The organism is Naumannella cuiyingiana (assembly GCF_013408305.1).
GTDB lineage: Bacteria > Actinomycetota > Actinomycetes > Propionibacteriales > Propionibacteriaceae > Naumannella > Naumannella cuiyingiana.
The window spans coordinates 3,286,041-3,342,487 of sequence record NZ_JACBZS010000001.1 but is presented as its reverse complement, the minus strand read 5'-3'; the positions used below and the strand labels follow the sequence as shown (position 1 = coordinate 3,342,487).

General features: G+C 72.2%; 54 protein-coding genes and 1 pseudogene (2 of these 55 cut by a window edge). 19 read left to right on the top strand and 36 right to left on the bottom strand.

From position 1 onward, the window contains the following. The 3 genes in view from GGQ54_RS15715 to GGQ54_RS15705 are tightly spaced (at most 9 nt apart) and all read right to left on the bottom strand, a layout consistent with a single transcriptional unit that may run on beyond the window. A protein-coding gene (locus GGQ54_RS15715; protein ID WP_179446211.1) for a DUF3710 domain-containing protein crosses the window boundary here: on the bottom strand, positions 1-660 show its 5' portion. 222 nt of this gene lie to the left of the window's left edge; the window shows 660 of its 882 coding nt (coding positions 1-660); its start codon is at positions 658-660; the stop codon falls past the left edge of the window. Then, the gene (dut, locus tag GGQ54_RS15710; RefSeq protein ID WP_343045993.1) at positions 657-1,145 is read right to left on the bottom strand and encodes a dUTP diphosphatase; all 489 of its coding nucleotides are present in this window, start codon (positions 1,143-1,145) and stop codon (positions 657-659) included. The genes GGQ54_RS15715 and dut overlap by 4 nt, the downstream gene beginning before the upstream one ends. A gap of 9 nt (positions 1,146-1,154) precedes the next feature. After that, the gene (locus GGQ54_RS15705) at positions 1,155-1,682 is read right to left on the bottom strand and encodes a DUF3093 family protein (RefSeq protein ID WP_179446210.1); all 528 of its coding nucleotides are present in this window, start codon (positions 1,680-1,682) and stop codon (positions 1,155-1,157) included. Between the two features lie 111 nt (positions 1,683-1,793). Between GGQ54_RS15705 and GGQ54_RS15700 the strand changes: the two genes are divergently transcribed. Beyond that, positions 1,794-2,090: a DUF4235 domain-containing protein gene (locus GGQ54_RS15700; RefSeq protein WP_179446209.1), complete on the top strand. Its 297-nt coding sequence runs from the start codon at positions 1,794-1,796 to the stop codon at positions 2,088-2,090. Positions 2,091-2,124: 34 nt separating this feature from the next. Here GGQ54_RS15700 and GGQ54_RS15695 read toward each other — a convergent pair whose 3' ends face one another. Then, positions 2,125-2,694, bottom strand: coding sequence for a dihydrofolate reductase family protein (locus GGQ54_RS15695; RefSeq protein ID WP_179446208.1), 570 nt, complete (start codon positions 2,692-2,694; stop codon positions 2,125-2,127). Positions 2,695-2,767: 73 nt separating this feature from the next. On the opposite strand from GGQ54_RS15695, the gene GGQ54_RS15690 reads away from it, so the two are divergent. Together GGQ54_RS15690 and GGQ54_RS15685 are read left to right on the top strand one after the other, a co-directional pair. Beyond that, complete coding sequence (locus tag GGQ54_RS15690) at positions 2,768-3,331, top strand: TetR/AcrR family transcriptional regulator (protein ID WP_179446207.1); 564 nt, start codon at positions 2,768-2,770, stop codon at positions 3,329-3,331. A gap of 24 nt (positions 3,332-3,355) precedes the next feature. Beyond that, a pseudogene (locus GGQ54_RS15685) lies at positions 3,356-3,664 on the top strand (TetR/AcrR family transcriptional regulator); the annotation flags it as partial. A gap of 133 nt (positions 3,665-3,797) precedes the next feature. Here GGQ54_RS15685 and GGQ54_RS15680 read toward each other — a convergent pair. The 3 genes from GGQ54_RS15680 to GGQ54_RS15670 form a co-directional block, all read right to left on the bottom strand. After that, positions 3,798-5,201: an HNH endonuclease signature motif containing protein gene (locus GGQ54_RS15680; RefSeq protein ID WP_179446206.1), complete on the bottom strand. Its 1,404-nt coding sequence runs from the start codon at positions 5,199-5,201 to the stop codon at positions 3,798-3,800. Between the two features lie 212 nt (positions 5,202-5,413). Further along, a complete protein-coding gene (locus GGQ54_RS15675; RefSeq protein ID WP_179446205.1) occupies positions 5,414-5,713 on the bottom strand; it encodes a DUF4193 domain-containing protein in 300 nt (99 codons plus the stop codon). Positions 5,714-5,880: 167 nt separating this feature from the next. Continuing rightward, entirely contained in the window at positions 5,881-6,981 is a 1,101-nt protein-coding gene (locus GGQ54_RS15670) for a ferrochelatase (RefSeq protein WP_343045992.1), read from the bottom strand. On the opposite strand from GGQ54_RS15670, the gene sepH reads away from it, so the two are divergent. Further along, positions 6,933-8,360, top strand: coding sequence for a septation protein SepH (sepH, locus tag GGQ54_RS15665; RefSeq protein ID WP_218843899.1), 1,428 nt, complete (start codon positions 6,933-6,935; stop codon positions 8,358-8,360). The genes GGQ54_RS15670 and sepH overlap by 49 nt on opposite strands. 59 nt (positions 8,361-8,419) lie before the next feature. Continuing rightward, a complete protein-coding gene (locus GGQ54_RS15660) occupies positions 8,420-8,710 on the top strand; it encodes an antitoxin (RefSeq protein ID WP_179446660.1) in 291 nt (96 codons plus the stop codon). Positions 8,711-8,734: 24 nt separating this feature from the next. Here GGQ54_RS15660 and GGQ54_RS15655 read toward each other — a convergent pair whose 3' ends face one another. From GGQ54_RS15655 to GGQ54_RS15625, 7 genes are all read right to left on the bottom strand, one after another. Then, positions 8,735-9,559, bottom strand: a complete 825-nt coding sequence (locus tag GGQ54_RS15655) for a sulfurtransferase (protein ID WP_343045991.1) — start codon at positions 9,557-9,559, stop codon at positions 8,735-8,737. Further along, a complete protein-coding gene (locus tag GGQ54_RS15650; RefSeq protein ID WP_246292663.1) occupies positions 9,543-10,433 on the bottom strand; it encodes a Gfo/Idh/MocA family protein in 891 nt (296 codons plus the stop codon). Before GGQ54_RS15650 ends, GGQ54_RS15655 begins: the two co-directional genes overlap by 17 nt. A gap of 37 nt (positions 10,434-10,470) precedes the next feature. Next, positions 10,471-11,130 carry a thymidine kinase gene (locus GGQ54_RS15645; protein ID WP_179446203.1) on the bottom strand — a complete coding sequence of 220 codons (660 nt, stop codon included), beginning with the start codon at positions 11,128-11,130 and terminating at the stop codon, positions 10,471-10,473. A gap of 37 nt (positions 11,131-11,167) precedes the next feature. Further along, the gene (locus GGQ54_RS15640; protein ID WP_179446202.1) at positions 11,168-13,918 is read right to left on the bottom strand and encodes a glycosyl hydrolase family 95 catalytic domain-containing protein; all 2,751 of its coding nucleotides are present in this window, start codon (positions 13,916-13,918) and stop codon (positions 11,168-11,170) included. Between the two features lie 124 nt (positions 13,919-14,042). Beyond that, positions 14,043-15,197: an alkaline phosphatase family protein gene (locus tag GGQ54_RS15635; protein ID WP_179446201.1), complete on the bottom strand. Its 1,155-nt coding sequence runs from the start codon at positions 15,195-15,197 to the stop codon at positions 14,043-14,045. Beyond that, on the bottom strand, positions 15,194-15,838 hold the full coding sequence (locus tag GGQ54_RS15630; protein ID WP_179446200.1) for a DUF5998 family protein: 645 nt from the start codon (positions 15,836-15,838) through the stop codon (positions 15,194-15,196). Before GGQ54_RS15630 ends, GGQ54_RS15635 begins: the two co-directional genes overlap by 4 nt. A 55-nt stretch (positions 15,839-15,893) precedes the next feature. Next, complete coding sequence (locus GGQ54_RS15625) at positions 15,894-18,590, bottom strand: GNAT family N-acetyltransferase (RefSeq protein ID WP_179446199.1); 2,697 nt, start codon at positions 18,588-18,590, stop codon at positions 15,894-15,896. Between the two features lie 107 nt (positions 18,591-18,697). Here GGQ54_RS15625 and GGQ54_RS15620 point away from each other — a divergent pair, with 107 nt between their 5' ends. The 4 genes from GGQ54_RS15620 (at position 18,698) to GGQ54_RS15605 (ending at position 25,668) form a co-directional block, all read left to right on the top strand. Next, positions 18,698-20,212 carry a hypothetical protein gene (locus GGQ54_RS15620; RefSeq protein WP_179446198.1) on the top strand — a complete coding sequence of 505 codons (1,515 nt, stop codon included), beginning with the start codon at positions 18,698-18,700 and terminating at the stop codon, positions 20,210-20,212. An 85-nt stretch (positions 20,213-20,297) separates the two neighbouring features. Beyond that, a complete protein-coding gene (locus GGQ54_RS15615) occupies positions 20,298-21,329 on the top strand; it encodes an App1 family protein phosphatidate phosphatase (RefSeq protein ID WP_179446197.1) in 1,032 nt (343 codons plus the stop codon). A 109-nt stretch (positions 21,330-21,438) separates the two neighbouring features. Further along, complete coding sequence (locus tag GGQ54_RS15610) at positions 21,439-23,883, top strand: DNA gyrase/topoisomerase IV subunit A (protein ID WP_179446196.1); 2,445 nt, start codon at positions 21,439-21,441, stop codon at positions 23,881-23,883. Positions 23,884-23,946: 63 nt separating this feature from the next. After that, the gene (locus GGQ54_RS15605; protein WP_179446195.1) at positions 23,947-25,668 is read left to right on the top strand and encodes an AMP-binding protein; all 1,722 of its coding nucleotides are present in this window, start codon (positions 23,947-23,949) and stop codon (positions 25,666-25,668) included. 10 nt (positions 25,669-25,678) lie between these two features. Here GGQ54_RS15605 and GGQ54_RS15600 read toward each other — a convergent pair whose 3' ends face one another. Both GGQ54_RS15600 and GGQ54_RS15595 read right to left on the bottom strand, forming a co-directional pair. Further along, entirely contained in the window at positions 25,679-26,137 is a 459-nt protein-coding gene (locus GGQ54_RS15600) for an Rrf2 family transcriptional regulator (RefSeq protein WP_179446194.1), read from the bottom strand. Positions 26,138-26,180: 43 nt separating this feature from the next. Continuing rightward, positions 26,181-27,074, bottom strand: a complete 894-nt coding sequence (locus tag GGQ54_RS15595; protein WP_179446193.1) for a sulfite exporter TauE/SafE family protein — start codon at positions 27,072-27,074, stop codon at positions 26,181-26,183. A 138-nt stretch (positions 27,075-27,212) separates the two neighbouring features. Between GGQ54_RS15595 and GGQ54_RS15590 the strand changes: the two genes are divergently transcribed. Together GGQ54_RS15590 and GGQ54_RS15585 are read left to right on the top strand one after the other, a co-directional pair. Further along, complete coding sequence (locus GGQ54_RS15590; protein ID WP_179446192.1) at positions 27,213-28,010, top strand: acyl-CoA thioesterase domain-containing protein; 798 nt, start codon at positions 27,213-27,215, stop codon at positions 28,008-28,010. Between the two features lie 143 nt (positions 28,011-28,153). Next, positions 28,154-29,110, top strand: a complete 957-nt coding sequence (locus GGQ54_RS15585; protein WP_425487424.1) for a sigma-70 family RNA polymerase sigma factor — start codon at positions 28,154-28,156, stop codon at positions 29,108-29,110. Between the two features lie 40 nt (positions 29,111-29,150). On the opposite strand, the gene GGQ54_RS17500 is transcribed toward GGQ54_RS15585, so the two are convergent. Next, positions 29,151-29,489, bottom strand: a complete 339-nt coding sequence (locus tag GGQ54_RS17500) for a winged helix-turn-helix transcriptional regulator (protein ID WP_343045990.1) — start codon at positions 29,487-29,489, stop codon at positions 29,151-29,153. Positions 29,490-29,579: 90 nt separating this feature from the next. On the opposite strand from GGQ54_RS17500, the gene GGQ54_RS15575 reads away from it, so the two are divergent. Next, positions 29,580-30,344 carry an NAD(P)H-dependent oxidoreductase gene (locus GGQ54_RS15575; protein WP_179446190.1) on the top strand — a complete coding sequence of 255 codons (765 nt, stop codon included), beginning with the start codon at positions 29,580-29,582 and terminating at the stop codon, positions 30,342-30,344. A gap of 20 nt (positions 30,345-30,364) precedes the next feature. Here GGQ54_RS15575 and GGQ54_RS15570 read toward each other — a convergent pair whose 3' ends face one another. The 7 genes from GGQ54_RS15570 to GGQ54_RS15540 all read right to left on the bottom strand — a co-directional run bounded on the left by GGQ54_RS15570 (position 30,365) and on the right by GGQ54_RS15540 (position 38,627). Beyond that, positions 30,365-31,261, bottom strand: a complete 897-nt coding sequence (locus GGQ54_RS15570) for an acyl-CoA thioesterase (RefSeq protein WP_179446189.1) — start codon at positions 31,259-31,261, stop codon at positions 30,365-30,367. Continuing rightward, positions 31,262-32,161, bottom strand: a complete 900-nt coding sequence (locus tag GGQ54_RS15565) for a PAC2 family protein (protein WP_179446188.1) — start codon at positions 32,159-32,161, stop codon at positions 31,262-31,264. Positions 32,162-32,171: 10 nt separating this feature from the next. Continuing rightward, positions 32,172-35,960 carry an ATP-dependent RNA helicase HrpA gene (gene hrpA / locus GGQ54_RS15560; RefSeq protein ID WP_179446187.1) on the bottom strand — a complete coding sequence of 1,263 codons (3,789 nt, stop codon included), beginning with the start codon at positions 35,958-35,960 and terminating at the stop codon, positions 32,172-32,174. 131 nt (positions 35,961-36,091) lie between these two features. Next, complete coding sequence (locus tag GGQ54_RS15555; RefSeq protein WP_179446186.1) at positions 36,092-36,952, bottom strand: endonuclease/exonuclease/phosphatase family protein; 861 nt, start codon at positions 36,950-36,952, stop codon at positions 36,092-36,094. After that, positions 36,952-37,131: a hypothetical protein gene (locus GGQ54_RS15550; protein WP_179446185.1), complete on the bottom strand. Its 180-nt coding sequence runs from the start codon at positions 37,129-37,131 to the stop codon at positions 36,952-36,954. Before GGQ54_RS15550 ends, GGQ54_RS15555 begins: the two co-directional genes overlap by 1 nt. A gap of 171 nt (positions 37,132-37,302) precedes the next feature. Next, positions 37,303-37,884: a class F sortase gene (locus tag GGQ54_RS17710; protein ID WP_343045989.1), complete on the bottom strand. Its 582-nt coding sequence runs from the start codon at positions 37,882-37,884 to the stop codon at positions 37,303-37,305. After that, positions 37,869-38,627, bottom strand: a complete 759-nt coding sequence (locus tag GGQ54_RS15540; RefSeq protein ID WP_179446184.1) for a DUF4397 domain-containing protein — start codon at positions 38,625-38,627, stop codon at positions 37,869-37,871. The genes GGQ54_RS17710 and GGQ54_RS15540 overlap by 16 nt, the downstream gene beginning before the upstream one ends. A gap of 134 nt (positions 38,628-38,761) precedes the next feature. On the opposite strand from GGQ54_RS15540, the gene GGQ54_RS15535 reads away from it, so the two are divergent. Then, the gene (locus tag GGQ54_RS15535) at positions 38,762-39,568 is read left to right on the top strand and encodes a hypothetical protein (RefSeq protein WP_179446183.1); all 807 of its coding nucleotides are present in this window, start codon (positions 38,762-38,764) and stop codon (positions 39,566-39,568) included. 13 nt (positions 39,569-39,581) lie between these two features. Further along, positions 39,582-40,469 carry a CopD family protein gene (locus GGQ54_RS15530; RefSeq protein ID WP_179446182.1) on the top strand — a complete coding sequence of 296 codons (888 nt, stop codon included), beginning with the start codon at positions 39,582-39,584 and terminating at the stop codon, positions 40,467-40,469. A 27-nt stretch (positions 40,470-40,496) separates the two neighbouring features. On the opposite strand, the gene GGQ54_RS15525 is transcribed toward GGQ54_RS15530, so the two are convergent. From GGQ54_RS15525 to GGQ54_RS15515, 3 genes are read right to left on the bottom strand one after another with little or no spacing between them, the layout of a single operon-like run. Continuing rightward, the gene (locus tag GGQ54_RS15525; protein WP_179446181.1) at positions 40,497-41,423 is read right to left on the bottom strand and encodes a universal stress protein; all 927 of its coding nucleotides are present in this window, start codon (positions 41,421-41,423) and stop codon (positions 40,497-40,499) included. 49 nt (positions 41,424-41,472) lie between these two features. Continuing rightward, positions 41,473-42,387, bottom strand: a complete 915-nt coding sequence (locus tag GGQ54_RS15520) for a T3SS (YopN, CesT) and YbjN peptide-binding chaperone 1 (RefSeq protein ID WP_246292661.1) — start codon at positions 42,385-42,387, stop codon at positions 41,473-41,475. A gap of 9 nt (positions 42,388-42,396) precedes the next feature. After that, a complete protein-coding gene (locus GGQ54_RS15515) occupies positions 42,397-43,380 on the bottom strand; it encodes a hydroxymethylglutaryl-CoA lyase (protein WP_179446180.1) in 984 nt (327 codons plus the stop codon). Between the two features lie 83 nt (positions 43,381-43,463). On the opposite strand from GGQ54_RS15515, the gene GGQ54_RS15510 reads away from it, so the two are divergent. Next, positions 43,464-43,979, top strand: a complete 516-nt coding sequence (locus GGQ54_RS15510; RefSeq protein WP_179446179.1) for a ferritin — start codon at positions 43,464-43,466, stop codon at positions 43,977-43,979. 3 nt (positions 43,980-43,982) lie between these two features. On the opposite strand, the gene nrdR is transcribed toward GGQ54_RS15510, so the two are convergent. Together nrdR and GGQ54_RS17230 are read right to left on the bottom strand one after the other, a co-directional pair. Beyond that, positions 43,983-44,435 carry a transcriptional regulator NrdR gene (gene nrdR / locus GGQ54_RS15505; protein ID WP_179446178.1) on the bottom strand — a complete coding sequence of 151 codons (453 nt, stop codon included), beginning with the start codon at positions 44,433-44,435 and terminating at the stop codon, positions 43,983-43,985. A gap of 51 nt (positions 44,436-44,486) precedes the next feature. Next, a complete protein-coding gene (locus tag GGQ54_RS17230; protein WP_218843896.1) occupies positions 44,487-44,945 on the bottom strand; it encodes a DUF2752 domain-containing protein in 459 nt (152 codons plus the stop codon). A gap of 101 nt (positions 44,946-45,046) precedes the next feature. Here GGQ54_RS17230 and GGQ54_RS17495 point away from each other — a divergent pair, with 101 nt between their 5' ends. Together GGQ54_RS17495 and arfB are read left to right on the top strand one after the other, a co-directional pair. Beyond that, positions 45,047-46,780 carry an RDD family protein gene (locus GGQ54_RS17495; protein WP_218843895.1) on the top strand — a complete coding sequence of 578 codons (1,734 nt, stop codon included), beginning with the start codon at positions 45,047-45,049 and terminating at the stop codon, positions 46,778-46,780. 114 nt (positions 46,781-46,894) lie between these two features. Next, positions 46,895-47,320: an alternative ribosome rescue aminoacyl-tRNA hydrolase ArfB gene (arfB, locus tag GGQ54_RS15490; RefSeq protein ID WP_179446177.1), complete on the top strand. Its 426-nt coding sequence runs from the start codon at positions 46,895-46,897 to the stop codon at positions 47,318-47,320. 12 nt (positions 47,321-47,332) lie between these two features. Here the strand turns inward: arfB and GGQ54_RS15485 are convergent, their stop codons facing one another. Beyond that, entirely contained in the window at positions 47,333-47,656 is a 324-nt protein-coding gene (locus GGQ54_RS15485) for a hypothetical protein (protein ID WP_179446176.1), read from the bottom strand. Positions 47,657-47,933: 277 nt separating this feature from the next. On the opposite strand from GGQ54_RS15485, the gene lexA reads away from it, so the two are divergent. Then, on the top strand, positions 47,934-48,683 hold the full coding sequence (lexA, locus tag GGQ54_RS15480) for a transcriptional repressor LexA (RefSeq protein WP_179446175.1): 750 nt from the start codon (positions 47,934-47,936) through the stop codon (positions 48,681-48,683). Between the two features lie 3 nt (positions 48,684-48,686). Here the strand turns inward: lexA and GGQ54_RS15475 are convergent, their stop codons facing one another. The 4 genes from GGQ54_RS15475 to miaA all read right to left on the bottom strand — a co-directional run bounded on the left by GGQ54_RS15475 (position 48,687) and on the right by miaA (position 54,114). Continuing rightward, the gene (locus tag GGQ54_RS15475) at positions 48,687-50,612 is read right to left on the bottom strand and encodes an ATP-dependent DNA helicase (protein ID WP_179446653.1); all 1,926 of its coding nucleotides are present in this window, start codon (positions 50,610-50,612) and stop codon (positions 48,687-48,689) included. 167 nt (positions 50,613-50,779) lie between these two features. Beyond that, positions 50,780-52,270, bottom strand: coding sequence for a GTPase HflX (hflX, locus tag GGQ54_RS15470; RefSeq protein WP_179446174.1), 1,491 nt, complete (start codon positions 52,268-52,270; stop codon positions 50,780-50,782). 88 nt (positions 52,271-52,358) lie between these two features. Further along, entirely contained in the window at positions 52,359-53,189 is an 831-nt protein-coding gene (dapF, locus tag GGQ54_RS15465; RefSeq protein ID WP_179446173.1) for a diaminopimelate epimerase, read from the bottom strand. Then, complete coding sequence (gene miaA, locus GGQ54_RS15460; RefSeq protein WP_179446172.1) at positions 53,182-54,114, bottom strand: tRNA (adenosine(37)-N6)-dimethylallyltransferase MiaA; 933 nt, start codon at positions 54,112-54,114, stop codon at positions 53,182-53,184. Before miaA ends, dapF begins: the two co-directional genes overlap by 8 nt. 158 nt (positions 54,115-54,272) lie before the next feature. On the opposite strand from miaA, the gene GGQ54_RS17780 reads away from it, so the two are divergent. Next, positions 54,273-54,512 carry an antitoxin gene (locus GGQ54_RS17780; protein WP_179446171.1) on the top strand — a complete coding sequence of 80 codons (240 nt, stop codon included), beginning with the start codon at positions 54,273-54,275 and terminating at the stop codon, positions 54,510-54,512. Positions 54,513-54,619: 107 nt separating this feature from the next. On the opposite strand, the gene GGQ54_RS15450 is transcribed toward GGQ54_RS17780, so the two are convergent. Both GGQ54_RS15450 and miaB read right to left on the bottom strand, forming a co-directional pair. Then, positions 54,620-56,191, bottom strand: coding sequence for a hypothetical protein (locus GGQ54_RS15450; protein WP_179446170.1), 1,572 nt, complete (start codon positions 56,189-56,191; stop codon positions 54,620-54,622). Positions 56,192-56,245: 54 nt separating this feature from the next. Continuing rightward, positions 56,246-56,447, bottom strand: the 3' portion of a protein-coding gene (miaB, locus tag GGQ54_RS15445; RefSeq protein WP_179446169.1) for a tRNA (N6-isopentenyl adenosine(37)-C2)-methylthiotransferase MiaB. It continues 1,292 nt past the right edge of the window; the window shows 202 of its 1,494 coding nt (coding positions 1,293-1,494); the start codon falls outside the window, past its right edge — the gene reads right to left on this strand; it ends in the stop codon at positions 56,246-56,248.

Here is a 56,447-nt window from a genome sequence, read left to right as displayed (position 1 = left end):
GGTGGGCTGGACGGCGTCCTGACCGTCCGGGCCCTTGGCCGGCATCAGCCGGCGTACCTCGGTGCCGAACGGACCTTCCACCAGCGTCACCTGACCGCCGGCCTGCTCCGTCTCGGCGATCAACTGGGTGCGGGTGTCGGCCCACAGGCCGCCGCTGCGGGGGGCTGCGAAGACGGTCAGGTCCAGGGCGGAATTGCCCGAGACCAGCATCGCCGAGACGATGCGCCGGGTGCCTTCGACGACGTTGAGGCGCAGTTCGGCGCCTTCGAACGGGGTGATGATCAAGGAGCCGAGGTCGAGCCGGCTGACCTCGTCGTCCTCCAGATCGACCTCGGTGATGTCGAAGGGTCCCTCATCGCGGAACTCGCCGCGATCCAGCGTGGCCCACTCGTCCTCGTCGTGCTCGCGGTCGACCGGCTCCTCGTCCGGGTCGGCCTCGCTCTCGTCGGCCTCGGTGTCGTCGGCCTCGGTGTCGTCGGCCTCGGTGTCGTCGGCATCGGTGTCGTCGGCATCGGTGTCGTCGGCCTCGGTGTCCGCATCGGTATCGGTGTCGGTGTCGTCACGCTGATCGACGTCGTCACCTTCCGCCTCGGTGGTCACCGACTCGTCGTCGGCGACCTCCTCGGCTTCTTCCCTGCGCTTCTTGCGGCCAAAGATCATGAACCCTCCCGGTTCTTCTCTACCCATGTGGCGACCCCGCCGGTGGAGCCGTAGCCGCCGGCCCCGCGCTCGGAGTCGGCCAACTCCTCGGTGATCACGAACTCCGCCCGGCCGACCCGTTGCACGACCAGTTGGGCGATCCGGTCCCCGCGGGCAATCGTGATCGGTTCGGTCCGATCGGTGTTCAGCAGACAGACCTTGATCTCGCCCCGGTAGCCGGCGTCGATCGTGCCCGGGGTGTTCACCACCGACAGCCCGTGGCGGGCCGCGAGACCTGAGCGGGGATGGACGAACCCGGCCCATCCCGGCGGGATCGCGAGAGCAATCCCGGTGCCCACCAGCCGACGCTCCCCCGGCGCCAGTTCGACATCTTCGACCGTGACGAGATCGGCGCCGGCATCCAGCGGGCGCGCATAGTCCGGGACCATGGCGATCGGGTCGAGCAGCCGGATCCCGACCCTGACGACTTCCTCCGCGGGTGACACGTGGCCACCCTAGCCACTGGCGGGCGTACCGATCGAACCGTCCGGTCGGGCCGGATCGGATGCCGGTCGCGGCGTACCGGCTGCGGGCCGGGCGGCGCGGATGGCGCTCGCCAACCGGCCGGCGTCGCGGGTGCCGATCAGCCAGTACGGGTGCGGATCGGCGGGGTCCCGTACGGGCAGCTCGACCGCCTCGGGCAGCCAGGGCCGCGTCACCAGCCAGGCCCGCACGGCCGCCCGGGGCCCGAGCCGCTCGCGGGCCGCGGCCCGGTCGAGCGCGATCGGCTCGTCGGCGTAGGACCATTCGAGCAACGAGCGCCCGGCGCGCACCCCGGCGTCGTCGACCGTCACCCGGCGCGCACCCCAGCCGCCGAGAGCGAGGGCGATCGGTACGCCGGTGAGCACGGCGCCGGCAAGGCCGGCCCACCAGGGCAGGTACGCCCCGATCGCGATCACCAGCGTCGCCCAGAGCGCCGCGGCGACCAGCCACCACCAGATGGGCGCCCACTGACGCTCGGTGTACGGCCCGGTGGGTTCCACACTCGTCCTCTCCGGCGCTACCCCTAGGATGAAACTGCGCGACACGATACGCCGGTCCGCGCGACCGCAGCCAATGCGCGATTGCGCCCGGCACACGAGCGAAGGAGACCCATGGAACCGTCCAAGGCGATCTTGTGGAAGATCTACGCCGGCCTGCTGGGCGCCGCCACTACCTTCGTGGCGCAGAAGGCGGTCAGTGGCGCGTGGAAGGCGGTCACCGGCGACGAACCGCCGTCGCCCAGCGATCCCGATGCCCCGCTCGGCCAAGCCGTCATCTGGGCGCTGTCGAGCGCGATCGGCATCGGTGTCACCCAGTTGTTGATCAATCGGTTCACGGCCCGGCGCTGGCGCGCCGCGATGGGCGACGACAACCCGCCCCAGGTCGGCCGGATCCGGCTGAACATCTGACAGCGGGCCCCTTCACCTGCCACCGGCACCGGCCTCACTGATCCGCCGGGGTGTATGTCACGAGCACGATGCCGCCCGCGAGCGGTTCGGCGCTGGACACGTGCCAGGTACGCCGAACCGTGGAGCGGAACAGGGGCATGCCGCTGCCCAGGGTGATCGGGTTGACCTTGAGCTGAATCTCATCGATCTCGTCGAGAAGTTGGCCGGCGACGTCGCTGCCACCGCAGAGCCAGATGTCGTCGCCCGCATCGCGCTTGAGCCGGGAAACCTGGGTGCCGAGGTCGCCGGACAGCGCCTCGACGGTGGGGTCCTCGGGGAGGGCGTGATGGGTCACCACCAACTGACGCAGGTGCGGGTAGGCGCTGGTGAGCCCGGCCTGCAGTGCTGGCTCATGGGTGCTGCGCCCCAGGATCACGGTGTCGAAGCGGCGAGCCGATCCCGTCACCCCCAGTGGGCCGCGAAGATGCTGGGGACATGTCTCGGGATACCGGGAGAACAGGTCATCCAGGGTTTCCTGGCAGACCGGGAAGGCCGAGGTGTCCCCGGTCGAGTCGGCGATGTAGCCGTCGATGCTGGTGGCGATGTAGTAGACGAGTTTTCTCATGGGACTCCAATCACAACGGATGTTGTGGTTGAGTTAATCACAACACCCGTACTGGTTGCCCTAGGTTTGTGCCATGGTCGCCAATCCCGCCCGACGCTCGCAGCTTGCCCAGGCCGCGGTAGCAATCCTGGGCAGCGAGGGCCCACGCGCACTGACCCACCGTGCCGTGGACAGGAAGGCCGAACTCCCTCCGGGCACCTGCGCAAACTACTTCCCCAGCAAGGCCGAGTTGCTGCTGGCCATGACGCAACGGGTCTTCGAGTTGCTCGCACCCGATCCGGACAGGCTTGATCAACTCGCAGACCTCCCGGCCGCAGAAGCACCAGCCCGGTACGCCGAATACGTCACCGAGCGTCTCCTCGAGCACCCCTACGTGGCGGCGGCCCTGATCGAACTACGACTGGAAGCCACCCGCTCCGACGACGTTCGAGCGGTACTGGAGCCCGTCCTGCATCAAGGCTTCGCGACGGATGTGGCGTTCCACCGGGCTCGCGGGCTGCCCGGCGGCCGCGAGCAAGTGCTGTGGCTTCACCACCTGGTCAACGGTGCAGTGCTGGACGCCATCACCATTCCCGTGCACCCCGGGTCGAAGGTCGGCGAGGTCGTGGCCCGAGCCGCCAGCAAGCTCACGGCCTGAACCGGACCCCCCGCGACACCAGCCCGGTACGCCGAATACGTCACCGAGCGTCTCCTCGAGCACCCCTACGTGGCCGCGGCCCTGATCGAACTACGACTGGAAGCCACCCGCTCCGACGACGTTCGAGCGGTACTGGAGCCCGTCCTGCATCAAGGCTTCGCGACGGATGTGGCATTCCACCGGGCTCGCGGGCTGCCCGGCGGCCGCGAGCAAGTGCTGTGGCTTCACCACCTGGTCAACGGTGCCGTGCTGGACGCCATCACCATTCCCGTGCACCCCGGGTCGAAGGTCGGCGAGGTCGTGGCCCGAGCCGCCAGCAAGCTCACGGCCTGAACCGGACCCCCCGCGACACGACCGACATCTCCGACCAGCGCAGCGATCCACCGAGATGTGTTCGGGCACGACGACGGGCCGCGGGGGCGGCTGGGGTTGTTGATCACTGAAGAACGCGCCGAGATGCTGCCGATCAGCCGTCGGGCCCGGGTGGTGGCAGGTCCGGCCGCGACTGTGGTGGTTGTCCGGGGTGGGTGCCGCTGGGGTCGCGGGTGAGGGTCCAGCCGTGGGGGCTGGTCCAGGTGTAGCTGCCGTCGGGGTTGCGATGGTAGGTCCAGCCGGTGTGGGTTTTCAGTCGGTGGTGTCGGCGGCACAGGGGTGCGAGGTTGTCGGTGTGGGTGGGGCCGTTCGGCCAGGGGGTGATGTGGTCGATGTCGGCGCGGTGGCTGTTCTTGGCACACCACGGGAATACGCAGGTCGGGTCGCGCAGGAGGACGTGTTCGCGGATCCGGTCGGGGACCTGGTAGCGCTCGGAGCTGACGGGCTGGTTGAGGTCGATCACGGGTTTCACGATCACCCGGGTGCCGGGCGCGCGGCACCAGTGGCGGACCTGCTCGGCCGTGACCGGGGAGTTGGTGGTGCCGAGCCGCCCGAGTGGCCCGAACGGCCCGGCGCTGTCGTGGTGGGCGACGGTGTCGCAGTCGACGGTGGTGTCGTGGTGGGCGGTCAGGTGGGCGTAGATGGTGAGGGTTCGTGGTGCCGGGCCCGCAGCTTCCGGATCCGGGCCGGTCGAGTTCTGGCTGGTGCTGTCGGGCGCGGGTTCGGGCTGTGCGGGGTCGAGGGGCGGTTGTCGGCGGGCCAGGTCGCCCAGGGCCCGGGCTCGGCGGGCCTGTAGCGGCGCATCCGAGCCCCACGCGGTCAGCGCCTGCGCGCCGGCGGCGAGGGCGGATTCGAGGGCGAGCCCGTCGGGCAGCTCGAGGGTGCCGGTCAGGTGGGCGCGGCCATCCACGCTGGTGGTGTCGCACTCGACCTGCACGAACAGATCCGCCTCCCCGACGCCGTCATCCGGATCAGCGACACCGTCACCCGAAGGCTCGCCATGGATGGCGACGGCGGTCGCGATCAGCCGGGCGAGCTGGGTGGGCCCGATCCGTCCGGCGACGGCGGCGACCTGCCGGTCCACACACCCCGCGCCCGCGCGCGAGAGTCCGCGAGTGGCCTCCGCCACGGTCCGGGCCCGCCACGCCGGCACCCGCAACGCCTGCACGCCCGCCCACAACATCGGCAGCCGGAACCGCAACTCCAGGGCGTCGCCGATCAGCCGCTGCCCAGCCTCGGTCGTGATCCCGAGCACGGCGGCGAACTCGGCGATGCAGGCCGGATCCACCCCCGGCGCGCCGTCTCCGGCCAACGTGATCAGCGTGTCCTCACCCCGCGACCACAAGGTCGCGGGCTGATCATCCAGATCCGGGTGCAGGATCGCCCACTCCACCGCCGCGACCAGGATCTCCGCCTCCGCCCGCAACTGATCTTGCCGCAGACCTGCAGCAACGCCGAGCAACTCACCCGCCGTCACCACGCCTGTGCCCCGATCCATGACACCCACCCTAGAGACCGGGTCTGACAATCCCGGACCACCGAGAACCCGTTGTCCACAACGCATTCCGCGTGCCCCGCGCAGCGTCCCCGGATCCGGAACCAGCACTCCGGAAGCCGGGTCAGGCCCCACCCCGGCCAGCCGGGTACGCAAGAGCCGGGCGCCCGCGATGCGGTGCCCGGCTCCTCCTGCGTGATCAGATCCGCGCGTGCTCAGCCTGCGCAGTCGACGCAGTAGGCCATCCCGTTCTTCTCCTCGGCGAGCTGGCTGCGGTGGCGGACCAGGAAGCAGCTCGCACAGGTGAACTCGTCGGACTGGCGCGGCAGCACCCGGACCGTCAGCTCCTCGTGCGACAGGTCGGCGCCCGGCAGCTCGAACGACTCGGCCGCCTCGACCTCGTCCTCGTCGACCTTGCCGGAGTTCTTGTCGTTGCGGCGGTTCTTGAGCTCCTCGATCGAGTCCTCGCTCATCTCCTCGTCGCTCTTGCGCGGTGCGTCGTAGTCGGTCGCCATGACCTCTCCTCTCGCGAGTTCTCGTCCCGGACAGTGGCCCCTTCGGCCGCTGCGGGCGATGGTCCCAACGCACCGGACCCGCGGGCTATTCCGCCGAAAGCGGGACATGTGTACCACAACCGGACCCGGCAGGACAGCCGGGCCGGTCCGGGCGTTGCGCGGCCCGATCAGATCGCCGGGGTGCCCGGGTGCCGCAGGTTGACGCAACAGCTCTCCGGGCAGACCACCCGGCCGGCCTCGGCCCCCTCGATGACCGCCGGTTCGACGGCCTCGCCGCGCGCCAGGGCGGCCCGCTCGAGCGCGATGTCGGCGAGCGCCGCGACGAATGCCGGGTCGGTGCCGGCGGTGGCGGCCCGGGCGAACTCCAGGCCCAGGTCGTCGGCCGTGGCCGCCGCCTCGTGGTCCAGGTCGTAGACGACCTCCATGTGGTCGGAGACGAAGCCGATCGGGGCGACGACGACGGCGCGCACCCCGTCGGCCGCGAGCTTGGCCAACTGATCGTTGATGTCGGGCTCCAGCCAGGGCTGCTGCGGGGGGCCGGAGCGGGAGCAGTACGCGAGGTCCCAGCCCACGCCGGGCGCCGCTTCGGCGGCGACGGCTCCGGCCACCGCGCGGTGCCAAGCCACATACCCGCCCTCCGCTGGCCGCGGCTGCGGCCCGGCCGCGCGGGCCATCGCATCCGGGATGGAGTGCGTGACGAAGAGCAGCCGGGTCGCCTCGGGCGGTGTCGCGATGCCCGCCAGCGCCCGGCGTACCGCCGCGACGTTCGCGGCCACGAAACCGGGATGGGTCGCATAGTTGCGCACCCGCTCGACGATCAGCGCGTCGCCGGCGGCCGCTGCGAGATTCTCCCGGTACTGCCGGCACGACGACCACGACGGGTACGCCGAGGTGGTGACGGCCAACACCCGCCGGTGCCCGTCGCGGGCCAGCGCCGGCAACACGTCGTCCAACAGCGGATGCCAGTTGCGGTTCCCGAGCACGACGGGCAGGGCGCTCCCCCGGCCGGCCAGCTCGCTGCGCAGCGCCGTCAGCAGTTCGTCGGTGCGGGCATTGATCGGGCTGCGGCCGCCGAACAGGGCGTAGTGTTCGCCGACCTCGGCCAGCCGCTCGTCCGGGATCCCGCGGCCGGCCGTGACCCGCCGCAGGAAGGGCAGCACATCGTCGGGACCGTCCGGGCCGCCGAAGGAGACCAGGACGACGGCGTCGTAGGGGGCGAGTGGATCGGCGGTGGGCGAATCGGGAGCGGGCGACAAAGCTTCGGACACCCGGCCATCCTGACACGGCACACCGCCCGCCTCCCCCGCGCAGCCAGCCGAGCCCGGTACGTTGGGACTCTGACCGGTCCGGCTCACCGGCCCGGCCCCGCAGACCCGGTCCGGCCCGCAGGCGTCGGCCGCACGACCCACGGAGGGACACGAGGGTGGAGATCGGACTTACCCCCCGCGAGATCCAGTCGCGGATCCGCGCGGGTGCGTCCCTCGAGGAAGTGGCCGAGGCCGCCGGGGCACCCTCCGACAAGATTCGCGGGTTCGCCGCTCCGGTGCTGGCCGAGCGTGAGCACGTCGCCGCGCTGGCACTTGCCGCCCCCGTCCGGCGGCGCGGCGAAGGCTCGGCCCACCGCACCCTGAACGTGGCGGTGACGGACAAGCTCGGCAGCCGCGGGGTGCGGGCCGAGCAGATCGACTGGGACGCCTGGCGGCGCGAGGACCGCCGCTGGACGCTGGTCGCGCGCTACGAGTTGGGCGCTGCGCCGCGGGAGGCGGTCTTCTACTTCAATCAGCAGAATCGGTTCTCGGTCCCGGCCAACGACGATGCCCGCTGGCTGACCGGCGAGCTGTCCGCGCTGCCCGGCGCCCCCGACGATCCGACCGAGCCCACGGTCGACCTGAACGACGAGCTGGCCCTCGTCCGCGCCCTGCGCGAACCCGAGTCCGACGATCCGGTACGCCTGCCCGGCGACGACGCCGATCCGCCGCCGGTGCGGCTGCTGCACCCGCCCGCCGGCGACGAGGCCGACGAGCCCACCCGGCGGATCGAGTTGGGCCCGGAGGCGGGCCCACCGGCGCCGCCCGACCTGCCGCTCCCGCGCAGCCAGCCGACGCCCCAGGACATCGGCCAGGAGATCGAGGCCGAGCTCGCCAATTACGACAACGGGCCGGCCACCGGCGGCCTCGACCTGCTCTACGACTTTCTCGACCGGCCGGGCGACCGGCAGGACTATGCCGGGCTGGCGCCCGAGGAACCCGAGCAGCCGTCCCTGGACTTCGACGCCGGGCCGGACGAGCCGGTTCGAGATGAGCCTGCCCAGGACGAGCCCGCCCAGGACGAGCCCGCCCAGGATGAGCCGGTTCAGGACGAGCCGGTTCAGGACAAGCGGGTGCAGGACAAGCCCGTTCAGGACAAGCCGGAACCGGACGGACCCGAGCACCGCGACCCGACCGGTGGCGACGACGCCGCCCCGTCGGACACGGCCCGGGACACGTCGGGCAAGCCCACGCCCGAGAAGACCCCGACGGAGGCGTCCGACGAGGCGGCCGAGGAGACCGTGCGCGTCCCGCGTACCCGCAAGAAGCGCAGCAAGCGCGCCGCCGTGCCGAGCTGGGACGAGATCATGTTCGGCGGCCCGGGCAACGACGAAGAATGAACCTGCGGTCGCCGATCGGGCGACCGCGACAAGGGACACGACAGGAGCGCGACGTGAGCATGTTCGACAACCTCAAGGGCAAGGCCGATCAACTGCGCGAGAAGGCCGAGGGCTTCATCGACGAGAACGCCGACAAGATCAAGGACGGCATCGAGAAGGCCGGCGACTTCGTCGACGAGAAGACCGGTGGCCGGTTCTCCGAGCAGGTCGACAACGTGCAGACCGGCGCGGCGAACCTGGTGGACAAGGCGTCGACGGACGACACCCCGGCGGCGACCGACCCGATCGCCACCGACCCCGTGCAACCCGGCACCGGCCCCGCGCCGCGGGACACCCCGCCCGCCGGCTGACCCGGACGAGCCGTCGGCGCCGCCTCACTCCCCGCCGGTGGCCACCGGACGGGCGGGATCGGCGATCCAGTCGCTCCACGACCCGGCGTAGAGGCGTACCCCCGCGATGCCGGCGAGCCGCAGCGCAGCCAGGGTGCGGGCCGCAGTGACGCCGGAACCGCAGTAGACGACGTCCCCGGGTGCCACCCTCGCCAACCGTTCGGACAGCGCCGGCTCCGGCAGGAAGCGTCCGTCCGCCGCATGCAGTCCCGCATCGGGCAGATTCCGCGCTCCCGGCACGTGCCCGGCGACCGGATCCATCGGCTCGACCTCGCCGCGGTAACGCTCCGCCGCCCGCACGTCCCACACGTTGTGCCCCGCGGCGAGCACGCCGGCGATGTCGTCGGCCCCGACCACCTCCGGCCAGTCGTCGCCGGCCGCCGTGAAATCGCCCGGTTCGACGGGCGGCGTCTCCCCCGTCTCGATCTCGCCACCGCTCCCGACCCAGGCGGCGTACCCGCCGTCGAGCAGTGAGACGTCGAGATGACCGGCACCGGTCAACATCCACCACAGCCGCGCCGCGGCCAGCCCGTCACCGCCGTCGATCACCACGACCGGACGGTCCGCCGAGACACCGTGCGCGCGCATCGCCGCCGCGAAGTCCGCGATCCGCGGCAGCGGGTGGCGCCCGGCCCCGAGGTCATGGTCGGTCAGTTCTGTCTCGAGATCGACGTAGCGCGATCCGGGCAGGTGGCCGGCCGCGAACTCGGCGCGACCGGGTCCGCCGGCCAGCGACCAGCGCGCATCGAGCACCTGCGGCGCCGCTGCGCCGCCGAGACGGCGCCGGAGTTCGTCAGCGGTGATCAGCACGCTCGGCCTCCTCCAACAGCTCGGTGATCCGGACCCCCAGCACGAGATCGGCCGGGTGCGGTTCGCCCGTGGCGAGGGCGCGGGCGGCGAGTGCGAATGCCTCGCTCGGTTCGGTACGCCACGGCGGCATCTCCGCGATGCCGGCGCGACCCCAGAAGCCGTTCGCATTGCCGGCGGCCGCCGGCGGCGAGAACAGCGACAGCGTGGCAACCGAGGTCGCTCCGCCACGATGCACCGCGAGCAGGTTCACCACGTCGGCGACGCCGCGATTCATGATCAACTCCTCGACATCGCCGAGCACGGTGATCATGGTGGACAGCGCGTGCGGTCCGAGATCCCACAGGGCGCCACGCTCGCGGCGCCAGGTCGATTCCGCATACGGGCTCCCCGGCTGATCGATCGCGGAGATCATCCGCAGCCAGCCGCCGGACCAGCCACCGGTGGCGGCGAGTTCGTCGAGCCAGGCCCGCTGTTCGGGCAGGAACAGCCGGGTGAAGAAGACGAGGGCGCGCACGCCGGATCGCTCGACGGCGTCGGCCACCGCGCGGGCGTCGGCGGCGCTCAGCGCGACCGGTTTGTCGAGCAGCAGATGCCTGCCCGCCTCGGCCGCCCGCACCGCAAGGCCCGCCTGGACGTCGGGCGGTACGGCGATGGCCACCGCGTCCACGTCGGCGAGCAACCCGTCCAGGTCGGGGTAGCTGCGAACCCCCAGATCCGCCGCCAGCGCCGTGGCACGTTCCGGGTTGCGGCCCCAGACGCCGGCGAAGTCCACCTCGGGGGCCGCGGCCAGGCCCGCCGCGTGTGTTTCCCGCGCCCAGTGCCCGGTGCCGATCAGGCCGACCCGCAGGCGCTTCGGCGTACCCAACTCAGTCATGGCGACACCCTGTCATGCCGGCTCCGCCCCGACACCCTCAGTCCTCGCCGAACGGCAGCGGTTCGGGGCTCAGCGTGGCCTGCGCGACCGCGCGGGTCATCCGGCGCCGATGGTGCTGGCGGCACAGCACCTCGTAACTAACCACCTGATCGCCGACCGCGGTCGGCTCCTCGGTGTCGCCGACCACCACCTGACTGCCCTCGGTGACCATCCGCCCGTCGACCACCCGCGCGTTGTGGGTGGCGCGGCGCCCGCACCAGCACAACGGCTGGACCTGCAGGGTCTCCACCCGGTCGGCGAGCTCGACCAGCCGCCGCGATCCCGGGAACATCCGGGTCTGGAAGTCGGTCAGGATGCCGAAGGCGAACACGTCGAGCTGCAGATCGTCCACCACCCGGGCCAGTTGGTCGATCTGCTCGGCCGAGTAGAACTGGCACTCGTCGCAGACCAGGAAGTCCAGGCGCTGACCGGATGTCAGCGCCGACACGACGCGGCGGAAGAAGTCGAACCCCGGGCCGACCTCGCGGGCCGGGCTGGCCAGCCCGAGACGCGACGACACGAGCGACTCCCCCGCCCGGTCGTGGCTGGTGAACAGCTCGCCCGCCCGCCCGGCGACCCGCTGCGTGTGATGTACCTGCAGCGCCAGGGTCGACTTGCCGCAGTCCATCGGGCCGGTGAAGAAGACGAGTTCTGCCACGTGGGCCCATTCTGCCGTCTCCCGCACCGCTGGGCTCTCAACGCCGCGGGGTCACCTGCCGCTCGGCGCCGTTCACCCGAACCGTGACCGGCGAGGCGTCCGCGGCCCGGTCGGCGGTCACCGTGAAGTCGGTCACCCGACCGCCTCGCCACGTGCAGTCCACGCGATGGCCGCCGCGCGCCCGCAGTCCGCGGAACGAGCCGTCGGCCCAGGCCTTCGGCAGTGCCGGGAGCAGCTCGATCACTCCCGTGTGGCTCTGCAGCAACATCTCCGGGATCGCGCCGGTGATGCCGAGATTGCCGTCGATCTGGAACGGCGGGTGGGTGCAGAAGAAATTCGACAAGGTGTTGAACCGCAACAGGCCCCGGATCATGGTGCGGGCCTTCTCCGCCTGGCGCAGCCGGGCGAACAGCGCGACCCGCCATGGCCAGGTCCACGATCGCCGGCTGTCTCCGGTGACCGAGTCCTCGGTGAACGGCTGTCCCTCGCGTACGCCACAGCGCGCATCGAGCGAGACCAGGGCCGCGGCGGCCAGCTCCGGAGTCGTGTCCGGGGTGATCTGGCGACCGGGGTAGACCGCGAAGAGGTGCGAGGTGTGCCGATGCACGTCGGCCGGATCGTCGCGGTCGGTCTGCCACTCCTGCAACTGTCCCCAACGGCCGATCTTGTTAGGCGCCAGCTTCTCCTGCAGCTTCGCCACCCGCGCCCGGTAGTCGGGATCCAGACCGAGGACTTCCGACGCCTCGCGGTAGTTCTGGAACAGGTCCCAGATGATCTGCTGGTCATACATCACCCCGTCCTCGCGCGGGCCGTGCTCGGGCGACCAGCCGTCCGGGGCGTACAGCAGACCGTCGTCCTTGGTGATCAGGCGGTCCTCCCAGAATTCGCAGACCTCCTTGAGCAGCGGGTACGCCAGGTCGCGCAGGTAGGCCTCGTCGCGGCCGAAGGCATAGTGCTCCCACAGGTGCTGGGCGTACCAGGCGCTGGCCACGGTGTTCCACTCCCAGGAGTTGCCGCCGAAGATGCTCTGCGAGGTCCGGGCCGTCCAGCCGCGAACCTCCCCGAAGGCATTGCGGGTCGCGACCCGGCTCGGCACGGCCACCTGGCGGATGTACTCGACAAGCGCGACGTGGCTGTCCGCCAGCGCCGTGGTCTCCGCGCCCCAGTAGTTCATCTGCAGATTGATGTTGGTGTGGTAGTCCGATGCCCACGGCGGCTCGTTGCTGTTGTTCCACAGGCCCTGCAGATTGGCGGGCAGGCCGCCGGGCTGCGAGCTCGAACCGAGCAGGTAACGGCCGTAGCCGAACAACTGCTGCTCCAGGGCCGGGTCGTCCTCACCGTCGTCGTAGCGAGCGAGTCGCACATCGGTCGGCTGGGCGAGAACCTCGTCGGCCGTGCTGCCCCAGTCCACGGCGACCCGCTCGGCGCGTTCGGTCGCCTCCTCGGCGTGCTCTGCCCACAGTTCGTCGAACGTGCGGTCGGCCAGGTCGGTGAGCGCGGCGTCGATCCGTGGGAGCGGGTCCTCCCCGCGCCAGTCGTCGGCCGCGCTCATCCGGTAGTTGGTGCGGGCATCCAGCAGCAGCGTGACCGTGGTTGCGCCGGCCAGTCGCAGCCGGTCGCGATCGGCGCTCACAGTCCCGTCGGTGTCGGTGATCTGGATCCGGCAGGCGAACTTCAGTTCGTTGGCCATCTCCCCCGCGAAGCCGAGCGCGCGGGCGTCGGCATCGGCGGCGGTCTCGGCGCCCTGGGCGGAGGTGAGCGCGAACACGGCGTCGAGCGCGCCTGCGGTGTCGGTGCGATAGCGCAGTACCAGGACATCGGCCGGCCGGCTCGCGAAACACTCCCGGATCACGGTTGCCTTCGACGTCCGGAACGCCGTGGTCTGTACGGCGGCCCGCGGGTCGAGGCTGCGGCGGTAGTCGCCGAAGGCCACCGCCGTGGCGGAGTCGATCCCGTCACCGGTCAGCCCGATGCCGGCGAGCTCGAGGCGCTGGCTGCGGCGCTCGGTGGTGAACACGAAGCGGTAGCTGCGGTACGCCCTCGGCTGCGCGACGGTGAACTCGGTCGGCTCGCCGCGGCCGGCAAGGGCGCCGGCGCGTTCGTCGAGCACCGTCCAGGCGTACCCGTCGGCCGAGCCCTCCAGACGCCAGCCGACCGGATCGAACCGGGCGCGACCGCGCACCGTGCCCGGCGTGAGGGAGTAGCGGCGCACTGTCGCCGTGGCCTGCAGATCGACCTGCCAGATCACCTCGGGCGCCCGGGCCGGGCGCCACAGCGTCTTGGTGCCACCGGTCAGGGCGCGCAACGGGTCGGCGTGACCGGAGCTGACCACGCCCGGCGTGCGCACGAACAGCCGCGCGGCGCCCGACTCGGCTCCGAACCGGGCGGTGAACTCGCCGAAGTCTCGATAGCAACCGAACCCACGCACGCTGAGGTCGAAGGCGGAGTCGGGCTGGCCGGCGAGCGCATTGTCGTAATTGTTCAGCCCGCCCCACAGGCTCTGCTCGTTGAACTGCATCCGCTCGTTCGCGGGGTCACCGAACAGCATGGCGCCGAGTCGCGCATTGCCGATGGGCAGCGCCTCGGACTGCCAGTCGAGCCCCGGCCGCGCGTACCACAGCGCACCATCGGGCACGGCCGGTAGCTTGCCCGCGGCCAGCGGGCCGGTGGGCGAGGGTGCGGCGTGGGCCGGTAGGACGCGCAGTGCCGGCGCGGCCGCCGAGACGAGGACGAATGCCCCGCCGGCCTGTAGCAGTCGACGGCGGGTGGGGTCATGGGGACGAGACATCAGACACTCCCGGGGGGATCATGCGGGGACTGGGGGCCATCTGCGGACTCGTCGGCGGACGACGCTGACCGCTGGGCCAATCCTTACACAAAAAGATCTGATGTCTAGGGCAGGCCGGTCGCTGTCAGGGCTGCAGCAGCGGCACCAGCATCTCGGCCGCGGTCAGCGAGCCGTGCATCCCGACCAGACCGAACTCGCCCGGCATCTCGCGGGTCATCACCGCCCAGTTGCCCGCCATCGCCACCAGCACGTCGCCGAATCGCGCCGCCACTCGCGGGTCGAGCTCGCCCAGCCAGCCGTCCTCGACGGCCTCGTCGCGGGTGCGTACCCAGGCGCGTTCGCCCAATCGGCGGGCCCAGCGCTCCCCCACCTCGACCGCGGAGACACCCTGGTCGAGATAGATCTGGCGAAACCGGCCCTCGCCGGCCAGCCGGTGTACTCCGTCGAGCAGGCCGGTCTCATCCTGGACCAGCAGCCGGTTCTCCGCCGGCACGTCGACCATCCCGTGGTCGCCGGTGATGATCAGACGCACGTCCTCGGGAAGCTCGGCCCGCAGCCACGAGGCCCAGCGATCGATCCGGATCAGACACTCCAGCCACTCCTCGGACTGCCACCCGTAGGCATGCCCGCAATGATCGAGCTCGCGTTCGTAGGCATAGACCAGGGTCTGCGGGGCCCGGGTCGCGGCGGCGGCCACGGCCTCGATCCGCTGCGCGGAGTCCGCGTCCTCGGCGACGCCGACGAAATCGCCGCCGCGCAGGCCCGCAACGGTGAGCACGCTGTTCTCGAACCTGCTCGGCAGCACCGAGGAGACGGCAACCCCGGAGGCCGCGAGGCGCTGCAACTCCGTCTCGCGCGGCTGCAGTTCCAACGGGCCGAGCGCCGACTCCCAGAACAGCGGCGCGACGACCTCGCGCTCCTCGGGCAGCCAGAAGGTGAATCCGGCAACGCCGTGCTCGCCCGGCGGCAGGCCCGTGCCGAGGCTGGTCAGGCTGGTCACCGTCGTGCTGGGCACCGCCGCGGTGATCACCTGGCCCCCGCGACGCAGCGCGCCGGCGAGGAATGGTGCACGCGAGGCGACCTGTTCGAGCTGTTCGGTGCCGAGCCCGTCGATCAGCAGCACCACGAAGCGCTCGCCCGGACCGATCCCGACCCGATCCTCGCCGCCGTGGCCGAGTTGGTGGGCGATGCTGGGCAGCAGATCCGCGAGGGTACGCGTGCCGTAGTGCGGGACCACGGGCAGCTCGGTCGGGACGGAGGTTGTCTCGTCGCGGCTCACCGGGTGGCCGACCCCCCGAGGCCCCCGGATTGTTCGACCGGGCCGGAGACGGAGCGCACGCCGCCGACCCCGGTCCGCTGCTGCAGCAGGGTGCCCAGGTGGATCAGATCGTTGACCGGGCCCTGACCATCGGCGGCGACACTCATCCGCACCATCAGGTCCTCCGTCGTCGAGGTGCCGGTGTAGCCGTGGTCGGCCTCGCAGTTCGGGTCCGAGCAGCCGGCCGGTTCGAGGTCGATCCGGTTCATCACGCCCCAGCCCACGGTCAGCCAGGCCTCGGCCGTGGAGGCGCCGGGACGATAGCTCTCCGGAGCGGTGACCACGCGCGTCACGGTGACGCTGCCGATCCGGTCCAGCCGCACCGACTCCGTCGAGGAGGCGGCCTGCGCATTCGGGCCCTCACCGGGCTGCTCGTCGGTGTGACCCACCAACAACCGCGTGGGCGTCAGCACCAGGATGGTCAGGTGGCGCCGGATCTCGTCGCGGTTGAAGGTCGGCTCGTGGTGCACCACGAACGCATCGATCGGTTCGTCACCGAGGGCCAGCAGCACCGTGTCCTCGACGAGATCGGGGAAGTACCCGCAGGCGTCGATCTCGGCGCGCAGGGCGGCCCGGGATCCGGCTCGTTGCAACGAAGTCACCGATCCATTCTCACACGCTCGGCGCCCGGTCACTGGCCGCGCCCCGGTCCGGGCCTCAGCCGAGGCGCCGGGACCGGGCGTCGCGTTCGTCGGCCGTCGGCGCGAGGGTGATCCGCGCGCCGGCGACGGCGACCTGGTGGGTCGAGGCGATCACCGGGCTGAGGGTGCACTGCGCGACCTGCGGCAGATCCGCGGCCAACTGGGCCAACCGGTGCAGCACGTCCTCCACCCCCGCGACGTCGACGCCGGCCGCCCCGTGCCGGCCGAACAGCACCGGCGCCGCCCGCAGGTCGCGGACCATCGCCCGCGCATCCTGGGTGGTCAGCGGCGGTACGCGATAGCTGGTGTCGCCGAGCAGCTCCTCGGCGATGCCCGCAACGCCGACCGAGATGATCGGCCCGAACGAGGGATCCTCGCGGCTCCGCAGCACCAGCGAGGTGCCCGGGGGCATCATCGCCTGGACGACCGGCCGGGCGATCTCGGTCCAGTCCGGCGCGCCCTCGGCGGCGTCGGTGGTGACCAACTGGGCGGTGACGTTCGCCAGGTCGCGCCAGGCCTCGGCCATCTCGTCGGGGTCATCGATGTTGCGATGGACGGCGGCGAGATCGCGCTGCCCGCGGACGGCGGGCGAGGACGCCTTCAACACCACGCTCCAGCCGAGGTCGCGGGCGCGCTCGTCGGCGTCGGCGAGCGAGGAGACCGGGTAGCTCGGCACCGGGTTGATCCCATAGGCCCGCAGGATCGCGGTCGTCTCCTCCGGGGTGCACTCGCGCCCGTCGGGCGCCTCGCGCAGCACCGCCGAGATGACCCGGCGAGCGGCGGGCACGTCGTGATCGAGCAGCGGCACCGCGCCCGCGTCGCGGTCGCGCCAGCGGGCGTACGCCGTGGCCGCCGCGAGCCCGGCGAGCGCGTCGACATAGCTGCTGAACACCGGCAGTTGTCCGCGGCCGTCCGGCCGGTCATCGGCGGGGACGCTCTCGTCGAAGTCGACGAAGACGCCGAGCAGCGGCTTGTCGGTCCGCCCGGCCAGGCCGCCCAGGGCCTCTCGCACCCCGCCGCCGAGCACCCCGAACGGATCGACCGTGGCGACCAGCACGGCATCGCTGTCCTCGGCGCCCAGCGCCCGTTCCGCCGCGTCGACATAACCCTGCGGCGTGGTGTCGCGCGGCACCAGCACCGGATCGTCGGCGATCAGGCCCGACCGCTCGGCGAACCGTCCCATGTGCCGCAGCAGCGAGGGCGAGTTGCTGATCAGGCGTACCCGCTCGCCGCGCGGGAGCGGCTGCCGGGCGAGGATCAGGGCGACGGCGAGCATCTGGTCGCGCCGCTCGGAGACGATCACTCCGGACTGTCGGAACAGCGCATCGATCGCCTCCGAGGGAGCGGCGGCGAGGCCACCGCGGGCGCCCTCGTGACTGGCCCGCTGGGACCGTCCCGGCGCGAACAGCACCACCGGCTTGCGCCGGGCGAGCCGGCGCACGATCCGGGAGAACTTGCGCGGGTTGCCGATCCGGTCCACCGACAACACGCAGACCGCCGTGTCGTCGTCGTCCTGCCAGTACTGCATCACGTCGTTGACCGAGACATCGGCATAGATGCCGGAGCTGAAGAAGGTCGAGATGCCGACGCCGTCACGGTGGGCGGCGGTGAGCAGGGTGACCGCGATCGGCGAGGACTGGGTGAGCAGCCCGATGGCGCCGGGCCGCGGGGCGGGTGCGGGGCTCGCGTTCATCCGGACGGCGGGGTCGGTGTTGATCAGGCCGAGCGCGTCCGGACCGAGCATCCGCAGTCCGTAGGAGCGGGCCATGCCGACCAGGTCCTCGGCGAAGTCGCGCGGCCGGGTCCGCGGGTCGGGATCGCCGCCGGTCAGCACCACCACCCCGTGGGCCTTGTGGTACGCCGCATCGAGCAGCAGCGCCCGGACCTTCGCCGCGGGCGCACAGACCACGACGAGATCGATCTCCCCTTCGATATCGGCCATCGATGCCGCGCGGGTGACCGTGCCCGCCGCCGGCAGGTCCGAGCCGACCATGATCACCTCGCCGGTGTATCCGGATCCGGCGAGCTGGCGCTCCAGCAGCGCGATCCGGTCGGGTACGCCGACCAGCGCGAGGCGGGCCGGGCTGACCAACCGGCGTACCGATGCCGCCTCAGCCCGGTGTTCGCGCCGCTCCATCACCCCGACCGCGGTGTCCGTGGCGAGGATGGGGAACTCGACCATGATCACGCCGTCGTCGAACTCCTTGTGCACGTGATAGCCCGCATCGGCGAAAACCTGCGCCATCCGCCGGTTCTGCGGCAGGACCTCGGCGACGAACCGGCCGATCCCGCGCTGCCGCGCGGCGACGGCCAGGTGTTCCAGCAACAGTTGCCCGATGCCGCGGCCCTGCTGGGAGTCCTCGACCAGAAAGGCCACCTCGGCCTCGTCCGGCCCGATCCGGTCGAACCGGCCGACGGCAAGCATCCGCTGCGTACCGTCCGGATTCGCCACCGTGATGATCAACGCGACGCGATCGACGTGGTCGACCGTGGTGAACCGCTGCACATCTGATTCCGACAGCACCGGATACGGCGCGAAGAACCGCAGGTACTTCGACTCGGGCGAGACCCGCGCATAGAACTCCACCAACAACCCGGCATCGGCCGGGGTGATCGGGCGCAGATGGGCGACGGCCCCGTCCGACAGCAGGACATCGGCCTCCCACTCGCGCGGATACGCTCCCTCGGCTGGCTCCGGCCGTGGTGTCGTCACGGCGCAAGCGTACGGGCTGGCCACCCCGGGGCAGCAGATCCCCGCGCGGCGTCGCCGGCCACTTCACCTTGTCGCACGCCCGAGTGCGGCCGCGTAGGCTGCCCGCCGTGTTCACCCGGCTCCACCCGTCGCGCTGGTGGCTGCCCGTGCTCGGCGCGGTGCTCGGCGGCGCCGCGTTCTGGCTCGTCCGCGACAGCCTCGGCGACGACATCTACATCACGCTGTCCTACGCGCGGAACCTCGCGGTGCGCGGCGAGTGGGGCCTGGTGCCCGGCATCACGGCCAACTCGGCCACCTCGCCGCTGAACGTGTTGACCCTCGCCGCGCTGACCCGGGCGTCGCTGCTCAGCGGCGCGCCGCACGCGGTCGCGGCGCTGGGCGCCCAGTCGGTGCTGGCCGGCGCGCTGCTGGGCTGGGCCTGGTCGCGGCTGGTGCGCGCGGCGAGGATGCCCGGCTGGGTCGGCGCGGTCGGCCTGGTCGGCGCGGCCACCAATCCCTATGTGGTGTCCTCGCTCGGCCTGGAGGTGCTGCTGATCCCGACGGCGCTCGCCTGGCTGGTGGTCGCGGCGGTCGAGCGGCGCCCCGTGCTCTACGGCATCGTCGCGGGCCTCGCGGTGCTGGTCCGGCTCGATCTGATCGTCTTCGTGCTGGTGATCGCCGTGGCGGCGGGCGCGATCCGGCGCCGGCTGTGGCTCTCGGCGGCGGTGGGGGTCGCGGTCACCGTGCCGTGGTTTGCCTACAGTTGGGTCGCGCTCGGTTCGTTCATCCCCGACACGCTGGTGATCAAGCAGGCCCAGCGCGGGCTGTTCGGCGAGTGGACCTTCACGACCGGGCTGGTCCGCCACTTCCATTCCGATCCGGTGCGGGTCCTGGTCGCGGTGGCGATCGCCGCGCTGGGCATCACGTTGACGCTCGCGTGGTTCGGGGTGCGGTTCGCCCGACGCTGGGACTCCTTCGGCGTACCGTCGGCCTTCGCGGCGCTGGGCTGCGGCGCGATCGGCTACTACGTGGCGTATTCGCTGCTCGGCGTCGGCCCGTACTCGTGGTACTACGTCGCGCCGATCACCGGGCTGACCATGGCGGCGGTGCTGCTGCTCGGCCGGTGGTACGCCCTGGCGCGCGGCAGCGCCGATCTCTCGGTCCGGGTGCCGCTGGCCGCCCTGTGCGCGTGCGCGGCGCTCGCCGCGGCGGGCATCGCGATCGACGTTCGGCCGGGCGTACCGTGGCCGTCCTCGCGGGTCACCGGCAACTGGGCATCGGCCGCCGAGTACGCGCGGATCGGCCGCGCCGTCGGCGAGCGGGTCGGCGACGCCGGGGTGAGCGGGCCCGGCGAGATCGGCACCCTCAGCTACTTCTGCGAGTGCCGGATCTATGACCGCTTCTCCGACCGCGGCCGCACGGCGCAGACCATCCGCGAGCGGCTGGCGGGCGCCGGCACGGTCGAGCGGGCGCTGCTGGAGTTCAACTACCGCTGGCTCGACCTCGACCAGCAGCCGCGGCCGACCGAGTTCATGCTGCGCTATGCCAGCGACCACGCCAAGGGCCCCGACGTGTGGAACGTGTCGGAGTCCACCCGCGGCGATGGGCACTTCGCGCTGGTCCGCGCCGACGAGGCCCGATGATCACCGCGGGGATCACCGCGGCAGGAGCCGGTCGGGCTCCGGGTCCGGGCAAGTGCACGGGGCGCAATTGAGTAGGGTCGGGGCCATGTCGACGAACAGGCCGTTCTTCGCGGCCCGGATCGAGGACGCTCTGACGCGCCTGGTTGGCCGGCTCGTCCGCAACCTCGGCTGGCGGGAGCGGGTGATCGGCTACATCAGCTACGGCAGCCCCGCCTTCGTCCGGATCCTGTGCCGGGTGGTGCTCAGCCCCGATCCGCGCAAGCACGGTCAGCTTGCCGAGGCGCTGCTGAACCGCCGCGGGTGGCGCAACTTCATCACCGCCCCGGCCGAGTTCGCCCCGATCGAGGTACGCATCGGCGACACCACCTGGCAGGGGCGTTCCGGCCGCGGCGGGTTCGTCGACGTGCGCCTGGCCCACCGCGGCCTGACCCCCGGCTGGCACCGGGCGATGATCCGCCCGACCGGCGGCGACGAGGTCGAGGTCCCGCTGTTGATCATCGACCCGACCGACGACTTCGGGATCGTCAGCGACATCGACGACACGGTGATCTCGACCTCGCTCCCGCGCCCCCTGCTCGCGGCGTGGAACACCTTCGTGCTGCACGAGACCGCCCGGCAGTCGGTGCCGGGGATGGCCGAGCTCTACCGTCGCCTGCTGGCCGACCATCCGGGCTCGCCGATCTTCTATCTGTCCACCGGCGCATGGAATGTGGCGCCGACCCTGGTCCGTTTCCTCAAGCACCATCGGTTCCCGCTCGGGCCGTTGCTGCTCACCGACTGGGGGCCGACCAACACCGGCTGGTTCCGCAGCGGTCGCGAGCACAAGGAACGAATGCTCGCCCGGCTCGCCGAGGAGTTCCCCAATGTCGCCTGGCTGCTGGTCGGCGACGACGGGCAGCACGACCCGAGCATCTACGGCGGCTTCGCCCAGGCCAATCCCGACCGGGTGCGCGCGATCGCGATCCGCCAGTTGACGCCGGGCGAGCAGGTGCTCGCCCACGGCACCCCGGTCGGCCTGGAGGATCCGCCGGTCGCGGGTGACACGCCGGAGGTGCGCGGGCCGGACGGGGCCGCGCTCGGCCGTGCCCTCGGGGCGCGGGTCGCCGAGCACGCCTGATCGGCCGCGACACGCGCGGCACGGTCCGGGGTCGGCCCGCCCGCGCGCGAGAGAATCGCTTGGTTCGCCCGCGGGGCGTACCGAAGCTGAGGAAGGAGCACCCGCGCCGATGGCCCGGAAGAAGACGCCGACCGTGGAGGACGACTTCACCGAACGGATCCTCGATGTCGACGTCTCCTCGGAGATGCAGACGAGCTTCCTCGAGTACGCCTACTCGGTGATCTATGCGCGGGCCCTGCCGGATGCGCGCGACGGGTTGAAGCCGGTGCAGCGACGGATCCTGTACTCGATGGACGAGATGGGCCTGCGCCCGGACCGCGGGCACGTCAAGTGCGCCCGCGTCGTGGGCGAGGTGATGGGCAAGCTCCACCCGCACAGCGATGTCGCGATCTATGACGCGCTGGTCCGGATCGCCCAGCCCTGGGTGATGCGGCTGCCGCTGGTGGACCCGCACGGCAACTTCGGCTCCCCCGACGCCGGCCCCGCCGCGATGCGCTACACCGAGTGCCGGATGGCCACCTCCGCGCAGGCGATGACGGCCGAGCTCGATCAGGACACCGTCGACTTCCGGCCGAACTACGACGGCAAGGACTCCGAGCCGGTCGTGCTGCCCGCCGCGATCCCGAATCTACTGGTGAACGGCGCCGCCGGGATCGCCGTCGGGATGGCGACCAACATGCCGCCGCACAATCTGGTCGAGGTGGTGCAGGCGTTGCGGCACCTGCTGAAGCACCCGAATGCCCAGCTCGACACGCTGATGCGGTTCGTGCCCGGCCCCGATCTGCCGTCCGGCGGCAAGATCATCGGGCTGGACGGGATCGCCGACGCCTATGCCACGGGCCGCGGCAGCTTCCGGATCCGGGCCAGCGCCCGGATCGAGCAGACCTCCCCGCGCCGCAAGGGGATCGTGATCAACGAGCTGCCCTACGGGGTGGGCGCGGAGAAGATCATCGAACAGATCAAGGCGCTGGTGCAGTCGAAGAAGCTGCAGGGCATCGCCGATGTGAAGGACCTCGGAGATCTGGAGAATCCCACCCGCCTGGTGATCGAGGTGAAGAACGGCTTCAATCCCGACGCGCTGCTCGATCAGCTCTATGCCCGGACGAAGCTCGAGGACTCGTTCTCGATCAACAACGTGGCGCTGGTCGACGGGCAGCCGCGGACGCTGAGCCTGCGGGAGCTGTTGCAGATCTTCCTGGACCACCGCCTCGACGTGGTGCTGCGCAGGACCCGATTCGCCCGGGACAAGGCGCTGGACCGGCTGCACCTGGTCGAGGGCCTGCTGATCGCGATCCTCGACATCGACGACGTGATCGCGATCATCCGCGGCGCCGACGACGCGGCCGCGGCGCGCGGGCGACTGATCGAGGTCTTCGAGCTGACCGAGACCCAGGCCAACCACATCCTCGACATGCAGTTGCGTCGACTGACCCGGTACAGCCGGATCGAGCTGGAGTCCGAGCGCGACGAGCTGCGCGCGACCATCGCCGAGCTGGGCGAGATCATCGACAACGACGACCGACTGCGTGGTGTGGTCGGCGACGAACTCGCCGAGGTCGCCAAGCGATTCGGTACGCCTCGGCGTACCGTCCTGCTGGCCTCCTCCGGCGCCCGACCGACCGCGTCCGCCGCGCCACTGGAGATTGCCGACGACCCCTGCCACGTGGTGTTGTCGGGAACCGGACTGATCGCCCGGACGACGAATGCGGAGCCACTCGGGCAGCCCGAGACGCGGGCGGCACACGACGTGATCACCTCCATGATCACCACGACCGCCCGTGCGGATCTCGGCGTGATCACCAGCGCCGGCCGGCTGCTGCGGATGAATGCGATCGACCTGCCCACCCTGGCCGATGTGGCGGGCGCCCCGAATCTGCAGGGCGGCGCGCCGCTGGCGGAGCTGATCATGCTGGAGGCGGGCGAGCGCGCACTGGCGCTGACGACGCTGGACCCGGACGGCCCCGGGCTGGCCGTGGGCACCGCCGGCGGGGTGGTCAAGCGTGTGCTGCCCGAGGCGGTGAACAAGGACGCCTGGGAGATCATCCGGCTCGCCGACGGCGACGAACTGGTAGGTGCGGTGCAGGTCACCGACCCCGACGCCGAGCTGGTCTTCGTCTCCTCCGACGGCCAGTTGCTGCACTACCCGGCCTCGCTGGTCCGCCCGCAGGGTCGGGCTGGCGGCGGGGTCGCCGGGATCAAGCTCGGGGCTGGCGCGCGGGCGATCTGGTTCGGCGCGGTGTCCGGTGACGACGCGGTCCTGGTCAGCATCGCCGGCGCGGCCGACGCGCTGCCGGGAACCGATGCGGGCACGGTCAAGGTCACACCGTTCGCGGAGTACCCGGGGAAGGGCCGCGCCACCGGCGGCGTGCGCTGCCACCGGTTCCTGCGCGGGGAGGACCGGCTGTTGCTCGCCTGGGCCGGCCCGGCTCCCGCCCTGGCCACCACCTCCGGCGGCTCGCCCGTGGAGCTGCCCGCCGCCGAGGGCCGCCGCGACGGCTCCGGCGTACCCGCCGCCCAGCCGGTGGCCGCGATCGGACCGGGCCGGCTTTCCTGATCGCCCTCGGGCTCGCCCGCCCGGTTACGATGACCGCACCGCGCCCCGAGCGAAGGAGCACCGATGCCCCTGCATCCCGATGTCCGCGCCGCCCGCGACTTCCTCCTGGCCAACCGCGAGGATGCCGACTCCGCCCGCGCGGGCTTCGCATGGCCCCGGCCCGAGCGCTACAACTTCGCCACCGACTGGTTCGACGGGCTGGCCGAGGAGCGTCCGGACCAGGTGGCGCTGTGGATCACCGACGGGGAGCGCGACCACAGGTTGACCTTCGCCGAACTGGCCGAGCGCTCCCGGAGTGCAGCCGCCTATCTGGCCGAGCTCGGACTCGCGGCGGGCGACCGGCTGTTGCTGGTGCTCGGCAACACGGTTCCGCTGTGGGAGGTGATGCTCGGCGCGATGCGACTCGGTGCGGTGATCATCCCCGCCACCCCGCAGCTCTCCCCTGCCGACCTCGCCGACCGGGTCGATCGCGGCCGGGCGAAGCTGATCATCGCGCATGCCTCCGACGCGGCGAAGTTCGCCGACCTGCCCGGCGATCCGGTGCGGGTCGCGGTGGCGGCCGACGGGGAGAGCGTGCCCGAGGGCTGGCGCGATCTCGCCGAGTCCTCCACCCGCGATCCGGGTTCCGCGCCCGAGCCACCCGCCCGTCGCGGCGATGATCAACTCCTGCTCTACTTCACCTCGGGCACCACGGCCCGGCCCAAGCTGGTCGAACACACCGCGACCTCCTACCCGATCGGCCACCTGACCACCATGTACTGGCTGGGCCTGCAGCCGGGCGATGTGCACCTGAACATCTCCTCCCCCGGCTGGGCCAAGCACGCCTGGTCGAATGTCTTCGCGCCGTGGCTGGCGGGAGCGACCGTGCTGATCTTCGACTACGCGCGATTCGACCCCGGCAAGCTGCTCGACGTGATCACCCGCACCGGCGTGAACACCTTCTGCGCGCCGCCGACCGTGTGGCGGATGCTGGTCCAGGCCGACCTGGGCCGGATCGATCCCACCGCCACCGGGCTTCGCGAACTGCTCAGCGCCGGCGAGCCGCTGAACCCCGAGGTGATCGAGCACGTCCGCCGGGCGTGGGGCCTGACGATTCGCGACGGCTACGGGCAGACCGAGACCACGGCCCAGGTCGCCAACCCGCCCGGTCAGCCATTGCGCGAGGGCTCGATGGGGCGGCCGCTGCCCGGCTTCGACGTGGTGCTGATCGACCCGGCGACCGGACAGGAGCGCACCGACGAGGGCGAGCTGTGTCTGCGCCTGGACCCGCGACCGCTGCCGCTGATGACCGGCTACCGCGACACCGCCGACGCCTCCAGCGACGAGCTGAACGCCGATGCCTTCGCGGGCGGGGTCTACCACACCGGCGACGTGGTCTCGATCGACGCCGACGGCTATCTGACCTATGTCGGGCGGGCCGACGACGTCTTCAAGGCCAGTGACTACCGGATCAGCCCGTTCGAACTGGAGTCGGTGCTGATCGAACACCCGGCCGTCGCCGAGGCCGCCGTCGTCCCCGCACCCGACCCGACGCGGCTCGCCGCGCCGAAGGCCCATGTGGTGCTCGCGGCCGGGCACGAGCCGAGCGCCGAGACCGCCCGCGACATCCTCGGCTATGCGCGCGAGCACCTCGCGCCCTACAAGCGGATCCGCCGGCTGGAGTTCGGCGAGCTGCCCAAGACGATCAGCGGCAAGATCCGTCGGGTCGAGCTGCGCACGGCCGCTCAGGCGAGCGGCGAGGACCGCCCCGCGGGCGAGTTCCGCGACAGCGATTTCGAGTTCTGATCGGGCGCCCTCAGCGCGGTTGCCAGGCGTCCTCGTCCACGGTTCGGCCGGCGATCGGCGCGGGAAGCTCCCCGGCGGCCAGGTCGCCGACGGACACGTTCTCCAAGACGTCGCGCAGGCTGGACCGGGCGGCGATCCAGACGAGTTGCAGCGGGGTTGCGGTCTCGTTGTAGTCGACGGCCTCCGGCCGCAGCCCGTGCACGCTGACCAGCGGCCCGTCGATGCTGCGGATCACCTCGGCGACACTGATCTCGGCGGCGGGACGGGCCAGTCGCCAGCCGCCGGACGGTCCGCGGAGCGAGAGCAGCACGCCCGCCCGGCGCAGGTCGGCCAGGATCGCCAGCAAGAACCCGCGCGGGATGTCCTGGGCGGTGCCGATCTCCTCGGCGTTGATCGGACCGTCGGCATCGCGGCGGGCGATCTCGATCATCGCCCGGACGCCGTAGTCCGATTTCGCTGTGATCCGCACGGGGCCAGTCTGGCATCCGCGACGCGGATCGGCGCGCAGCGACTCAGGCGGCGGCCTCCGTCAGGTCCGGATCGGTACGCCGGGAGGCCCGCTCCTGGCGTACCGCCCAGACGATCAGGCTGACCCAGACGACCGCCAGCACGATCAGCACCGTCGCCCGGATCGCGCCCGAGACGTCGAACGCGCCCAGCAGGGTGTTGGTATTCGTCACGATGATCAGGCCACCGGCGGCGACGGCCAGCACCCGACCCGGCAGCCGCTTGGCGAGCCAGGCCGCGACCGGGGCGGCGAGCACCCCGCCGACCAGCAGCGCCAGCGCGATCCGGAAGTCGATGCCCTGGCTGCCGAGGGCGAACAGGAAGCCGAGCGATCCGCCGACGGCGACGACGAACTCGGAGGTGTCGATCGAGCCGATCACCTTGCGCGGCTCCAGCCGCCCCGAGGCCAGCAGCGTGGGCGTACCGACCGGACCCCAGCCGCCGCCGCCCAGGGCGTCCAGCAGGCCCGCGACCCCGGCCAGCGGCACCAGCAGCGCGGTGCGGGGGCGCCCGCGGAAGGTCGGCCGCCGACCGCCGAGGCGCAGGAACCGGAAGATCACGTACGCCCCGAGCGCGAGCAGCAGCACCGCCACCCAGGGCTTGGCGACATCGCCGTCGATCGAGGACAGGAAGGTCGCGCCGATGAAGGCCGCGATGCCGCCGGGCACCGCCATCGTGCCGACGACCCGCCAGTCGACATTGCCCAGCTTGAAGTGGGAGATGCCCGAGACCAGCGAGGTGCCGATCTCGGAGAAGTGCACGGCCGCGGACGCCGCGGCCGGGGCGAGGCCGACCGCGAGCAGCAGGGTCGAGGACGTGACGCCGTAGGCCATGCCCAGCGAGCCGTCGACGAGCTGGGCGATGAAGCCGACGACGGCGAGAACGATCAGATTGCGCATGGTCAGGGCCTTCCGAGAAACCGAAGTAAGTCCGTCTTGTCTACAAGCTCACCAGACAATGGCCACGGCGTGGACGGCGTCCGCTCCGTGGGACGACCCCCGTGCCCAGCCGGCGCTCGCATCCGGCAGGCTGGCGCCGTGCAGCAGCCGGCGGCGATTCCCGCAGACCCGTATTTCCGCAGTCTCGGCGACGGGCGGTACGCCCCGACCGCGCACACCGAGGGCGCGTGGGCCCGCGACGAACAGCACATGGCACCGATCGGCGGCCTGCTGGTCCAGGAACTGCTCGACCACGAGCCGCGGACCGATCTGCAGCTCGCGCGCGTCTCCTTCGACATCCTGGGCAAGATCCCGTTGGCCGAGTTCACGATCGAGGTCCGCACCCTGCGGCCCGGCCGCACCATCGAACTCGTCCAGGCCGAGGCCAGCGCGGGCGGCCGCGCCTTCCTCCGCGCCACCGGTTGGCGCCTGGTCGCCTCCGACACCTCCGCGGTGGCCGGCGGTGCGCCGCCGCCACCGCCGACCCCGGACCTGTTGCCGTCGACCCCGCTGGCCACCGACTGGGGCGGCGGTTACATCGACTCCCTCCGGGTCCGGCCGGTACGCCCGCCCGAGCCCGGGCACGGCGAGGTCTGGCTGGGCACCGACGTGGCGCTGCGCGACCGCGGCCCGGTGAGCGATCTGGCCCGACTGGCCGGGCTGATCGACACCGCCAACGGGGTCGCGCCGCGGCGCGACCCGCGGGAGTGGCTCTATCCGAACACCGATCTCACCGTCCACCTGTACCGGCAGCCGATCGGCGGCTGGCTCGGCCTGGTCGTCGACGTGGTCTGGGGCGAGACCGGGGTGGGCCTGACCAGCACGACGCTGTTCGACGAGCGCGGCGCCTGGGGGCGGGCGGAGCAGATCCTGACGCTGCGCGCACTGCGCGCCTGAGCGCGCGTCGGACCACGGTCTGGGCGGCGCGGTGGCTCGTGCCACCGCGGTCCTCTCAGGGTCGGGTCAGGGAGATTCGGGAATCCTTCGGCCCCGTTCGGGCGTTGTGAGTGGTGAACCCGAACGAAAGGGAACCGATGGCCATCACCACAGCACCGCGCCAGCGAGCGAACGACGGCATCGACGGGAAGGACGCGGTCGGTCTCTACCTGGACGGCATCGCGAAGACCCCGCTGCTGACCGCCGCGGAAGAGGTCGAGCTGGCCCGGGCGATCGAGGTGGGTCTGTACGCACGGAAGCTGCTGGACGGCACCGTGACCCCCGCCGACCGGCGCGAAGCCGCCGGCCGGGCGCGCCGCGTCAGCCGCGAGGAGCTGGAGCAGCTCGCCGAGGAGGGCGAGCGTGCCCAGCAGCGCTTCATCAGCGCGAACCTGCGGCTCGTCGTCTCCGTGGCCCGCAAGTACGGCCGCTCGCAGATGCCGCTGCTCGACCTGGTGCAGGAGGGCAACACCGGCCTGATCCGCGCGGTGGAGAAGTTCGACTACGCCAAGGGCTTCAAGTTCTCCACCTACGCCACCTGGTGGGTCAAGCAGTCGATCAGCCGCGGCATCGCCCAGCAGGGCCGGATCGTCCGCCTGCCGGTGCACGTCGCCGAGCAGGTCAACCAGGTGAACGCGGTACGCCGGAACCTGGAGCGCAAGCTCGGGCGGGAGCCGGAGCTGGACGAGATCGCCGCGGAGATGGACGTGGAGCCCGGCCGGGTGGTGGATCTGATCCGCTACGGCCGCGACCACGTCTCGCTCGACGCCCCCGTCGAGGAGGACGGCGACACCGCGCTCGGCGACCTGATCGCCCGCGAGCCCATGCCGGGCCCGGACGAGATGGTGCTGAACGCCGAGGAGTCCGCCCGGCTGGAGGCGATGTTGGACAGCCTCGACGAGCGCTCGGCCGATGTGGTCCGCCGCCGCTACGGCCTGGTGGACGGCCGGCAGGCCAAGCTCGCCGACATCGGCGCGATCTGGGGCATCACCGCCGAGCGGGTACGCCAGATCGAGCGGCACGCGATCGCCAAGCTCCGCAAGGGCGACCTCGCCGCCTGAGCAGGCCCACTCACTGACGCGCCGGTCCCCGACCGGCGCGTCAGTGCGTTCGGGGGTCGGCCAGGTAGCGCCGACCCCACTCCCCGACCGCATCGGCCACCCGGGCCAGGTCGCGGCCGGCATCGGTCAGGGCGTACTCCACCCGCGGAGGCACCTCCGGGTGAACGGTCCGGGTGATCACGCCGTCCGCCTCCAGCGCCCGGAGCTGGCGGGTCAGCGTCTTCGCCGACACGGGGCCGATCGAGCGCTGCAGCTCGCCGAAGCGCAGCGGACCGTCGCTCAGCTTCGACACGGCGGTCAGCTTCCAGTCGCCGCCGGCGATCGCCACGCCGACCTCGATCGGGCAGATCTCGGCCGCCCGGCGTACCGCATCCCGCACGACGCACCGTCCAATACTTTCGATTGCGCACCATAGTGGCAGAAAAGACCGTACTTCCGAAGTTGATACGCGCTGGCTAGCGTCGAGGACATGCAGACCCTGATCGTCGCCGCGCCGCCCTCGCCCACCTCGCTGACCGCCCGGCTGCTCGCGGCCGCCGAGGACGAGCTCGTCTCGACCGGCCACGATGTCGACGTGATCGACCTGGCCGCGATCGACTGGGACCCGGTGGTCCGACCCGGCGACTACGGGCTGTCGGCGATCACCGGCCCGGTGGGCACCCACGCCGCGCAGGCCATCGCCGCGGGCACCCTCGACCCGACGATCGCCCGGCACCAAGAACTGCTGCGAGGCGCGGAGCTGATCGTCTTCATGTTTCCCCTGTGGTGGTTCGGGATGCCCGCGATCCTCAAGGGCTGGGTCGACCGGGTCTACACCCAGGGCTTCGCGTTCGGACTGGACGACGCGGCCGGGCGGACCCGCAAGTACGGCGACGGCGGCCTGGCCGGCAAGCGCGGCCTGGTGATCACCTCGGCCGGCGACCGCGAGACATCCTTTGCCCGCCGCGGGGTCAACGGCGGCATCGACGAGCTGCTGTTCCCGATCACCCACGGCATCTTCTTCTACACCGGCACGGCCCCACTGGAGCCGCTGACGGTCCTCGGCGTGGACACGCCGGTGTGGGCGGGCGCCGACGACGCCGAGGCGAAGGTACGCAAGCGCCTCGCCGGCGTGACCGACGAGGCCCCGATCCCGTATCGGCGGATGCTCGCCGACTACGACGGCGATCGGGTGCTGCGCCCAGAGCTCGCGCCCGGCCGCGAGGACCTGGCCGTGCATCGCGCCGACCGCTGAGCCCCGGGCGGCGGGCGGTCTCAGCCCTGCGCGGGCGCGCGGGCCTCACGGCTCTTAGGCCGGATCAGCCCCTCCTGGGCGACCGAGGCGACGAGTGCCCCGGACTGGAAGATCCGCCCGGTGGACAGGCCGACGGCACCGCTCGCCGAGGGCGAGGTCTGGTCGTAGAGCAACCAGTCCTCGACGCTGAACGGTCGATGGAACCACATGGAGTGGTCCAGCGATGCCATCTGCAGACCCTCGCGGGTGGCGCCGTGCGGCACCAGGGCCGCGGCCAGCAGGGTCAGGTCGGAGGCGTAGGCCAGGATCGCCTGGTTCCACACCGCCTCCCGCCCGGCGGCTGCCGCCGGCAACGGCTCGTTGACCTTCATCCACACCCGTGCCCGTGCCGGATGCTCGGGGTCGACGATCCCTCCCCCGGGCTGGGTCGAGCCGGCCAGCCGGAAATCCAGCACCCCGAACTCGGACTGCCAGGTCAGCGGCGACCGGCCGGTCAACCGCTGCTGGACCTCGGCCAGGTGCGGGCAGTCCTCCGGCGCGGGGACATCGGCGGGCATCACATCGGCATGCTCCAGCCCCGGCTCGGGCAGGTGGAACGAGCCCGACATCGTGAAGATCACCGCGCCGTTCTGTCGCGCGAGCACCCGGCGCGAGCTGAACGAGCCGCCGTCGCGGGTCGCCTCGACGTCGTAGATGATCGGCGTCGTGGTGCGCCCGGGCCGCAGGAAATAGGCGTGCAGCGAATGCATCAGCCGCTCCTGCGGCACCGTGCGGGAGGCGGCCATCAGCGCCTGCGCGAGCACCTGCCCGCCGAACGCCCGCTGCCGCTCGGTGCGCGGCTGCGCGCCGCGGAACAGCCCGACCTCGATCTCCTCCAGGTCGAGCAGTTGGGCGAGCTCGGCCATGTTGGTCGGCATTCAGCGACCCTCGCGCTTGTCGCGGTCGGCGAGGAAGCGCTCCAGTTCGGCCCCGATCTCGTCGGCCGACGGCACGGCCTGGGTGACCCCGCTGTTGTCGTAGTGCTCCTCCAGGCCCGCGACCACCTGCTGGACCTCGGCCGAGGCCGCCATCTCGGTGTTGATCTCGGCGAGATTCTGCTCGGCGGCCTCCGCGAGGCCGTCGTCGGGCAGGTCGAGGCCGGTCAGGTCGACCAGCCGACGATGCGCCGCGAGCACTGCCTGCCCGAACGGGGCGGCGGCCAGGTAGTGCGGAATGTGGGTGGCGAGCCCGACCGCGCGTACCCCCGCCTCGCCGAGCCGCATCTCCAGCACACCGCCGAGGCTGCCCGGGACCTCGATCCGGCCGAGCCACAAGGCATTGTCCTGTTCCAGGTTGCCGTGCGTCGAGTGGCCGGTGATGGTCGTCGGGCGGGTGTGCGGTACGCCGAGCGGGATGCCGTACGCCGTCGCGGCCAGCCCCACCCCCAGCTCGCCCGCCAACCCGGTCACGGCGGCGCTGACCCGCTCCCACTGCACATCGGGCTCGGGCCCGGTCAGCAACAAGAACTCGGTCCCGGCACGGTCGACGACCCGGTCCAGGCGGAGCTCGAACGGGCGCAGCGACTCCCAGTGATCGGTGTCGAAGGTCATCACGGGCCGCCGGCTGCGATAGTCGTGGAGCTGGTCGACGTCGAAGTGCGCCAGCGGTTCGTGCTCGCTGTGCTCGAGCACCTGCTGGCCCAGCGTGTGGCCCACCTGGCCGGCGTCCACGAACCCGTCGAGAAAGTGCAACAGCACGAGCTCGCGGCCGGCATTGCGCTCCATGAATGTCGCGTAGGCGGGTTCTGCGAGGTCGTAGAGCTGCCGCGGGTCCAACATGTCGGCAACCCTACCGGTGGGCGGCGCGGGCGATCGCCGAGCGTACTCGCTTCGCGGACACGGGTACGCGGGTGCCGAGGCTCTGGGCGAACAGGCTGACCCGCAACTCCTCCAACAGCCAGCCGATCTCGGCCACCTCGTCGGACAGCGGGCCCTCGGGCTGTGCGTTCACCAGCTCGGCGTAGGCGTCCTCCAGCGGCCAGATCTCCGCCGCGGCCCGTTCGTCCCGGGCGGCCGAGCCCGGCAGCGCCGCCAGCCGGCGCGCCGCGGCGCGTAGATAGCGCGGCAGTTGCCCGAGCCACGGTTGCGGGGTCGCGGCCAGGAAGCCGTCGAAGATCAGGTTGCGGACCTGCTCCCGCACGTCCTCCGCTGCGTCGTCCCCCGCGGGCCGCTCGCCGAGCGCGGCAAGCACCTCACCGTGGGCACGGACGGTCTCGGCGGCGATGGCCACCACGCGGCGGGTCTCCTCGGCGGCCTCGGCGCGTACCGCCTCGCGCAACGCGGCGAAGGCTGCCTCGTCGCGGATCGCGGCCGGATCGTCGACCCGCGCGGCAAGATCGGCGACGGCGCGCAGTCGCGCGTCGGCGACCAGGTCGGCCAGGCCCGGGTACGGCGCGGCCGTCAGCGCCAGCTTGTCGGCATTGCCGAGCCGCCCGATCACCCAGTTCGCCGGATTGGGCGTGGTCAGGACGAGCAGCCGGGCGATGCCGCGCCGGTGGCTGGCCTCGGCCGGGCCGCGTTCGGGGAAGATCCGCATCCCGACCGCCGCCCCCTCGTCGGTCAGACCGGGATGGCCGACGGCGGGCCCCGTCGCGGTCTCGGTGGGGATCTCACCGAAGGACCATTGCGTCTGCCCGCTGGCGAGGGGCCGCTCGGTGACGACGGCCGCGGTCAACGAATCCGCGGCGGCCACGGTGAGCCGGCGCTGCAGCGCGGCCAGGTCGGGGCCGGAGTCGAGCTCGGCGCCATCGTCGCCGCGGATGACGAACGTGGGTACCAGATGGGTCGGCAACCTCGTCGGGTCGAAGTCGGACGGCTCGACCGGCGCGGCGAGGCGGGTCAGGGCGCGGGCCAGCGCGTCGGCGAACGGGACGCGTTCGGGGTCGATCCCGAGCCCGGCGATCTCGGCGAGCGCCCGGCCGGCGTACTCCGGCGCGGGTACGAAGCTGGTCCGCAGCGGCTTCGGCAGGCTCTTGATCGTCGCGGTCGCCAGCTCGACGCGCAGGCCCGGCACCTGCCAGGAGAACGGCGCCGGCGAGAGGCGATGCAGGACAGCAAGATCGACATCGACCAGGACCCCGTCGTGGCCCGCACCGGGCTCGTAGACATAGCGGACGTCCAGCTCGAGGTCGGCGATCCGCCAGTGCGCCGGAAATGCGCCGGCGTCGGGGTCGGCGTCGCCGATCAGGTCGTCGACGCTGAAGTCCAGCACCGCCGCTGGCTGGCGGCGCAGCCAGGCATCGAGATGCCCGACGGAGGTGATCTCGGGGCCCAGCCGGGCGTCGTAGAGATCGAACAGCGTCTGGTCGTCGACCAGCCCGGGCCGGCGCAACCGCGTACCCACCTCCTCCGCCTGCTCGCGGATCGCCCGGTTGTGCGCCAGGAAGCCGTGCTGGGTACGCAGCTCGCCCTCCACGAGGCCGGACCGGATGAAGATCTCCCGGGCCGCTGCGGGATCGATCCGGCCGTAGTTGATCATCTTGTCGTTGCGGATGGGTACGCCGAGCAGGGCGACGCGCTCGCGCGCGAGCACGGCGCCGGAGCGGGCGGAGAAGTGCGGCTCGGACCAGGTGCGGGTGAGCAGATGCCCGCCGGCCTCCTCGACCTGGTCGGCGGTGATCGGCGCGACCGTGCGCGCCCACAGCCGGCCGGTCTCGACCAGTTCGGCGGCCATCACCAGCTCGGGCGGCGTCCGGGCCAGGGCCGAGCCCGGGTTGATCGCGAACCGGGAGCCCCGCGTGCCCAGGTATTCCCGCGGACCCGGCCGGCGCCGACCCCGGTCGCCGGAGCGGCGGGTGGGCTCGCGCAGGTCGGCCAGCCCGACATTGGACAACAGCCCGGACAGCAGCGCGAGGTGCACCCGGTCCGGCGGGGCGGGCGCGGCATTCGTCGCGAGGTCGAGGTCGCGGGCGATGCCGCGCAACTGGCCGTGCAGGTCCTGCCACTCCCGGATCCGCAGGAAGTGCAGGAACTCGTCGCGACACATCCTCCGGAACGCGTTGCCCGACAGCGATCGCTGGCGTTCGGTCAGGTAGTTCCACAGGTTCAGCCAGGCGAGGAAGTCGCTGCGCTCGGCGTCCTCGCCCGGCGCGCCGGCCGCGGGACCCGGCTCGACCGGGGCCCAGAACCGGCGGTGTAGTTCGTCGGCCCGCTCGCGATGCTCGGCCGGGCGCTCGCGCGGGTCCTGGATGGACAGGCCGGCGACGATGATCAACACCTCGGCCAGCGCGCCCTGCTCGGCCGCGGCGATCAGCATCCGGCCGAGCCGCGGGTCGATCGGCATCCGCGCCAACTGCTGCCCGATCCGCGACAGGCGCACCGGGCCCTTGCCCGGCTTGCCGCGCAGCGCGCCCAGCTCGTGCAGCAGCCGGAGCCCGTCGCCGATCGCCGCCGCGTCGGGCGCCTCGACGAACGGGAAGTCGCGGATCTCGCCCAACCCGGCCGCGGCCATCTGCAAGATCACCGAGGCGAGGTTGGTACGCAGCATCTCGGGCTCGGTGAACTCCGGGCGAGCCGCGAAGTCATCCTCGCCGTAGAGCCGGATCGCGATGCCGGGGCTGGTCCGGCCGGCGCGTCCGGCGCGCTGGTTGGCCGAGGCCTGCGAGATCGGCTCGATCGGCAGCCGCTGCACCTTGGTCCGGGCCGAGTAGCGCGAGATCCGGGCGGTGCCGGGGTCGATCACGTACCTGATCCCGGGAACCGTCAGCGAGGTTTCGGCGACGTTGGTGGCGAGCACGATCCGCCGCCCCCGGTGCGGGCGGAAGACGCGGTGCTGCTCGGCCGCGGACAGCCGGGCGTACAGCGGCAGCACCTCGGTGTCCGGCAGCTTCGCAGCGGCCAGCGCGTCGGCGGTGTCGCGGATCTCGCGCTCGCCGGAGAGGAAGATCAAGATGTCGCCCGGGCCCTCGGCGATCAGCTCGTCGACCGCGGCGGTGATCGCGCCGATCGGATCGGCCTGCCCCTCCTCGGCACCGTCGTCTGGTCGGTAGCGGATGTCGACCGGATGGGTACGCCCGGACACCTCGATCACCGGCGCGTCGTCGAAGTGCCGGCTGAACCGGTCCGTGTCGATCGTGGCCGAGGTGATGATCACCCGCAGCTCGGGGCGCCGCGCGATGAGCTGCTTGAGGTAGCCGAGCAGGAAGTCGATGTTCAGGCTGCGCTCGTGGGCCTCGTCGATGATGATCGTGTCGTAGCGGCGCAGGTCGCGGTCCCGGCCGATCTCGGCCAGCAGCACCCCGTCGGTCATGATCTTGAGCCGGGTGTCGCGACCGGCGCGGCGGGTGAACCGCACCTGGTAGCCGACCAGGTCGCCCAGCTCGGTCCGGGTCTCCTCGGCGATCCGCTCGGCAACGGTGCGCGCCGCGATCCGCCGCGGCTGGGTGTGCGCAATGCTGCGGCGGCCGGCGGCGAGACAGATCTTCGGCAACTGGGTCGTCTTGCCCGAGCCGGTCTCGCCGGCCACGACGACGACCTGATGCTCGCGCAGCGCCGCGGCGATGTCGTCGGCGCGGGCACTGACCGGTAGTTCGGGATCGGGGGCGAGGACGGGCCCCTGCTCCTGCACCGATCCGCTCATGACGGCTCCAGCCTACCGGCCGGACCGGACTCACCGGCCGAGATTTCGCTCCTACACTCGGAGCGTGGGCCGGTCGGCGGCGACTCACCGTTGCCTTCGATGCTCCCGCGACGTGCGCCACGGCGATGAGTTCACCGCAGTCGGGGCCTCCAGGCGTAGTCCACCGCCAGCCCAAGATGATCACTCGGCCAGTCCTGTCCGGGTGCGGGTACGCCAATCGTCCAGCCGGCCAACGCGGCACCGTGGCCGGAGTGGAACTGAAAGTCGAGGGTGTAGTCCAGCATCGGCAATCCCGGCGGGAGGTCGGGATAGTCGGCCGCGGTCTCGGCCACCAGCGGGTTTGCGGCCACGATGGTGCAGCGGCTGCCGGGGCGTGGTCCCTCCTCCCAGGCATCGACGGCGCCGCTGCGCAGCAGGTGGCGGTGCTCGATCCCGGCGGGGACGAAGTTGCAGTCGCCAGCCAGCAGCCACGGCTGCTGCTCGGTGAACTCGGCGCGCACCGTCGCGAGTTGCTGCAATCGGGTGGCGACCGACTCCCGCAGGCCGGGCTCGCGGATCGCCTCGTGGCCGAGCTCGCCGCGGGCGGCGGCCAGGTAGTCCGGGTCAAGGGTCATCCGGCCGGCCGCGCAAGTCGCGGCGAGATGCACCGAGCCGATCCGCACCGCCCCGCCGTCCGGCCCGGGCACGGCGGCGGTGATCAGCCAGCACGCCGGTCCACCCCCGGTGAGCTTGATCGACTTCTTCCGGTCGAGACGCCGGGCGAGGATGGCCGGCACCGAGATCGTGTCGGTGCCGGGCATCGGCTTGATCCGGTCCCTCGGCGGCACGGCGGTCGCCGCCAGGTCGAGCCGCTGCGCCACGGCGGCGGCATGGTCAGGTGAGGTCTCCTGCAACAACACCACATCGGGCCGGACGGCTGCCAGGCAACGGCACAGCGCATCGAGGCGCCGGTCGCGATCGCGCCACAACGCGTTCCAGGTGACCACCCGCATCAGTGCCGCGCTCCGACCCCGCGCGCCGACGCGCCTCGCGCCGCCCGGTCGACGGCCATGATCACGAACGGCGAGATCGCGGTGTTCAACACCACCGATACCGTCGCCACGCCGGCGTTGTCCGGATCGAGCGAGGCCGCGACGGCACCGATCGCGACGCCGAGCGGGGTGTTGTCCACGTGTACAGCATGACCGACAACGTGTACTCGTCGAACGCCTGGTTGAACCGGAGCGCGGACACCCGTACCAGCACCGGGGCGAACCGTCGCGCCGCACCGGCGCCGATCGCAGCCAGGGTGCGGGAACTGAGGATCGGCGCCCCGACCCCGGGCGTGGCCGGCGCCGCGGTTTCACTCGGGGTGAGCCACCACGACCAGGTTCTCGGCGTACCCGCCCGCGGCCGCGTCGTACTCGCCGATGCAGGTCAACATGACCAGTCGCGGAGATCCCGTCTGGCCGAACACCTCCTCGTCGTCCACCAGCTCGGCCCGGGGCACGCTGCGAATCTCGGCGACCCGGTAGCCCTGCCGGTGCGCGCCGGCGCCGAGCTCGATCCGGTCGCCGAGGCGCGCGCCCCACAGCGCACGGAAGTAGCCCGGGGCGCCGGCGATCGAGTCGACGTGGCCCGCCAGCACGACCGAGCCGTAGGGGTCTCCGACGTACGCGCTGCCGTCCCACCAGCCCACCTCGCCGACCCGTTCGGGCACGACCAGTGAGCCGTTGACCGTGCTCGCGACGGCGATCGGCGCCGCGCCCCGACCGGGCAGCTCGATCCGCTCCGGGATCCACCGGGCGCTGTCATCGGCCGCGCGTCCCGGTCGCGCCGCGGGTGGCTCCGGCGCCGCTTCCTGCGGAGCCGCGGAGCAGCCGGCGAGCAGGCCCGCCGCGAGCAGCGCGACGAGCGCCGCCCGTGCGCTCAGAAGCGATCCCACGCCGGTCGTCCGCCGGCGCCGGTGTCCACGTCATCCGGCCGGTCCGAGCCCCCGCCGGAGCCGAGGTCGATCTCGTGCGTGACCACGGTCATCTCATCGCGACCGGGATCGCCGATGGCGAATGCCCAGGTCAGTCGCCCCGGCTTGAGCGTGAGGTCGATCGGCCCGATCACCGCGGGTCCGTCGGTGCCCGCCGGCACGATGTCGACCGAATAGGTGTCGGCCGGCACCACCTTGTAGAGGAACTCGCCGTTCGCCACATTGGCGAACAAGACCTTGCCCGACACCCGGATGTCGGCGGGGCCGACCGCCGCGACGTGCGCCACCGCGTGGGCCGCCTTGCCGCCCTGCACGGGAGTCAGGTTGTTGCGGTAGAGCGTGACGACGGGGTCGCCGTCGGGCGCCGCGGGCAGGTGCACGACCGCGTCGGAGCTGCTCCCCGCTTCGAGGTCGACGGTCGCGGTGGCCACGGCTTTGTCGTCGTCCACCAGCTCGATCTTCGTTCGCCCGGCGGCCACGGTGAACGGGCCGACCACGGTCGCACCGTCGACCCCGCTCGCGACCTCCTTGCCCCCGAGCTTGACGTCGAGGCTGCGACCCGGCAGCCCCTGGACGAGATAGACAGTCGCCTCGTTGGCGGCCGAGCTGCGGGTCGGCGCGCCGAGCGCGGCGAGTGCGATGGTCAGGGCGGCCGCGACCGCGCAGGTGCGCAGGATCAAGCGGCGCCACGATGATGTGTTCACGATTCCCCCGAATGGCGTGATTGTCGTGGCGCCAGCATAGGATGCGGATCACGAAATGACGCGCGTTTCACGCGACCGGTCGGACATCTCGCCGGAGCGTGGCCGTCGGTTCGGTCTTCGGGGGGAGGCAGCAAGTGGCACGACCGACCGGTCTTGTGCGCCGCGTGACGGGCGCGCTCGCGACCGTCGCGCTGCTCGGTGCCGCGGTGCTGGTGGCCGTGCAGGTACGCCAATCGCCGACCGCCGCCCCGCCCCCGGCCCCCGGCGCCCCGCAGAGTCCCGGCCCGACCGACTCCCCCGGCCCGATCGACTCCCCCGACCCGACCGCTCCGACCGCCCCGGCTCCCCAGCCGACCGCCGACGCGCCCGCTCCGCCCGCGGCGACCACCGGGCCCGGGCTGGACCGGGTGGGCGTGACCATGATCGCCACGCCGGACAGCGAGGGCGGCTTCCGGGTGGTCGAGTACGTGCGGTTGCCGCGACCGGCGGCGTCCCTTGAGTTGCGCCCGCCGCGCCTGGACGGTGCCGGCAGTGCCCTCGCCTCCGCCGAGCCGGTGGCAGCACAGGTGCAGGTGACCGCCGCCGATCAGCCGGTCGAGGTGCCGCAGGGCCGCGTGGCCGCGCCCGTCAGCCTCGGGCTGCCGGCGCCGGCCGACACCGCGCAACTGGCGTACCGCATCTCCGGCGTGGGCACGGCGAGCCTGCCGTCGAAGGCCGGCCGCTGGCTGGCCGCGCTCGGGCCGCTCGCCGCCGCCGGCGAGGCCACCCCGGTCATGATCGTGGTCACCGGCCCCACGGTGCTCGGGATCAACTGCCCGCTGCTCGACCCGCCCGCGCGCAGTTGCCAGTCCGGATCGGCCCCCCGCTTGGCGACCGTGCGGGCGCTGCCGCGACCGCAGGCGCTGGTGTTGGTCCAGTACGACGCCCCGATGCCGCGATGAGGTCGGGCCGCCGATGCTGAGCGATGACCTGATCCTGTTCCTCACCGGGTGCGTGCGGATGTTGATCTATCTCGGGTTCGTGCTGTGCGCCGGGATCGCCCTGTTCTGGGCGGTGGTCTGGCCCGCCGGCCAGGCACTGCGCCGCCTGGTCGCGCTGGCCGCCGCAGGCATCGTGCTCCTCGCCGCCGGCACCATCGCCTCCCCGGCGGTGCAGATGGTGCTGGCCGGCCGGCCGTACGCCGAGGTCGTCGCGCCGGGGTCGGGGGCGTGGCTGCTGGTCCGGCTGGCCGCACTGTGCGTCGCCGGATTCTACGGTCCCGAGCTGGTCGCGCAGCCGATCCGGGGGCGACGGCGCGTGATCACCCTTGTGCTGGTCGGGGTGGTCGCGCTCTCGCTGGTCGCCCAGTCCAACGCGGTCCAGCCGCCGTGGATGGTGATCAAGGTGATCGCCACCGCCGGCCACCTGCTGGCCACCGGGGCGTGGCTGGGCGGCTTGGTGGTGCTCGCCGCGGTGCTCATTCCGAGCGACCTGACCGCCGACCTCGACGAGGTGATCCCGCGGTTCTCGGCGCTGGCGACCGTGGCGATCGCGACGCTCGCGGTCACCGGCACGGTGCACGCGCTGGCGATCGCCGGCGGCCCGGTCGAGCTGCTCACCTCGTGGTACGGGCTGGTGTTGTTGATCAAGATGGGGGTCTTCGGCGCGATGCTGCTCCTCGGCAACCACGGTCGCCGCTATGCCCGAGCAGTCGTCTTCCGGCTGCGCCACCTGGGTGCGGGCGGCACCACCCTCGCGCGTACTCGGCTGCACACCCTGGGCGTCACGCTCGGCGCCGAGGTCGGTCTCGCGCTCGCCGTGCTCGGCTCGACCGCGATCCTCGTCGCCGTGGCCCCGAGCTGATCGCCGCGAGCTGATCACCCCGGGCGGTCAGCGGCGCGCGTGCCGGACCAGCGCCAGCGGCGCCTCGGCGTGCGCCATCACCGCCCGGATGGTGCCGCCGGGCGACACGCCCGGTACGCCGAGCCCCTGGACGCCGAGCACCAGCAGGTCCACCTCGCGGGTGCGGGCGAGCAGTTCGTCGACCGGGTGCGAGCGAACGACGCGCAGCTCGGTCTCGGTGCCGGGGAACTCCGCCTCGAACGGGGCCAGCAGCGCCCGCGTACCCTCCTCCGCCGCGACCGACTGTTCGGCGGCGCGCCGCTCGACCTGGGCATCGTCGGCGAAGAACGGCCGATTCACCTCGAAGGCGTGCACCGCCAGCACCCGCGCCCCGCGGCGGGTCGCCTCCACGAACGCATAGCGCAGCGCCTCCTTGGACCGGTCGGTGTTGTCGATGCCGACCCCGATCACGCCCTTGCCGCCCGTCCGTTCCGGATTGGTCGCCGCCGAGACCATGATCACCGGACACTGCCCGGAACCGGCCAGGCTGACGCTGGTCGAGCCGACGAACAGCCGCTCCAGCCCGCTCTTCGCGCGCCGGCCGACGACGACGGTGTGCGCGTGGTCGCTCAACCGGCACAGCACCGCGGCCGAATTGCCCAAGAAGACCTCCGAGCGCACCCGTTCGGGGGCGATACCCTGCTCGATCGCATAGACGCGGGACTGGTCGGCCACCTCGGCTCCGGCATCGGCGAGCATCGTGGGGTCGTAGGTGACTCCCCAGGCACCGGCGAGGATGGAATCGTCGATCGCGTGGGCGATCAGCAGGTCCTTGTCCCAGTTGTTGGCCTCGCGCAGGGCGTACCGCACGGCGCGCAGGCTGTCCTCGGAACCGTCGACGCCGACCACCACCGCGCCGGCGACCACCTGATCGTCGGGGTAGCGGCCGTCCGGGCCGTCATCCTTGGCGTTCATGATCGACTCCCTTCCTGCTCGTCGGGTCCTGCTCGTCGGGCACTTCGGCTCAGGTCTCTTCGAAGGTGGTACGCCCGCGCAGCTTCGTCGCCAACTCGCTGTCGATCCCGTCGGCGACCTCGCCGAGCATCCGGACGGCCTGCTGCAGGTGGGCCGGAACGAACGGATGCGCCATCACCGACATCGTGGCGAACACGCGGTCGCGGACCAACTGGAACTTCACGGTACGCGCCTCCGTGTTCAGGTCGCTGAGGACCTCCATGGCGCGCGATCGACCCTCCACGTCGTGCACCACCGACGCGAACAAGACGACCTCGCGGCCGTCTGCCGAGGAGCGCAGGAACAACATCGTGGACCCGATCCGGATCGCGAAGTCGCCCTCGGAGTCGATCACCGGCGGGTGACCGAACATCTCCTGCAGCTCCTCCGACACCATGTCGTTGAGGTGTTCGATGCTCACCGGCACGACGGCCTTGACGTCCTCGACATCGAACTCGGTCTCGCCCGTCAGGGCCTTGCGCGGGGTCAGGATCTCCGCGAGATGGTCCGGGGACAAGAACACCGGATGCATGATCCCGTAGACATCGCGCAGCGCACCGACGGTGATCTGCGCCAACCGGACGGAGTCCTCCTGGGGCAGCTCGATCCAGAAGTTCGGGGTCGGGCGTTCGCCGTCGGCGCTGGGCGGCTGCCAGCCGAGACGCTCCATCGCATCCAACTCGTCGGCAGTCAGTTGGAAGCTCTCGCCCAGCCGGGCGTTGCTCGCCGCCTCGGCCCGCAGCACGTCGCGGTTCACCGAGCTGAACGACACGAAGGGCACCTCGTCGCTGCCCGCGGCGACGCTGCTGATCGACAGATCGGCGGTGTCGTCCATCATCGAGATCACCTCGGCGAGGCGGTCGGTGAACGCGTCCCAGGACTGTTGCGTGCTCCGATCGAGGTCGAAGTCTTCGTACTCGCCCACGTGCCGAACCTAGCGCACGGTCGAGCCGTGCGGCGCGAGCGCACGCGCGACCGCCGACGGCGCCGGCCGGCCGAGCTGACCGGCCATCTCGGCGCTGACCCGGGCCAGCGCCGGGAGATCGACGCCGGTGTCGATGCCGACCCCCTCCAGGAACCAGACCAGATCCTCGGTCGCGAGGTTCCCAGTCGCCGATTCGGCGTACGGGCAGCCGCCCATGCCGCCCGCCGAGGAGTCGAATGTCCGGACGCCGGCGAGCAGTCCGGCCTGGACATTGGAGACGGCCTGACCGTAGGTGTCGTGGAAATGCAGGCCCACCTGCTCGAGTCCGATGCCGGCATCGGTGACGGCCCCCAGCAGCCGGTGCACCCCGCCGGCGGTCGCGACGCCGATGGTGTCGCCCAGGCTGACCGAGTCGCAGCCCATGGCCAGCAGCTCGGCCGCGATGCCGGCCACCCGTGCCGGCTCGGTCGGCCCCTCCCAGGGATCTCCCCAACACATCGACAGATACCCGCGCACGGGCAGCCCGTCGGCCCTGGCCGCGGCGGCGACCGGGGCGGCCATCGCGAGCACCCCGGCCAGGTCACGGTTCCAGTTCCGCATCGCGAAGCTCTCGGTAGCGGACGTGAAGACCTCGATACTGCGGGCGCCGGCCGCGAGAGCCCGCTCCAGGCCACGCTCGTTCGGGACGAGCACCGGCAGTTCGACGCCGCGCTCGCCCAGGTCTGCCACCGCGCGCAGCACCTCCTCGGCGTCGGCGAGCTGCGGGACCCATCGGGGCGAGACGAACGAGGTCGCCTCGATGCAGCGCAGCCCCGCATCGGCCAGGCCCCGGATCAGGGCGATCTTGCTCGCCGGCGGCAAGATCTCCCGCTCGATCTGCAGGCCGTCACGCGCCCCCACCTCGACGATCCGCACCCGGGTGCCGGCCTCCAGCCCGGGCAGCGACGCCGGATCTGCGGGTCGACTCGGTGGTTGCGTTGCCGCGGGATCCATGGCGGCGATGCTACGCCCGGCGCGGGTGTAGGTGAGGCTGCGCGCTCTGGAGGACGCCGATGCGCTCCAGTAGCGTTCCCGCCATGAAGCTCTCGTCCGAACTCACCGACGCCTTCAACGATCAGATCACCCTGGAGTTCGAGGCCTCGATCACCTACCGCCAGCTCGCGATCGAGCTGGAGATCCGCGATCTTCCGGGCATGGCGCTGTGGCTGCGGCACCAGGCCGACGAGGAGATCATGCATGCCAACAAGTTCATCGACTATGTCGCGGCCCGCGACAATCACCCGCAGATCGGCGCGGTCGGCGCCCCACAGGTCGCCGTGTCGGAGGTGCTGGACGTGTTCCGGGCCGCGTTGGCGCACGAGGAGCGCGTGTCGGAGTCGATCCGCCAGTTGTACAAGAAGTGTGAGGAGGCGGGTGACCTCGAGTCGCGGCCGCTGTTGGACTGGTTCTTGTCCGAACAGGTCGAGGAGGAGGCGACGATCCGCGAGATCGTCGGTCGCCTGGAGCTCAACGACGGCGACGGCGCGGGCCTGCTCCGCCTGGACGAGGAGCTCGGCCGTCGCCCCGCCGCGCCCACCGAGGCCGCCGGCTGATCGTCAGCCGTCGGCGCCCGTCCGCAGGCGGTCGATCTCGGCGGCGAAGTCGTCGACCGAGTTGAACTGCCGATAGACGCTGGCGAAGCGCAGGTACGCCACCCGGTCCAGCTCGCGCAGCGGGCCGAGGATCGCCACGCCGACCTCGTCGGCGGGGATCTCGGCCTGCCCCGAGGCCCGGAGCGCGGCCTCGACCTGCTCGCCGAGGCGGGCGAGATCCTCATCGGCGACGGGCCGGCCCTTGCAGGCCTTGCGTACCCCGCTGATCACCTTGTCCCGGTTGAACGGTTCGACCACGCCCGAGCGCTTGCGCACGCCGAGCTGGATCTGCTCGACGGTGCTGAACCGGCGTTCGCAGTTCGGGCACTGCCGGCGGCGGCGGATGCTGCCGCCGTCGTCCGCGGTGCGGGAGTCCAGCACCCGCGAATCGGGGTGCTGACAGTAGGGACAGTGCACGGGGGCCTTCCTTGCCGCGGGTCGCTGTTGGCGCGGTGAGTCTAGATCAGGTCAGAAGCCGACCACGTTGCGCGCGACCGCGTACCCGGTGGCCAGCGCGAGACCGACGGGCAGCCAGTGGCGCGCCAACCACCCGCGGGCATCGCGCCCCGGCCACGGCGCAGACGCGCGGCCCCGGATCAGCTCGGCTGCCCATCCGAGGGTACGCAGCCCGACCAGGACGAGCACGATCAGCAGAGCGGGATTCGCGGCGAAGGCGGCGACCGGATCGCCGCGCAGCAGGGCGGCGCCCATCCGGGTGCCGCCGCACAGCGGGCAGCGCCACCCGGTCAGGGCCAGGAACGGGCACGGCAGGCCGATCCCGGTCGCGCCGAATGCAAGGCTGAGCGCCAACCCCACGCCGGCGAACCCGGCCACCGCGGCCAGACCCGCCCGGGCGCGGCCGACCCGGCGGTGAGCGGGGCCGGGGCCCGCGGGCCGCCACCCGGCCGGCTGATGTCGAGGCGCCACCCGCCCAGTATGGGCCCGTCATCCGGTATGGGCCCGTCATCACTGACAGGTAGCACGGTCGGGCTCTAGACTCCGGGTGACCTATCGACGAAGGAGCAAGCATGACGAGCCAGAATCCGGGTTGGGGCGACCAGTCCGGCAAGGATGAGCCCGGCAGCAGCAGTTATCGCCCCGGGAACGGTGGTAGCCCGGACAACGAGTCCGATGCACCCAACGACGCCTCGTCGAGCGGGACCTATGGCCAGTCGCCGGCCTATGGTCCCGGGTCGTCGTCCTACGGGCAGGGAGAGCAGAATCCGTCCGCGGGTCCCTACGGGCCGGCCGGTCAGGGATCGAGCCAGCCGCCGGGGAGTTTCGGCCAGCAGTACGGCGGCCAGTCCCCCTACGGCGAGCAGCCCGGTGGCGGCAGCCAGCCCCAGTACGGGAATCAGCAGTACGGGAACCAGCAGTACGGCAACCAGCAGTACGGCAACCAGCAGTACGGGCAGGAGCCCGGCGAGCAGTCGCCGACCGCGGGTGGGTACGGCCAGAACTCGTACAGCCAGAACCCCTACGGCCAGAGCCCGGGCGACCAGAGCGCCGGGAACCAGGGCTACGGGAACCAGGGCGCCGGGAACCAGGGCTATGGCGCCTCCGCCTACGGGCAGGACGCCGAGCCCGGGTCATCCTCATCCGGGTCGAGCAGCTACGGGCAGAGCGCTTCGGGAGGCTCAACCTCCTCCGCCGACCAGTCGGACCCCGGCGAGACTGGCTACGGACAGCCCGGCCAGTCCGGCTACGGGCAATCGAGCTACGGCCAGTCGAGCTACGGGCAGCCCGCCGACTCCGGCCAGTCCGGTTATGGTCAGTCGGGCTACGGCCAGCCCACCGACTCCGGCCAGTCCGGTTATGGCCAGTCCGGCTACGGCCAGCCCACCGACTCGGGCCAGTCCAGCTACGGGCAGTCCGCCGACTCCGGCCAGTCCGGCTACGGTCAGTCGAGCTACGGGCAGTCCGCCGGCTCGAGCCAGTCCGGTTACGGGCAATCCAGCTACGGCCAGCCCACCGACTCGGGCCAGTCCGGTTACGGGCAATCGAGCTACGGGCAGTCCGCCGACTCCGGCCAGTCCGCCTATGGCCAGCCCGCCGATTCCGGCCAGTCCGGCTACGGCCAGTCCGCCTACGGGCAGTCGAGCTACGGGCAGCCGGGATACGGCGAGCAGGCGGGGGGCTATCAGCAGCAGGGGTACTCGGCGTACCCGGCGGCTCCCGCGTCCGGTGCCTTCGCGCCGTGGGGCAAGCGTGCGCTCAACTGGCTCATCGACCTGTTCCCGCTGGTGCTGGTCGGCACGATCCTCAATGTGGTCAACAACAATGCCGCCATGTCGGGCGAGTCGGCAGGTCCGGCCGGCATCGTGCTGTTGATCTTGTGGCTGCTGGCCGCCGGTTGGGCCATCTACAGCCGCTGGATCAAGGGCGGTTCGACCGGTGTCTCGGTCGGCCGCCAGGTGGCCGGCACCAAGCTGATCGGCGCCGAGACCGGTCAGCCGATCGGCGTCGGGATGACGATCGTCCGCGACATCGCGCACATTGTCGATTCGCTGATCTGCTACATCGGCTGGCTGTTCCCGCTGTGGGACCAGAAGCGACAGACCATCGCCGACAAGATCATGAAGACGGTGGTGGTCGACAACGCCGGCGGCGCCCAGACCGGTCCGGACAATCGTGACCAGACCGCGCTGCCCGCGCAGGGTGACTGGGGCCAGGGCACCCAGCCCTCCCAGACCGACTGGAACCAGGGCGGCCAGCAGGGCCAGTCCTCCCAGACCGACTGGGGCCAGCAGGGCCAGCGCTGATTCCGCAACCGCAGACGAGGGTGGTGTCCGCCGGGATGCCGCCCTCGCCTGCGTTTCCGGCCGCCGCCGATATTGCGCAGGCGTAGCGGGCACAGGCCGTGTCATGCTGCGGGGGTGGTGGACGACCTCGTGGTGACCGACCGGCTGGTGATCCCCGCCGCGGAGTTGCGCGAGCGATTCTCCCGAAGCTCCGGTCCGGGCGGTCAGGGCGTCAATACGAGCGATTCGCGGGTGGAGCTGACATTCGACGTGGCCGGATCGCCCTCGATCCCCGCCGGCCTCCGCGACCGGGCGCTCGCCCGGCTGGCCTCGAGGCTGGTCGACGGTGAGCTGACGATCGCGGCAAGCGAGCATCGCGGCCAGCTCGCCAATCGGCGAGCCGCGCGCGAGCGGCTCGCCCACCTGCTCCGGGAGGCCATCGTCCCACCGGCGCCACACCGCAGGCCGACGAGGCCGACCGCCGGCTCACGCGAGCGCCGGCTGGCGGCCAAGAAGCGGCGCGGCGAGATCAAGAAAGGCCGGGGAGCGGTCGAGCACTGACGTGGTGTCGGATCACGGCAGGGCGAGGATGCCCGCCACCGTCACACCGATGCAGACCAGCGCAGCGACGCCCAGCACGCCGGCCACCGCCAGCAGCACCGCGAGCCCGCGGTCGGTCAGTCGCCAGGTGGCGGGAACCGGAGCCGCCGCCACGACACAGCCCCGGGCCGGAACCCTGGCGGCGGCCGATCCGGCCCGACGCGCGGGATGAGCCTGCGGGCCGCGCCGATCGCGCCGCGGCCGACGGGGCCGGGCAGGGGCCGGGGTCCGGGCCGGACGCAGCGCGCGCTCGGTGAGCGAGGGGCGCGGGGTGAGCTCGAAGGTGCTGGTGGTCATGGTGGCCTCCGTGGGAAGTGGTCCGAGGCGGGTCGAACGTGTGTTCGATCCTTGTCTAGTGGGACCCGCGACCGAACGCAAGCACATTTCGCACATCCGTTCGATCGTGTCGCGCAGCGCGCCGTTCCAGTCGCGTACCGCGCCGTTCCATCGGGTCATGACCTCAGCCAAACAGTCGGGTCTGACACCCTCCGGGTCGAGGCACTCGGCGACCGGCTGCGCGACACGCTCGAACAGTTGTTTGATTGACCTCCCCCGCTGCCCTAACGTTCGCCTCATGGCAGCGAGCACCCCATCCAGGCCGGCGCCCCAACGCGGTGCGGGTCGCCCGACGCGCGCCGCGGTCGCGTCGCAGCTCGGCACCGATCTCGACGGCCCGCCCGATGCCGACGGTCTCACCCCGCGGCAGCGGCGGGTGCTCGAGGTGATCCAGGAGTCGGTGCAGCGGCGCGGCTATCCGCCGAGCATCCGCGAGATGGGCGAGGCTGTCGGCCTGGCATCGTCGTCGTCGGTCGCCCACCAGCTCAAGGTGCTGGAGGCGAAAGGATTCCTGCGCCGCGACCCGAATCGCCCGCGGGCCCTGGAGGTGTTGTTGCCGGGCGCCGCGGACGAGTCCGTGGTCGACCCGACGGGCATCGGGGATGCGATGCCGGACGCCGTCTCGGTGCCGATCGTCGGCCGGATCGCCGCCGGCGGTCCGATCCTGGCCGAGGAACGCATCGAGGATGTGTTCCCGCTGCCCAAGCAACTGGTCGGCGAGGGCACGCTGTTCCTGCTCCAGGTCTCCGGCGACTCGATGGTCGATGCGGCGATCTGCGACGGCGACTGGGTGGTGGTGCGCCAGCAGCCCGACGCCGTCAACGGGGACATCGTGGCCGCGCTGCTCGACGACGAGGCGACGGTGAAGACCTTCAAGCGGATCGACGGGCAGGTCTGGCTGTTGCCGCACAACCCCGCCTACCGCCCGATCGACGGGACGCACGCCTCGATCCTGGGCAAGGTCGTCGCCGTGCTCCGCCGGGTCTGAGCGCTACGGTCGCTCGCCCGACCTGCCCTGCTGCAGCCGGCGCAGCGCCGCGACGGCGACCTCCCGGTCGCGCGTCGTCCACATCGGCGGCATCGACGCCCGCAGATAGGAGCCGTAGCGGGCGGTGACCAGGCGCGGATCGAGGACCGCGACCACTCCTCGGTCGGTGATCCGCCGGATCAGCCGACCGGCCCCCTGCGCCATCAGCAGCGCCGCATGGGTGGCGGCCACGCTCATGAACCCGTTGCCCCCCGCCTCGGCGACCGCGCGCTGCCGGGCCTGCATCAGCGGGTCGTCGGGTCGCGGGAACGGCAGCTTCTCGATGATCACCAGCTCGCAGGTGTCGCCGGGGACGTCGATGCCCTGCCACAAAGAGAGGGTGCCGAACAGCGAGGTCTCGGGCTCGGCGACGAAGCGCCGGGTCAGCTCGCCGAGTTGCGCATCCCCCTGGCACAAGATCGTGTGCTCCGGCAGTTGGCGCCGCACGTGCACCGCGGCGGCCTCGGCCGAGCGTTGCGAGGCGAACAGGCCGAGGGTACGCCCGCCGGCGGCCCAGACCAGTTCGGCCACCTCGGTCAACGTCGGCGGGGCAATCCCGTCCCGGGTCGGCGCGGGCAGGCCGGAGGCGACGTAGAGGATGCCCTGGCGGCCGTAGTCGAACGGCGACCCCACATCGAGGCCGCGCCACTCCCCCTCGTCGAGCTCGGCGCCTTCCTCGTCGGCGCGCAGCCCGACCGAGCCGGCCATCGGCCCGAAGCCGCCGCCGAGCTTCAGCGTCGCCGAGGTCAACACCGTCGGATGCTCATCGAGCACCCGGGAGCGCATCAGTCCGGCGACCGAGAGGGGCGCCACCCGGACGTCGCGGCCGAAGCGCTCCGAGTCGGTCACCCAGACGACGTCGTTCTCCGCCAGCGCCGCTACCCGTTCGGCGATGTCGTGGATCTCCTGCACCGCGGCGGCAGCCTGGCGCCGGTCGGGCTCGGGGTCGCGACCCCGGGTCAGCGCGCTGACCAGCCGCCGGGCCACATCGCGTACCCGCTGCGCCGCCGCGACCACCGCCGCGTCCTCGCTCTCCACCCGTCCGGGGGTCGCGTCGTCCAGCGCGACCCGCAACTCGTCGGCGGTCTCGGTGAACTCCAGGGCAAGATCGTCATCGACGAAGCCGGCGGCGCGCCGGCCGACCCGCTCCACGGCGGCCGGGGCAAGCTCGACGGACGCGGCGCCGGTCACCCGGGCGGTCAGTTCGTGTGCCTCGTCGATGATCAGTTGATCATGCTCGGGCAGTGCGGTGCCGCCGTGCATCGCGTTGATCGCGAGCAACGCGTGGTTGGTGACCACGAGCTGGGCGCCACGGGCCTGTTCGCGCGACTTCTCGACGAAGCATTCCTCGCCATAGGGGCAGCGCTGGGCACCGAGGCATTCGCGGACCGGCACCGAGACCTGGGCCCAGGCCCGCTGCGTGTGGCTCGGCGCGTCATCCCGGTCGGCGACGCCTCCGCCCTCGAGCTCGGACTCGGCCCACTCGCGCAGCGCGAGCACCTCCCCACCCAGCTCGGACTCGGGGGTGCGCCGGCTCTGTGGGATGCCGGCGGTGAGGTCGGCAGCAGAGATCAGGGCCGACTGGTCGTCGACCGCCCCGTCGCGGACCTTGAGCAGACACGCATAGTTGGACCGGCCCTTGAGGATCGCGTGTTTCGGTCGCCGGCCGGTCACCTTGGCCACGGCCTCCACCGCCGCGGGGATGTCGGATCCCGCCAACTGCGCCTGCAGCGCCAGGGTCGCGGTGGCGATCACGATCCGGGCGTCGCGATGCTCGGACAGGTACGCCAGCGCGGGCGCGAGATAGCCGAGCGACTTGCCCGTCCCGGTGCCGGCCTGGACCAGCAGGTGCCGACCGGATTCGAGCGTCTCGGCGACGGCCCCGGCCATCGCCTGCTGGCCGGGGCGCTCCGCGCCGTCGATGCCCTCGACCGCCGCCTCGAGGATCTCGCGCGGCAGATCGCGCGGCTCGGGCTCCTCGGTCACCGCCCCACCCTACGCGGCGGCGACGGGCCGGCTCGCGGTTGCGGGCGGCCGTGTCGCGACGGCGTACCCGCTCAGGCGTCGACCGACCGGTAGGGCTCCAGCTCGGCGGCCAGCTCGGGATAGACCCGCGCCCGGACCCGCGTACCGTCCGGCGTGTGCTCGGCGTCGATCAACTCGCCGTGCTGATGGATCTTGTTGATCAGGTCCCCGCGCTCGTAGGGCACCAGGGCGGCCACCTCCGCCTCCGGCCGGGGCAGCCCCGCCCAGACCCGCTCGCGCAGCTCGGCGATCCCCGCGCCGGTCCGGGCGGACACGAACACGGCATCCGGATGGGCGGTACGCAGGGCCGTCAGCGTCGCCTCGTCGGCCCGGTCGGTCTTGTTGATCACCAGCAGTTCGGGCAGCCGGCCCGCTCCGATCTCGGCGAGCACACCGCGCACAGCCGAGATCTGGCCCGCGGGGTCCGGGTCGGACCCGTCCACGACGTGCAGCAGCAGGTCGGCGGTGGCGGATTCCTCCAGCGTCGAGGCGAAGGCCTCCACCAGGTCGTGCGGGAGATGCCGGACGAACCCGACGGTGTCGGTCAGCGTGAACTCGCGCCCGTCCTGGGCCTCCGAGCGCCGGGTGGTCGGGTCCAGCGTGGCGAACAGCGCATCCTCGACCAACACCCCGGCGCCGGTCAGCCGGTTCAGCAGGCTCGACTTGCCGGCATTGGTGTAGCCCACGATCGCCACCGACGGCACCTTGTTGCGCTCGCGGTTGGCGCGCTTGGTCTGCCGGGTCACGTCCAGTTCGCGCAGCTTCACCCGGAGCTGGGCGATCCGGTGGTTGATCCGGCGCCGGTCGGTCTCCAGCTTGGTCTCGCCGGGACCGCGGCCACCCATGCCGGCACCGCCCGACGCCCGGCCGCCGACCTGCCGGGACAGGTTTCCGCCCCAGCCGCGCAGCCGCTGCTTGAGGTAGTTGAGCTGGGCCAGCTCGACCTGCGTCTTGCCCTCCACGGACTTGGCGTGCTGGGCGAAGATGTCGAGGATCAGCATGGTCCGGTCGATCACCTTGACCTTGACCCGGTCCTCCAGATTGCGCAGTTGCGCCGGGGCGAGCTCGCCGTCGCAGACCACGGTGTCGGCACCGGTGGCGACCACGATCTCGCGCAGCTCCGCGACCTTGCCGCGGCCGATGTAGGTCGCGGGATCGGGTTTGCCGCGGCGCTGCACCACGCCCTCCAGGACCTGCGATCCGGCGGTCTCCGCGAGCAGCTTCAGCTCGGCCATGGCATTGTCGGCATCGACCTGCGATCCGGTCGTCCAGACGCTGACCAGGACCACCCGCTCCAGCCGGAGCTGGCGGTACTCGACCTCGGTGACATCGGCGAGCTCGGTGGACAGACCGGCGACGCGGCGCAAGGAGTTGCGCTCGGCCAGATCGAGCTGGTCCCCGTCGAAGTTCTCGGGATCGTCGGGCGAGAGGTCGTCGATCGGATCGTCGGGGTCGGCGAGATCGGCGGGGATGAACTCGTCGGCGGCCGACTCCTCGGGCAGGTGGTGTGCAGCGTTCGTCATCTTCGACCAAGAATCGCACACCGCACCAAGGCCCGCGAACGATTTGCGCGACCTCGCCCAGAGCGCGGGCGCGGATCGGCGGCGCCGCTCAGGCGGCCGCGCGATCCGGCAACTGGACCTCCCCGCGGGCGACGATCTCCGCGGGGCCGGCCAGGCTGGCGCGACCGTCGGCGAGTTCGACCTCGACGGTTCCGCCGGGGACATCCACCCGCCAGCGCGGACGCTCGTCGCCCGTGCGGTACGCCGTCGCGGCGGCGGCCGCCACGGTTCCGGTGCCGCAGGAACGGGTTTCCCCGACGCCGCGCTCGAAGACCCGCATCGCGATCCGCCCGGGCTCGACCAGCGAGACGAACTCGATGTTGACCCCGTGCGGATAGGCGGTGTCGGGCTGCCAGGCCGGGGCGGTGCGCAGATCCAGGCGGGACAACTCGCCCGGCTCGACGACGGCGTGGGGGTTGCCGACGTCCACCGTCAGCGCCGGCCAGTCCTGGCCCCCGACGCCCACGCGTACGCCGTCCTCGGCGACCGTGACCGCGCCCATCTCGACGCGCACCCACTGATTCGGCAGCAGCTCGGCCGACAGCAGACCGTTGCGGGTGGCGATCGGGATCCGCTCCCCCATCGCCAGCCCCTCCTCCACCAGGTAGCGGGCGAACACCCGCACCCCGTTGCCGCACATCTCCGCGACGGAACCGTCGGCATTGCGGTAATCCATGAACCACACGTCCGGATCGCCGTCCCAGTCCTCGACATAGCCGGCGCGGACGACCCGCAACACGCCGTCCCCGCCGATCCCGGCTCGCCGGTCGCAGAGGAATCGGACCTCGTCGGGAGTCGGGTCATACATCTGGTGCCGGTCGTTGATGATCACGAAGTCGTTGTGGGTCCCGTGTCCCTTCGCGAAAGGCCAGCTACGCATGATCCCAGTGTTGCGCATCGGCGAGGATGCGCGATGCCAGGTCGGGATCGAGTGCGGGGTACCAGCGGATGCGCGGATCGCGGCGGAACCAGCCGAGTTGCTTGCGGGCGAAGCGGCGGGTGGCGGCGATCGTCGCGCCGCGCGCCTCGTCCTCGGTCAGCTCGCCGGCGAGGTGGCGCAGCAACTGCGAGTAGCCGAGCGCCCGGGAGGCGGTGGGGGTGTCCGCGAGGCCGTCGGCGGCGAGTCGGCGTACCTCCTCGACGAAGCCGTCCGCCCACATCCGCTCGACGCGATCGGCGATCCGGCGATCCAGCGCGTCGCGGTCGATCTCGAGGCCCAACTGCGCGACGGCGGGCAGGGCGTAGCGCGGCGGCGGGAGCCGTCCGGAGACCGCGGCGCCGAGCTCGTGCAGCTCCAACGCGCGGACGATCCGGCGCCCGTTGCCCGGCAGGATGCGCGCCGCGGCACCCGGCGCGCGTAGGGCCAGCTCCCGGTGCAACGCCGGTGCGCCGACCCTCGCCAACTCGCTCTCCCAGCGGGCCCGCACGGCGGGATCGGTGCCGGGGAAGTCGAACTCGTCGACGATGGCGCGCACGTACAGGGCCGAGCCACCGGCGAGGATCGGCAGCACCCCACGATCGCGCAGGGCGCCGATCCGGTCGCGCGCCAGGCGCTGGAAGTCCGCGACGGCCGCCGGTTCGTCCGGATCGAGGATGTCGATCAGGTGATGCGGTACGCGGGCCTGCTCGTCGCGGGTGGGCTTCGCGGTGCCGATGTCCATCCCGCGGTAGACGAGCATCGAGTCGGCATTCACGATCTCGGCCGGCCGGCCCGCCGCCGACAACCGCTCCGCCAGCGCGATCGCCAGGCCGCTCTTACCGCTGGCGGTCGGCCCGTTCAGGACGAGCAGCGGGGGCGTGGACACGCCTCGAAGTATTCCAGTGCCGCTTCCCGCGGGTCGCCGGAAGTTCCCGAGCCGTTCACCCCATGGGGTCCTTTACGCGACGCGGCGACCCCAGCATGATGGGCGGTGCGGTCGTCATCGCGGCCGCGCCGTCAGTACCCAACCGAGGAAGGAATCTGATGGGCATCTTCGACAAGGCCAAGGATCTCGCCGGGCAGAACCCCGACGCCGTGAATCAGGGCATCGACAAGGCCGGTGACTTCGTCGACCAGCAGACCGGCGGCAAGTTCGCCGGACAGGTCGACCAGGGCCAGGAGTTCGCGCGCGGCCAGTTCGGTGGCGAGGCGCAGCCCGAGGGCGCGCCGCCGGCCGACCAGCCGCCGGCCGACCAGCCGCCGGCGGACCCGCCACAGCAGTGACGGCCGCCTGACGCGTTCGGACACGCGTCGGCGCGACAGCTCGCGGGGTCCCACCGAACGGTGGGACCCCTTCCACGTTCTCGGCCCGGTGCGCGCCCGGGCGGCGATCAGGCGGTCGGCCAGTACGCCGACGCACCCGCCGATCCGGCGGTCGCCGATGCGGTCGCGGGCGGCGTCAGGCGGGATCGCAGTTCGCCGGCGGCGGCGGCGGTCGCGACCGCGCGGCGGCGCGCCGCCTGATCGGCGGCGGCCGCCTGCCCCCGCGCCTCGTCCACCTCACGATCGAGTCGCCGGCGTTCCTCGCTCGCCGAGTCCAGCGCGATCCGCCGGCGATTCCGGCGCACCGCGGCCCAGCCCGCCAGCCCGAGCGCCGCGAGAACCGCGAGCACCCCACCGAACGGCTGCCGGAGGACGAACAAGACGATCGCGAACACCAGCGCCGCCGCGGCTGCGGCGAGGAGCGGGACGACCCGCGCCGGAGCCACGTCGGCCGCCATCCGCGACCGGGCCTGCGCGACCTGCTCCTCGTCGACACTGTCGGCGGTGATCGTGATCGAGGTTCCGTAGCTGCGCAGCACGACCGCGGTCGGCTCCGGATCCGCCGGCCCGGCGCGATCGAGCCAGGCAGCGAGCGGGCGAGCAGCCACCCCGACCAGGACGCGGCGTACCTGCGGATCGGTGTTCGGATCGGCGATCGCCGAGCGGACGGCCTCGGCCGCCGACACCCGTTCCGGCTCGGGAATCGCCTGCGCCGCCGGATGCTCCACGATCCCGCGCAGCTCACGGGCCCGCGCCAGCAGCGGCGCCTCCTCACCGTGCCCGCGGCCGACGATCTCGGCGACCGCGCCGCGCAGCCGAGCGCGGACGGCGTCGGAGCGTTCGGCGTCCGGGTCCGAGGCCGCCTGCCCCGAGCCCGCCTGCCCCGGGGACGGGTCGGCACGGCCCGGCGCGTCCGGCGCAGCGGCGGTGTCGGCATCGATCAGGCGGACCAACGCCGTGATCTGGTCGGGGTCGGTCCGCCCGAACCCCCCGAGCCAGGCGTCCCAGTTCTCCGCCGGGTCGGCCTCGACGGCATCGCGCAGCGCCGTCAGGTCGGGTCGCGGGCCGAAATCGCCGAGGGCGACAGCGTCCAGCACGGCCGCCTGGTGCGGGCTGAGCGTGCCGTCGCTGGCCAGCACCGCGCCGAGCCTGTCGGCGGTCTCGGCGCCGCGGCCGAGCGCGCCGAGGGTCGCCACCCAGAACAGTTCGAAGTCGCCGCCGCCGAGCCGCGCGGCCTCCGCCTCGACGGCGGCATCGGGCGTACCGCCGGAGCGCGCGATCACCGCATTGCAGCCGTGGACCAGCCAGTAGCCGCCGTCGCCGACGGCCAGCGGCGGGGCGCTGCGCCCGGAGCCGAGCGCGTCGATCGCGCGCAGCGCATCCAGCCGCGCGCGTGAGGTGTCGGGAAAGGCGGCGAGTTGTTCGCGCACATCGCCGAGTTCGACGTAGGCGTCGAAGGCGCGGCTGAGCGCGGCGATGCGTTGTTCGAGACTGCCCTGCAGTGCGGTCAGCTCGCTGCGCAGCCGGCTGGTACGCCGCTCCGCCGCCGCGGCCTCGACCGCCGCGTTCTCCAGGCCCTCGCGCAAGATCTGGTCGCGCCCGTATTCGCTCGCGAACCACCAGTTCCAGTCATTGGACATGGGCGACATCCTGACCGACCAAGGGGGCGATCGGGCAGCCGCGGCCCGCGGCTGTCAGAGCGCGCCGCAGGCCGGCCCGGACGCCGGCTCGGGCGCTGGGCGGCCGATCCCCGGCATGCCCAGCCCGACCGCGCGCGTCGGCTCGGCGGTGCGGGCGGCCCAGGCGTCGCCGCCACGGGTCCGCCGCAGCCCGCTGATCCCGGCGTCGGCGGTCAGGTGATGGGGCGCAGCACGGCTGATCCGCGCGTGCGCGATG

Excerpts from the sequence above, each read along its gene's own strand:
- GGQ54_RS15680 (WP_179446206.1), bottom strand. The coding sequence starts at position 5,201 with ATGGATCGGGGCACAGGCGTGGTGACGGCGGGTGAGTTGCTCGGCGTT.
- GGQ54_RS15485 (WP_179446176.1), bottom strand. The coding sequence starts at position 47,656 with ATGACCACCAGCACCTTCGAGCTCACCCCGCGCCCCTCGCTCACCGAG.
- GGQ54_RS15690 (WP_179446207.1), top strand. The coding sequence starts at position 2,768 with ATGGTCGCCAATCCCGCCCGACGCTCGCAGCTTGCCCAGGCCGCGGTA.
- GGQ54_RS15450 (WP_179446170.1), bottom strand. The coding sequence starts at position 56,191 with ATGTCCAATGACTGGAACTGGTGGTTCGCGAGCGAATACGGGCGCGAC.
- GGQ54_RS17495 (WP_218843895.1), top strand. The coding sequence starts at position 45,047 with ATGACGAGCCAGAATCCGGGTTGGGGCGACCAGTCCGGCAAGGATGAG.
- hflX (WP_179446174.1), bottom strand. The coding sequence starts at position 52,270 with ATGACGAACGCTGCACACCACCTGCCCGAGGAGTCGGCCGCCGACGAG.
- GGQ54_RS15605 (WP_179446195.1), top strand. The coding sequence starts at position 23,947 with ATGCCCCTGCATCCCGATGTCCGCGCCGCCCGCGACTTCCTCCTGGCC.
- GGQ54_RS15575 (WP_179446190.1), top strand. The coding sequence starts at position 29,580 with ATGCAGACCCTGATCGTCGCCGCGCCGCCCTCGCCCACCTCGCTGACC.
- GGQ54_RS17780 (WP_179446171.1), top strand. The coding sequence starts at position 54,273 with ATGGGCATCTTCGACAAGGCCAAGGATCTCGCCGGGCAGAACCCCGAC.
- GGQ54_RS15640 (WP_179446202.1), bottom strand. The coding sequence starts at position 13,918 with ATGTCTCGTCCCCATGACCCCACCCGCCGTCGACTGCTACAGGCCGGC.
- GGQ54_RS15610 (WP_179446196.1), top strand. The coding sequence starts at position 21,439 with ATGGCCCGGAAGAAGACGCCGACCGTGGAGGACGACTTCACCGAACGG.
- hrpA (WP_179446187.1), bottom strand. The coding sequence starts at position 35,960 with ATGAGCGGATCGGTGCAGGAGCAGGGGCCCGTCCTCGCCCCCGATCCC.
- GGQ54_RS15615 (WP_179446197.1), top strand. The coding sequence starts at position 20,298 with ATGTCGACGAACAGGCCGTTCTTCGCGGCCCGGATCGAGGACGCTCTG.
- GGQ54_RS15510 (WP_179446179.1), top strand. The coding sequence starts at position 43,464 with ATGAAGCTCTCGTCCGAACTCACCGACGCCTTCAACGATCAGATCACC.
- lexA (WP_179446175.1), top strand. The coding sequence starts at position 47,934 with ATGGCAGCGAGCACCCCATCCAGGCCGGCGCCCCAACGCGGTGCGGGT.
- GGQ54_RS15695 (WP_179446208.1), bottom strand. The coding sequence starts at position 2,694 with ATGAGAAAACTCGTCTACTACATCGCCACCAGCATCGACGGCTACATC.
- GGQ54_RS15565 (WP_179446188.1), bottom strand. The coding sequence starts at position 32,161 with ATGTTGGACCCGCGGCAGCTCTACGACCTCGCAGAACCCGCCTACGCG.
- GGQ54_RS15675 (WP_179446205.1), bottom strand. The coding sequence starts at position 5,713 with ATGGCGACCGACTACGACGCACCGCGCAAGAGCGACGAGGAGATGAGC.
- GGQ54_RS15555 (WP_179446186.1), bottom strand. The coding sequence starts at position 36,952 with ATGCGGGTGGTCACCTGGAACGCGTTGTGGCGCGATCGCGACCGGCGC.
- GGQ54_RS15660 (WP_179446660.1), top strand. The coding sequence starts at position 8,420 with ATGTTCGACAACCTCAAGGGCAAGGCCGATCAACTGCGCGAGAAGGCC.
- GGQ54_RS15525 (WP_179446181.1), bottom strand. The coding sequence starts at position 41,423 with ATGAACGCCAAGGATGACGGCCCGGACGGCCGCTACCCCGACGATCAG.
- dapF (WP_179446173.1), bottom strand. The coding sequence starts at position 53,189 with ATGCGTAGCTGGCCTTTCGCGAAGGGACACGGGACCCACAACGACTTC.
- GGQ54_RS15530 (WP_179446182.1), top strand. The coding sequence starts at position 39,582 with ATGCTGAGCGATGACCTGATCCTGTTCCTCACCGGGTGCGTGCGGATG.
- GGQ54_RS15700 (WP_179446209.1), top strand. The coding sequence starts at position 1,794 with ATGGAACCGTCCAAGGCGATCTTGTGGAAGATCTACGCCGGCCTGCTG.
- GGQ54_RS15570 (WP_179446189.1), bottom strand. The coding sequence starts at position 31,261 with ATGCCGACCAACATGGCCGAGCTCGCCCAACTGCTCGACCTGGAGGAG.
- GGQ54_RS15515 (WP_179446180.1), bottom strand. The coding sequence starts at position 43,380 with ATGGATCCCGCGGCAACGCAACCACCGAGTCGACCCGCAGATCCGGCG.
- GGQ54_RS15650 (WP_246292663.1), bottom strand. The coding sequence starts at position 10,433 with ATGACTGAGTTGGGTACGCCGAAGCGCCTGCGGGTCGGCCTGATCGGC.
- GGQ54_RS15595 (WP_179446193.1), bottom strand. The coding sequence starts at position 27,074 with ATGCGCAATCTGATCGTTCTCGCCGTCGTCGGCTTCATCGCCCAGCTC.
- GGQ54_RS15475 (WP_179446653.1), bottom strand. The coding sequence starts at position 50,612 with ATGGCCGGGGCCGTCGCCGAGACGCTCGAATCCGGTCGGCACCTGCTG.